Annotated in this window: 48 protein-coding genes (2 of these 48 only partly in view); 18 read left to right on the top strand and 30 right to left on the bottom strand. The window is 65.1% G+C overall.

Annotated elements, in window-relative coordinates; translation table 11 throughout:
• The 6 genes from mscK to ACQ5BL_RS13755 form a co-directional block, all read left to right on the top strand.
• Positions 1-1818, top strand: partial view of a mechanosensitive channel MscK gene (mscK, locus tag ACQ5BL_RS13780; RefSeq protein WP_243804273.1) — the 3' portion only. Its footprint begins 1539 nt before the window's first position; the window shows 1818 of its 3357 coding nt (coding positions 1540-3357); its start codon lies off the left edge, out of view; its stop codon occupies positions 1816-1818.
• 58 nt (positions 1819-1876) lie between these two features.
• A complete protein-coding gene (gene selO / locus ACQ5BL_RS13775; RefSeq protein WP_243804271.1) occupies positions 1877-3337 on the top strand; it encodes a protein adenylyltransferase SelO in 1461 nt (486 codons plus the stop codon).
• A gap of 123 nt (positions 3338-3460) precedes the next feature.
• Positions 3461-4738, top strand: coding sequence for a bifunctional O-acetylhomoserine aminocarboxypropyltransferase/cysteine synthase (locus ACQ5BL_RS13770; RefSeq protein WP_243804269.1), 1278 nt, complete (start codon positions 3461-3463; stop codon positions 4736-4738).
• 51 nt (positions 4739-4789) lie between these two features.
• The gene (gene trxC, locus ACQ5BL_RS13765) at positions 4790-5224 is read left to right on the top strand and encodes a thioredoxin TrxC (protein WP_243804267.1); all 435 of its coding nucleotides are present in this window, start codon (positions 4790-4792) and stop codon (positions 5222-5224) included.
• Between the two features lie 105 nt (positions 5225-5329).
• Positions 5330-5773, top strand: coding sequence for a YiiD C-terminal domain-containing protein (locus ACQ5BL_RS13760; protein ID WP_243804265.1), 444 nt, complete (start codon positions 5330-5332; stop codon positions 5771-5773).
• A gap of 77 nt (positions 5774-5850) precedes the next feature.
• Entirely contained in the window at positions 5851-6657 is an 807-nt protein-coding gene (locus tag ACQ5BL_RS13755; protein ID WP_243804263.1) for a universal stress protein, read from the top strand.
• 43 nt (positions 6658-6700) lie between these two features.
• Here the strand turns inward: ACQ5BL_RS13755 and ACQ5BL_RS13750 are convergent, their stop codons facing one another.
• Together ACQ5BL_RS13750 and ACQ5BL_RS13745 are read right to left on the bottom strand one after the other, a co-directional pair.
• A complete protein-coding gene (locus tag ACQ5BL_RS13750; protein WP_243804260.1) occupies positions 6701-7468 on the bottom strand; it encodes a ParA family protein in 768 nt (255 codons plus the stop codon).
• Between the two features lie 79 nt (positions 7469-7547).
• The gene (locus ACQ5BL_RS13745) at positions 7548-8456 is read right to left on the bottom strand and encodes a LysR substrate-binding domain-containing protein (protein ID WP_243804258.1); all 909 of its coding nucleotides are present in this window, start codon (positions 8454-8456) and stop codon (positions 7548-7550) included.
• A 261-nt stretch (positions 8457-8717) separates the two neighbouring features.
• On the opposite strand from ACQ5BL_RS13745, the gene ACQ5BL_RS13740 reads away from it, so the two are divergent.
• Positions 8718-10037: an MFS transporter gene (locus ACQ5BL_RS13740; protein ID WP_243804256.1), complete on the top strand. Its 1320-nt coding sequence runs from the start codon at positions 8718-8720 to the stop codon at positions 10035-10037.
• Between the two features lie 244 nt (positions 10038-10281).
• Positions 10282-11673, top strand: a complete 1392-nt coding sequence (gabP, locus tag ACQ5BL_RS13735) for a GABA permease (RefSeq protein ID WP_243804254.1) — start codon at positions 10282-10284, stop codon at positions 11671-11673.
• 389 nt (positions 11674-12062) lie between these two features.
• Here the strand turns inward: gabP and hemE are convergent, their stop codons facing one another.
• From hemE to ACQ5BL_RS13680, 11 genes are all read right to left on the bottom strand, one after another.
• Complete coding sequence (gene hemE, locus ACQ5BL_RS13730) at positions 12063-13127, bottom strand: uroporphyrinogen decarboxylase (protein WP_243804252.1); 1065 nt, start codon at positions 13125-13127, stop codon at positions 12063-12065.
• 207 nt (positions 13128-13334) lie between these two features.
• Positions 13335-14753, bottom strand: coding sequence for an FAD-dependent oxidoreductase (locus ACQ5BL_RS13725; RefSeq protein ID WP_243804250.1), 1419 nt, complete (start codon positions 14751-14753; stop codon positions 13335-13337).
• A 27-nt stretch (positions 14754-14780) separates the two neighbouring features.
• A complete protein-coding gene (gene gltB / locus ACQ5BL_RS13720; RefSeq protein WP_243804248.1) occupies positions 14781-19226 on the bottom strand; it encodes a glutamate synthase large subunit in 4446 nt (1481 codons plus the stop codon).
• Between the two features lie 462 nt (positions 19227-19688).
• Positions 19689-21374: an AAA family ATPase gene (locus ACQ5BL_RS13715; protein ID WP_243804246.1), complete on the bottom strand. Its 1686-nt coding sequence runs from the start codon at positions 21372-21374 to the stop codon at positions 19689-19691.
• A gap of 6 nt (positions 21375-21380) precedes the next feature.
• Entirely contained in the window at positions 21381-22487 is a 1107-nt protein-coding gene (gene aroB / locus ACQ5BL_RS13710; RefSeq protein ID WP_243804244.1) for a 3-dehydroquinate synthase, read from the bottom strand.
• 50 nt (positions 22488-22537) lie between these two features.
• A complete protein-coding gene (gene aroK, locus ACQ5BL_RS13705) occupies positions 22538-23056 on the bottom strand; it encodes a shikimate kinase AroK (protein ID WP_207882136.1) in 519 nt (172 codons plus the stop codon).
• An 8-nt stretch (positions 23057-23064) separates the two neighbouring features.
• Positions 23065-25203: a type IV pilus secretin PilQ gene (gene pilQ / locus ACQ5BL_RS13700; RefSeq protein WP_243804242.1), complete on the bottom strand. Its 2139-nt coding sequence runs from the start codon at positions 25201-25203 to the stop codon at positions 23065-23067.
• A gap of 53 nt (positions 25204-25256) precedes the next feature.
• Positions 25257-25781: a type 4a pilus biogenesis lipoprotein PilP gene (gene pilP, locus ACQ5BL_RS13695; RefSeq protein ID WP_207882132.1), complete on the bottom strand. Its 525-nt coding sequence runs from the start codon at positions 25779-25781 to the stop codon at positions 25257-25259.
• On the bottom strand, positions 25778-26428 hold the full coding sequence (gene pilO / locus ACQ5BL_RS13690) for a type 4a pilus biogenesis protein PilO (protein WP_207882130.1): 651 nt from the start codon (positions 26426-26428) through the stop codon (positions 25778-25780). Before pilO ends, pilP begins: the two co-directional genes overlap by 4 nt.
• A complete protein-coding gene (pilN, locus tag ACQ5BL_RS13685) occupies positions 26425-27018 on the bottom strand; it encodes a type 4a pilus biogenesis protein PilN (RefSeq protein ID WP_207882128.1) in 594 nt (197 codons plus the stop codon). Before pilN ends, pilO begins: the two co-directional genes overlap by 4 nt.
• Positions 27018-28082 carry a pilus assembly protein PilM gene (locus ACQ5BL_RS13680; RefSeq protein WP_207882126.1) on the bottom strand — a complete coding sequence of 355 codons (1065 nt, stop codon included), beginning with the start codon at positions 28080-28082 and terminating at the stop codon, positions 27018-27020. The genes pilN and ACQ5BL_RS13680 overlap by 1 nt, the downstream gene beginning before the upstream one ends.
• A gap of 185 nt (positions 28083-28267) precedes the next feature.
• Between ACQ5BL_RS13680 and ACQ5BL_RS13675 the strand changes: the two genes are divergently transcribed.
• Positions 28268-30706, top strand: coding sequence for a penicillin-binding protein 1A (locus ACQ5BL_RS13675; protein ID WP_243804240.1), 2439 nt, complete (start codon positions 28268-28270; stop codon positions 30704-30706).
• 279 nt (positions 30707-30985) lie between these two features.
• Here ACQ5BL_RS13675 and ACQ5BL_RS13670 read toward each other — a convergent pair whose 3' ends face one another.
• From ACQ5BL_RS13670 to tkt, 8 genes are all read right to left on the bottom strand, one after another.
• A complete protein-coding gene (locus ACQ5BL_RS13670; RefSeq protein WP_243804238.1) occupies positions 30986-31480 on the bottom strand; it encodes a M48 metallopeptidase family protein in 495 nt (164 codons plus the stop codon).
• Between the two features lie 50 nt (positions 31481-31530).
• Positions 31531-32301 carry a class I SAM-dependent methyltransferase gene (locus ACQ5BL_RS13665; RefSeq protein ID WP_243804237.1) on the bottom strand — a complete coding sequence of 257 codons (771 nt, stop codon included), beginning with the start codon at positions 32299-32301 and terminating at the stop codon, positions 31531-31533.
• A 37-nt stretch (positions 32302-32338) separates the two neighbouring features.
• Entirely contained in the window at positions 32339-32758 is a 420-nt protein-coding gene (locus ACQ5BL_RS13660) for a hypothetical protein (RefSeq protein WP_243804235.1), read from the bottom strand.
• Positions 32759-32827: 69 nt separating this feature from the next.
• Positions 32828-33892, bottom strand: coding sequence for a class II fructose-bisphosphate aldolase (fba, locus tag ACQ5BL_RS13655; RefSeq protein WP_152226796.1), 1065 nt, complete (start codon positions 33890-33892; stop codon positions 32828-32830).
• A 104-nt stretch (positions 33893-33996) separates the two neighbouring features.
• Positions 33997-34332, bottom strand: coding sequence for an MliC family protein (locus tag ACQ5BL_RS13650; RefSeq protein ID WP_207882116.1), 336 nt, complete (start codon positions 34330-34332; stop codon positions 33997-33999).
• 160 nt (positions 34333-34492) lie between these two features.
• The gene (locus ACQ5BL_RS13645) at positions 34493-35656 is read right to left on the bottom strand and encodes a phosphoglycerate kinase (protein ID WP_243804233.1); all 1164 of its coding nucleotides are present in this window, start codon (positions 35654-35656) and stop codon (positions 34493-34495) included.
• Positions 35657-35684: 28 nt separating this feature from the next.
• Positions 35685-36731, bottom strand: coding sequence for an erythrose-4-phosphate dehydrogenase (epd, locus tag ACQ5BL_RS13640; protein WP_207882112.1), 1047 nt, complete (start codon positions 36729-36731; stop codon positions 35685-35687).
• A 59-nt stretch (positions 36732-36790) separates the two neighbouring features.
• Positions 36791-38788, bottom strand: coding sequence for a transketolase (gene tkt / locus ACQ5BL_RS13635; protein WP_207882110.1), 1998 nt, complete (start codon positions 38786-38788; stop codon positions 36791-36793).
• A 223-nt stretch (positions 38789-39011) separates the two neighbouring features.
• Between tkt and ACQ5BL_RS13630 the strand changes: the two genes are divergently transcribed.
• From ACQ5BL_RS13630 to ligB, 3 genes are all read left to right on the top strand, one after another.
• A complete protein-coding gene (locus tag ACQ5BL_RS13630; protein ID WP_243804231.1) occupies positions 39012-40013 on the top strand; it encodes an ArsR/SmtB family transcription factor in 1002 nt (333 codons plus the stop codon).
• Positions 40014-40030: 17 nt separating this feature from the next.
• A complete protein-coding gene (gene metK / locus ACQ5BL_RS13625; RefSeq protein ID WP_207882106.1) occupies positions 40031-41221 on the top strand; it encodes a methionine adenosyltransferase in 1191 nt (396 codons plus the stop codon).
• Between the two features lie 210 nt (positions 41222-41431).
• Positions 41432-43099, top strand: a complete 1668-nt coding sequence (gene ligB, locus ACQ5BL_RS13620; protein ID WP_243804230.1) for an NAD-dependent DNA ligase LigB — start codon at positions 41432-41434, stop codon at positions 43097-43099.
• 5 nt (positions 43100-43104) lie between these two features.
• Here ligB and ACQ5BL_RS13615 read toward each other — a convergent pair whose 3' ends face one another.
• A complete protein-coding gene (locus ACQ5BL_RS13615; RefSeq protein WP_243804228.1) occupies positions 43105-44409 on the bottom strand; it encodes a ferredoxin reductase family protein in 1305 nt (434 codons plus the stop codon).
• A 174-nt stretch (positions 44410-44583) separates the two neighbouring features.
• On the opposite strand from ACQ5BL_RS13615, the gene ACQ5BL_RS13610 reads away from it, so the two are divergent.
• Entirely contained in the window at positions 44584-45327 is a 744-nt protein-coding gene (locus ACQ5BL_RS13610) for a metallophosphoesterase family protein (protein ID WP_243804226.1), read from the top strand.
• Between the two features lie 3 nt (positions 45328-45330).
• On the opposite strand, the gene ACQ5BL_RS13605 is transcribed toward ACQ5BL_RS13610, so the two are convergent.
• Complete coding sequence (locus ACQ5BL_RS13605) at positions 45331-46299, bottom strand: alpha/beta hydrolase family esterase (RefSeq protein WP_243804225.1); 969 nt, start codon at positions 46297-46299, stop codon at positions 45331-45333.
• A gap of 137 nt (positions 46300-46436) precedes the next feature.
• Between ACQ5BL_RS13605 and ACQ5BL_RS13600 the strand changes: the two genes are divergently transcribed.
• Entirely contained in the window at positions 46437-46823 is a 387-nt protein-coding gene (locus ACQ5BL_RS13600; protein WP_243804223.1) for a DUF1090 domain-containing protein, read from the top strand.
• Positions 46824-47090: 267 nt separating this feature from the next.
• Here the strand turns inward: ACQ5BL_RS13600 and ACQ5BL_RS13595 are convergent, their stop codons facing one another.
• Together ACQ5BL_RS13595 and ACQ5BL_RS13590 are read right to left on the bottom strand one after the other, a co-directional pair.
• Entirely contained in the window at positions 47091-47558 is a 468-nt protein-coding gene (locus ACQ5BL_RS13595) for a c-type cytochrome (RefSeq protein WP_243804221.1), read from the bottom strand.
• Positions 47559-47698: 140 nt separating this feature from the next.
• Complete coding sequence (locus tag ACQ5BL_RS13590; RefSeq protein ID WP_243804219.1) at positions 47699-48529, bottom strand: EamA family transporter; 831 nt, start codon at positions 48527-48529, stop codon at positions 47699-47701.
• 144 nt (positions 48530-48673) lie between these two features.
• Here ACQ5BL_RS13590 and ACQ5BL_RS13585 point away from each other — a divergent pair, with 144 nt between their 5' ends.
• Both ACQ5BL_RS13585 and ACQ5BL_RS13580 read left to right on the top strand, forming a co-directional pair.
• Positions 48674-49288, top strand: a complete 615-nt coding sequence (locus ACQ5BL_RS13585; protein ID WP_243804217.1) for a LemA family protein — start codon at positions 48674-48676, stop codon at positions 49286-49288.
• Entirely contained in the window at positions 49285-50277 is a 993-nt protein-coding gene (locus ACQ5BL_RS13580; RefSeq protein WP_243804215.1) for a TPM domain-containing protein, read from the top strand. The genes ACQ5BL_RS13585 and ACQ5BL_RS13580 overlap by 4 nt, the downstream gene beginning before the upstream one ends.
• Positions 50278-50282: 5 nt before the next feature.
• Here the strand turns inward: ACQ5BL_RS13580 and ACQ5BL_RS13575 are convergent, their stop codons facing one another.
• The 5 genes from ACQ5BL_RS13575 to ACQ5BL_RS13555 all read right to left on the bottom strand — a co-directional run bounded on the left by ACQ5BL_RS13575 (position 50283) and on the right by ACQ5BL_RS13555 (position 54661).
• Positions 50283-51059, bottom strand: a complete 777-nt coding sequence (locus tag ACQ5BL_RS13575; RefSeq protein WP_243804214.1) for an ABC transporter ATP-binding protein — start codon at positions 51057-51059, stop codon at positions 50283-50285.
• Positions 51059-51865 carry an ABC transporter permease gene (locus ACQ5BL_RS13570; RefSeq protein WP_207882082.1) on the bottom strand — a complete coding sequence of 269 codons (807 nt, stop codon included), beginning with the start codon at positions 51863-51865 and terminating at the stop codon, positions 51059-51061. The genes ACQ5BL_RS13575 and ACQ5BL_RS13570 overlap by 1 nt, the downstream gene beginning before the upstream one ends.
• Before the next feature lie 60 nt (positions 51866-51925).
• Positions 51926-52933 carry an ABC transporter substrate-binding protein gene (locus tag ACQ5BL_RS13565; RefSeq protein WP_243804212.1) on the bottom strand — a complete coding sequence of 336 codons (1008 nt, stop codon included), beginning with the start codon at positions 52931-52933 and terminating at the stop codon, positions 51926-51928.
• A 176-nt stretch (positions 52934-53109) separates the two neighbouring features.
• Entirely contained in the window at positions 53110-53517 is a 408-nt protein-coding gene (locus ACQ5BL_RS13560) for an acyl-CoA thioesterase (RefSeq protein WP_015479269.1), read from the bottom strand.
• A gap of 235 nt (positions 53518-53752) precedes the next feature.
• Positions 53753-54661, bottom strand: coding sequence for a LysR family transcriptional regulator (locus ACQ5BL_RS13555; RefSeq protein WP_207882080.1), 909 nt, complete (start codon positions 54659-54661; stop codon positions 53753-53755).
• A gap of 226 nt (positions 54662-54887) precedes the next feature.
• Between ACQ5BL_RS13555 and ACQ5BL_RS13550 the strand changes: the two genes are divergently transcribed.
• Together ACQ5BL_RS13550 and ACQ5BL_RS13545 are read left to right on the top strand one after the other, a co-directional pair.
• The gene (locus ACQ5BL_RS13550) at positions 54888-56069 is read left to right on the top strand and encodes an acyl-CoA dehydrogenase (RefSeq protein WP_207882078.1); all 1182 of its coding nucleotides are present in this window, start codon (positions 54888-54890) and stop codon (positions 56067-56069) included.
• 133 nt (positions 56070-56202) lie between these two features.
• Positions 56203-56748, top strand: the beginning of a protein-coding gene (locus ACQ5BL_RS13545) for a CaiB/BaiF CoA transferase family protein (RefSeq protein ID WP_243804210.1). 678 nt of this gene lie beyond the right edge of the window; the window shows 546 of its 1224 coding nt (coding positions 1-546); its start codon is at positions 56203-56205; its stop codon lies beyond the right edge, outside the window.

Raw genomic sequence — 56748 nt, 5'->3', positions numbered from 1 at the left:
TTCCTCTACGACAAGCTGGAGTCGCTGAACGACGACATCGGCCACTTCAAGCGCGACGGCCAGGCGCACACCCCGTTGGCCCTGCTGCTCGCCGTCCTGCTCGCGCTGCCCGGCACCCTGGCGCTGGCGATCGCCGGCCTGGCCCTGCTGCTCGACGCCCGCGGCCAGAACGCCACCCTGGGCAGCGCGCTGCTGGAAATGGCGCAGGTCTGGCTGGTGTTCTACACCGCGCACCGCATCCTGCGTCCGGGCGGCATCGCCGAGCGGCACTTCCACTGGAGCCAGCCGCAGGTGCAGTTCCTCGGCAAGCTGATGCGCCGACTGGGTCTGGTGGTGATGTCGCTGGTCGCGGTGGTCACCGTCGCCGAACACCAGCCGGCCAGCCTGGCCGACGACGTGATCGGCATCGCCATCGTCCTGTTCGGCTACGCGGCGATGACCTGGATACTGGGCCAGCTGCTGTTCGGCAGCCCCTCCAGCGAACGTCCGTCGCTGATCAAGATGATCGTTGGCCTGGGCTTCACCGTGCTGCCCGTGGCGCTGTTCCTGGCGGTGGGCTTCGGTTACTACTACACCGCGCTCAAGCTCACCGACCGGCTGATCGACACCCTGTTCCTGCTGATGTTCTGGATGGTGGTGGAAGCCACTTTCGTCCGCGGCATGAGCGTGGCGGCGCGACGCCTGGCCTACCAGCGCGCGCTGACCAAGCGCCAGTCGCCGGCCAAGGAAGGCATCGAGGGCGGCGAAGTGGTGGAAGAGCCGACCCTGGGCATCGAGCAGATCAACGAGCAGTCGATGCGACTGATCCGCCTGGGCCTGTTGATCGGCTTCGTGGTCACCCTGTACTGGGTCTGGGCCGACCTGATCAGCGTGGTCTCCTACCTCGACAACGTGACCCTCTACCAGTACACCACCGGCACCGGCGATGCGGCATCCACCACGCCGATCAGCCTGGGCGACTTCCTCATGGCGCTGGTCATCGCCGCCGTGACCGTGGCCCTGGCGCGCAACCTGCCCGGCCTGCTGGAAGTGCTGGTGCTGCAGCGCCTGACCCTGGCCCAGGGCAGCGCCTACGCCATCACCACCCTGCTCTCCTACGCCATCAGCGGCGTCGGCTTCGTCAGCGCGCTGTCCACCCTGGGCGTGAGCTGGGACAAGCTGCAATGGCTGGTGGCCGCGCTGTCGGTGGGGCTGGGCTTCGGCCTGCAGGCGATCTTCTCCAACTTCGTCTCCGGCCTGATCATCCTTTTCGAACGTCCGGTACGGATCGGCGACGTGGTGACCATCGGCAGCCTGTCCGGCACCGTCAGCCGGATTCGCATCCGTGCCACCACCATCACCGACTTCGACCGCAAGGAAATCATCGTCCCCAACCAGACCTTCATTACCGGCCAACTGGTGAACTGGTCGTTGAGCGACACCGTCACGCGGGTCACCATCAAGATCGGCCTGGCCTACGAGAGCGACCTGCCGCTGGCGCGCAAGATCATGCTCGACGCGGCCCACGCCAACAGCCGCATCCTGCGCGACCCGGAGCCGGTGCTGTACTTCACCACCATCAGCGCCAGCACCTTCGACTACGAGCTGCGCTTCCACGTGCGCGAGCTGGGCGATCGCAACCCGGCGGTGGACGAAACCCTCACCCGCATCGCCCTGGCCTTCCGCGAGAACGGCATCGACATGGCCTTCAACCAGGTCGACGTGTTCGTGAAGAACCTGCAGGGCCAGGAAGCCCAGTTGGTCATCGGCCAGCAGCCCTCTACCGCGCCGGTTCCGGTCAAGGCGGTGCAGGACAAGCCCGACGCCAGCAAGGCCTGAGGGTGGACGCCTCCGGATAAATCCGAGCACAATGCTCGGACTTATCCGGAGTTTGCGTGTGAAAAAGCTCAACGAACTGACCTTCGATAACCGCTTCGCCCGCCTGGGCGACGTCTTCTCCACCGAAGTCCTGCCCGATCCCATCGCCGACCCGCGCCTGGTCATCGCCAGCCCGCAGGCCATGGCGCTGCTCGACCTCGACCCGAGCGAAGCGGACACCCCGGTATTCGCCGAAATCTTCGCCGGCCACAAACTGTGGGAAGCGGCCGAGCCGAGGGCGATGGTCTACTCCGGGCACCAGTTCGGCGCCTACAACCCGCGCCTGGGTGACGGCCGCGGCCTGCTGCTGGGCGAAGTGGTGAACGACGCCGGCGAGCACTGGGACCTGCACCTCAAGGGCGCCGGGCAGACGCCCTACTCGCGCATGGGCGACGGTCGCGCGGTGCTGCGCTCATCGATCCGCGAATTCCTCGCCAGCGAATACCTCAACGCCCTCGGCATCCCCACCAGCCGCGCCCTGTGCGTCACCGGCTCCAGCACCACGGTGTGGCGCGAGACCAAGGAAACCGGCGCCATGCTGCTGCGCCTGGCGCCCAGCCACGTGCGCTTCGGCCACTTCGAGTACTTCTACTACACCAAGCAGGAAGAACAGCTGAAAACCCTCGGCGAGTTCGTCCTGCGCGAATACTTCCCGCAGTGCCTGGAATCGGAAAAGCCCTACCTCGCCCTGTTCCGCGAGGTGGTCGAGCGCAACGCCGAGATGATCGCGCTGTGGCAGGCCTACGGCTTCTGCCATGGCGTGATGAACACCGACAACATGTCGATCCTCGGCATCACCTTCGACTACGGCCCCTACGCCTTCCTCGACGACTTCGACGCCAACCACATCTGCAACCACTCCGACGACACCGGCCGCTACTCCTTCAGCAACCAGGTGCCCATCGCCCACTGGAACCTCGCCGCGCTCGGCCAGGCGCTGACGCCCTTCGTCGAAGTCGACGACCTGCGCGCCACCCTGGACCTGTTCCTGCCGCTCTACCAGGCGCACTACCTCGACCTGATGCGCCGCCGCCTGGGCCTGACCACGGCGGAAGATGGCGACCTGGAACTGGTGCAAACCCTGCTGCAGGCCATGCAGAAAGGCGCGGTGGACTACTCGCTGTTCTTCCGCCGCCTCGGCGAACAGGCAGCGGAGCAGGCGCTGTCGGTGGTACGCGAGGACTTCGTCGACCTGGCCGCGTTCGATGCCTGGGCCGCCGATTACCGCACCCGTACCGAACGCGAAGGCGGCAGCCAGGACGACCGGCGCGCGCGCATGCACGCGGTCAACCCGCTCTACGTGCTGCGCAACTACCTCGCCCAGGAAGCCATCACCGCTGCCGAACAGGGTGACTACAGCGTGGTGCGTCGTCTGCACGACGTGCTCAGCCGGCCCTTCGAGGAACAGCCCGGCGCCGAAGCCTTCACCCGCCGCCCGCCGGACTGGGGCAAACACCTGGAGATCAGCTGCTCCTCGTGAACCGGTTATAAGCTCAGCGAAAAGCGATCTAGTGGCGCCCCGGCGGTATTGCTCCCGGTCATTGACCGGGGCCGGGCGCCGCTCGCATCCTCGGGCCTTTCTGCCCACAAGGATGCTCGAACGATGAAACTGGAAACCCTGGCCATTCACGCCGGCTACAGCCCCGACCCGACCACCAAGGCCGTGGCCGTGCCGATCTACCAGACCAGCTCCTACGCCTTCGACGACACCCAGCACGGCGCCGACCTGTTCGACCTGAAGGTCGCCGGCAACATCTACACGCGCATCATGAACCCCACCAATGCGGTGCTGGAGGAGCGCGTGGCGGCGCTGGAAGGCGGGGTTGGCGCACTGGCGGTGGCCTCGGGCATGGCCGCCATCACCTACGCCATCCAGACCGTGGCCGAAGCCGGCGACAACATCGTCTCGGTGGCCAAGCTCTACGGCGGCACCTACAACCTGCTCGCCCACACCCTGCCGCGCTTCGGCATCCAGACCCGCTTCGCTCCCCACGACGACATCGCCGCCCTCGAAGCGCTGATCGACGAACGCACCAAGGCCGTGTTCTGCGAATCCATCGGCAACCCGGCGGGCAACATCGTCGATCTGAAGGCCCTGGCCGATGCCGCGCACCGCCATGGCGTACCGCTGATCGTCGACAACACCGTCGCCACGCCGATCCTCTGCCGGCCCTTCGAGCACGGAGCGGACATCGTCGTGCACTCGCTGACCAAGTACATCGGCGGCCACGGCACCAGCATCGGCGGCATCGTCGTCGACTCCGGCAAATTCCCCTGGAGCGAGAACAAGGCGCGCTTCCCGCTGCTCAACACCCCGGACCCGTCCTACCACGGCGTCACCTACACCGAAGCCTTCGGCCCCGCCGCCTTCATCGGCCGCTGCCGCGTGGTGCCGCTGCGCAACACCGGCGCCGCGCTGTCGCCGTTCAACGCCTTCCTGATCCTGCAGGGCCTGGAAACCCTCGCCCTGCGCATGGAACGCCATTGCGACAACGCCCTGAGGGTCGCGCGCTACCTGCAGGAACACCCGCAGGTTAGCTGGGTGAAATACGCAGGCCTCGCCGACCACCCCGAGCACGCCCTGGCCCAGCGCTACATGGGCGGCCAGCCGGCGGCGATCCTCTCCTTCGGCATCAAGGGCGGCCAGGAAGCCGGCGCGCGCTTCATCGACGCGCTGAAACTGGTGGTGCGTCTGGTCAATATCGGCGACGCCAAGTCCCTGGCCTGCCACCCGGCCTCCACCACCCACCGCCAGCTCAACGACGAGGAACTGGAGAAGGCCGGCGTACCGCGCGACATGGTGCGCCTGTCCATCGGCATCGAGCACATCGACGACATCCTCGCCGACCTCGCCCAGGCGCTACGCTCCGCCGAGGGTTGAAACCCGGACCGCGAGGCTCCACCTTGGCGTCATAGCCCCTGGAGCCTCGCCATGTCCGATTCCCTGATCATCCCCTGCCCGCACTGCAACGGCCTCAACCGCGTACCCGCCGAGCGCCTGGGCGATGCGCCGCGCTGCGGCCGCTGCCAGTCGCCGGTCATCGTCGACCGTCCCTTCGAGCTGAACGAAGCCAGCTTCGCCGCCCAGGCCAAGGGCGACTTGCCGCTGCTGGTGGACGTCTGGGCCGCCTGGTGCGGCCCCTGCAAGGCCTTCGCACCGACCTTCGAACAGGCTGCCGCGCGACTGTCGGGCAAGGTGCGCCTGGCCAAGCTGGACAGCGATGCCAACCCGAACCTCTCCACCCGCTTAGGGATTCGTTCGATTCCCAGCCTGATCCTGTTCCGAAACGGCCAGGAAGTCGCGCGCCAGAGCGGTGCCATGCCGCTGCCGCAGCTGCTGGATTGGCTGTCCCACAACGGCGTCTGACGCTTCTACCCACTGAGCGATCCGGTCAATCCGTGCGGTCATTGCCAGGCCGCGCGGCGCAGCTAGTCTTGGGCAGACGACAAACAGGCGATACGGAGCGCGCCCATGCCTTACCCCGAAGAATTCATCCGTCAGCTCACCGAAGAACACATCGCCTTCGTCAAACGCACCGGCCTCAAGGCCGAGGTGCTGGAGCCAGGCCATGTGCGCCTGCGCATGCCGCTCAAGGGCAACGAGAACCACATCCACAACATGTACGCCGGCGCCCTGTTCACCGTGGCGGAACTGCCCGGCGGCATCCTGATGCTGACCAGCTTCGACAGCCGGCGCTTCTATCCCATCGTCAAGGAAGCCGGCCTGCGCTTCCTGCGCCCCGCCGCCAGCGACGTCACTGTCGACGCCTGGCTCAGCGAGGATGAAATCCAGCGCATCGGCGAGGAGGCGACCACCCACGGCAAATCCGACTTCGTCCTCGGCCTGCAGCTCAAGGACGCGGAAGGCAACGTCGTCGCCGAGAGCCACGCCGTCTATCAGCTGCGCAGCCGCTGAATCCGGGCCATTGCCCTGCATCAAGGTGAAATTTCCTACGTGGCGCGACAGTGGACGCGCCACAGAGGGAGCCCACCATGTACAGGAACCTGCTCGTCGCCCATGACCTCAGCGTCGAGGCGGACATCGCGGTGCGCCGCGCCGCCCAACTGGCCCGCCAGCACGGCGCGCAGGTCACCTTGCTGCATGTGATCGAGGAATATTTTCCCGACCGCATGATGGATACCGTCCGCGAGGCCGCCGAGGTCGCGCTGCGCGACGCCGCCGCGGCCAACGCCATCGCCGACTATCAGCTGCTGATCCGCCAGGGCCGCGCGGCGACGACCGTCACCCAGGCGGCGCAGGAGCTCAAGGCGGACCTTCTGCTGATCGGCGCGCATCACCAGCAACTGCTCGAGCGCTTCGATGGCACCACCCTGGAACGCATCGCCCGTCATTGCCGCGCGCCGATCCTGCTGGCGGTAGATGAGTCCGCCGCTCCGTATGCACGGGCGCTGGCCGGGCTGGACCTGTCGTTGTGCTCCTGCCAGGCCTGGCGCGCCGGCTACCGCCTGCTGCCAAGCAGTGCCGAGTTGCTGGCGCTCAACGCCTACCAGCCGGGCAAGGCCGAGCGTGCTGAGGAGCATCTGGAGACCCAACGCGCGCTGCTGCGCCAGACGCTGCAGGACGAGCGTGAACAGCTGCCGGCCGAAGGGCCGAAACTGATTTGTGCGGTACAACCGGGAAACTTCCAGCAGGTGCTGGAGAGCGCCCTGGGGGAATGGGCGCCGGACCTGCTGGTGCTCGGCAGCCGCAGCCGCGGCGCCATCGAACAGGCCATGCTGGGCAGTTCGACCCGCTACTTCCTGCGCCGCCCTCCCTGCGACATTCTCATCTCGCAGTGAGGCGACACTGAGCGAGCTCCCCGGGGCGGAGCGCGTCAGGAAATCAGGCTTCCAGCAGGTTGTGCAGCTCGACGAACTGCTGGGTCAGCTTGTGCCGGGGTTCGAGGAAGATCAGCGGAGTGCACGCCTGGTGCGACTCGCGCATCTTCACCGAGCTCATCAGGTACACCGGCAGTACCGGCAACTCTTCCTCGACCAACTCATCCAGCAGCTGCTGCGGCAGGGTGGCGCGCGGCTGGAACTGGTTGACCACGATGCCTTCGACTTCCAGATCCTCGTTGTGGTCTTCCTTCAGCTCCTCGATCTCCTGCAGCAGCCCATACAGCGCCTGGCGGGAGAAACTGTCACAGTCGAAGGGAATCAGGCAGCGATCGGCGGCGATCAATGCCGAGACGGTGTAGAAGTTCAGCGCCGGCGGGGTGTCCAGGTAGATGCGGTCGTAATCGTCCGCCAGCTCGTCCAGCAGTTTGCGCAGCTTGTTGATCTTGTGCTTCTGCTCGAGCTTGGGCTGCAGGTCGGCCAGCTCCGGGCTCGCGGTGACGATGTGCAGGTTGTCGAAGGGGGTCTCGTAGATATCGACCTTGCCCTTGCGGCTGAAGGGTCCGGACGAGAGCGTCTGCTTGAAGAAGTCGGCGATACCCACCGGCAGGTCCTCGCCGGTCAGGCCGGTGAGGTAGTGCGTCGAGTTGGCCTGGGCATCCAGGTCCACCAGCAGTGTGCGGTAGCCCTCCGCCGCGCTGACCGCCGCCAGGTTGCAGGCAATGCTCGACTTGCCCACTCCGCCTTTCTGATTGAACACCACGCGCCGCATGAGCCTGCTCCGTAATCCATTCGAGTGTTCCGGATTCTATGCAATGCCCATGACAACGGCGAGCCCTCCGTCGAACGGTTCAGCCAACCGCGCGCAAGGTGGCTACCTCGCGGGTCAGCAGGTCGATGAAGGACTGCGCCAGCGGCGAATGTTCGTCACGCCGACGCACCAGCCAGACCGAACTGGTCGCACCCGGATCGAGCAGCGTGCGGTAGACCACGCCGTCCACCCGCGTGCGGCGGAATGAGGCCGGCAGCATGCTGACGCCCAGCCCGGCGGCCACCAACCCGATGATGGTCATGGCCTCGCCGGCTTCCTGGGCGATGCGCGGGCTGAAGCCGGCCTGCCGCGACAGGGCGATCAACTGGTTGTAGAGGCCGGTGCCGTAGCTGCGGGGAAAGAATACGAAGGGTTCGTCCGCCAACGCGGCGATCTCCAGGCCGTCCGGGTTGGACTCGGCCAGCGGGTGGTCGGCCCGCAGCACCGCCACCAGGGGCTCGCTGAACAGCTCAACGGCCTCCAGGCTGTCCGGCAGCGCAATCGGGCGGATCAGGCCGACCTCCACGCGCTCCTCCAGCAAGGCTTCCACGGCCTGGCCGCTGCTCAGTTCCTGCAGCTCCAGGTGGACGTCCGGGTAGGCCTGGCGGAACGCCAGGATGCTGCGCGGAAGAGTCGAGGTGAAAGGCGCGGAGGCGGTGAAACCGATCTTCAGTTCCCCGATCTCGCCCTGGTGCGCCCGGCGCGCCAGCAGCACCGCGCGATCGACCTGCTGCAGCACCAGACGCGCTTCGGTCAGGAACAGTTGCCCCGCCGCGGTCAGCGCCACCCGTCGGTTGGTGCGCTCCAGCAGCCGTGCGCCGATCTCCTCTTCCAGTGCCTGGATCTGCTGGCTCAGCGGCGGTTGCGAGATGCCCAGCTGCTCGGCGGCACGGCCGAAATGCAGCTCTTCGGCCACGGCGATGAAGTAACGCAGATGTCGCAGTTCCATGTTTTCCCCGTTAAAGCGCCGGTATTCCCGACCAGGTAGGAGCGGACTCCGTCCGCGATCGGTTCAACACCACGCAGGTGCAAACGGCGGTATCCACCATTGATTCGCAAAACGACTTAAATATGTCGATTAATATATTGGAAATAATAAATACAGCTCCTTATCCTTGCCAGCACAAGCCCAATAACAACTCCAAAAACTTCTGCCATCCCCGCTGCACGGGCCTTTTGCCGTCCTGCGCGAGCCGAATCGAGGTGAGTTGTGAGTCAATCTGCGTTACGGGCTTCCGAGCCAGTCGAACCCGAATTGCTGAATGCCGCGCGCCAGGCGAATACCAGCGTGGTCAGCGCCGTCGAAGAGATCGAAAGCTACATCGAAAACGGCACCCCGGCCTTCATGCGCACCTCGCTTGCGCTGTTCTCCGGCGGCTTCGCCACCTTCGCCCTGCTCTATTGCGTGCAGCCGATGATGCCGGTGCTGTCCAAGGCCTTCGATCTGACAGCGGCGCAAAGCAGCCTGGTGCTGTCGATTTCCACCATCACCATGGCCTTCGGCCTGCTGGTCACCGGGCCGATCTCCGACGCCATCGGGCGCAAATCGATCATGGTCGCCTCGCTGGTCCTCGCCGCGCTGTTCACCCTCGGCAGCGCGATGATGCCGACCTGGCACGGCGTGCTGCTGATGCGCGCGCTGCTCGGCCTGTCGCTGAGCGGCCTGGCGGCAGTCGGGATGACCTACCTTTCCGAGGAAATCCATCCGCAGCACATCGGGCTGTCCATGGGGCTGTACATCGGCGGCAATGCCATCGGCGGCATGAGCGGCCGGCTGATCAGCGGCGTGCTGGTGGACTACGTGAACTGGCATGTGGCGCTGGCCACCCTGGGCGTGCTCGCCCTGGCCGCGGCACTGCTGTTCTGGCGCATCCTCCCCGAGTCGAAGAACTTCCGCCCAGCGCCGCTGAAGCCGCGCCAGCTGGCCGAAGGCTTCCGCGGGCATTTCCGCGACGCCGGCCTGCCCTGGCTGTTCCTCGTGGGCTTCCTGGTGATGGGCGCCTTCGTCACCCTGTTCAACTACATCGGCTACCGCCTGCTGGCGGCCCCATACCACCTGAGCCAGGCGGTGGTCGGTGTGCTTTCGGTGGTCTACCTGTCGGGTATCTACAGTTCCGCCTGGGTCGGCTCCCTGGCCGACCGCCTGGGCCGGCGCAAGGTGCTCTGGGCGATGATCGCACTGATGCTCGGCGGCCTGCTGATCACCCTGCTGCAACCGCTGGCCCTGGTACTGGTCGGCATGCTGGTGTTCACCTTCGGCTTCTTCGGCGCGCACTCGGTCGCCAGCAGCTGGATCGGGCGCCGCGCCCTGAAAGCCAAGGGCCAGGCGTCGTCGCTGTACCTGTTCTGCTACTACGTCGGCTCCAGCGTCGCCGGTACCGCAGGCGGGGTGTTCTGGCACCACTACGGCTGGAATGGTGTGGGCCTGTTCATCGCCAGCCTGCTGGTGATCGCACTGCTCGTGTCGCTGCACCTGGCACGCCTGGCAGTGTTACCGCGCGACCTTCCTGCACTCGCCGGTCACGGGTAGTTTCTACACACTTTTGTCACTACATATCCAAAAGCGACCATAGACTGTCGTGCAAAGATAAATTTCGACTCTCCTGCGACGCCCCTAATGGGGGCGTTGTAGCACTTACTCCCACCCTACGACTAAAGTCGTAACAAAATATGGCGCGATCCTTGCGTCAATAAAAATGCACGACTTGTTGGATTCCTGAAACGGATCTCGGCTCCCGCAGTACGCAATTCCCTCCTGTAGTTGTAGGTAAAGCATGAGCAGTACTCCTTCTTCCGGCCTCTCCCAGGGCCTGAAAAATCGTCACGTCACGATGCTTTCAATTGCCGGCGCCATTGGTGCGGGCCTGTTCGTAGGTTCCGGCCACGCCATTGCCGAGGCTGGCCCGGCTGTCATGATTTCCTATCTGGTCGCCGGCCTGCTGGTGGTCCTGGTGATGCGCATGCTGGCCGAAATGGCCGTCGCGCAGCCGGATAGCGGCTCCTTCTCCACCTATGCCGACCGTGCCATCGGCCACTGGGCCGGCTTCACCATCGGCTGGCTGTACTGGTGGTTCTGGGTCCTGGTGATTCCGCTGGAGGCCAACGCCGCCGCCGCGATCATCCACGCCTGGTTCCCCGGCGCACCGATCTGGATCCTGGCCTTCGTGATCACCTCCGCGCTGACCGTCACCAACCTGTTCAGCGTGAAGAACTACGGTGAGTTCGAGTTCTGGCTGGCGCTGATCAAGGTCGTCTCGATCATCGCCTTCCTGGTGCTGGGCTGCGCGGCCATCTTCGGCTTCTCGCCCAACAGCGAAGTTTCCGGAATCGGCCACCTGACCAGCGAAGGCTTCATGCCCAAGGGCTGGGGCGCCGTGCTCGCCGCGCTGCTGACCACCATGTTCTCCTTCATGGGTTCGGAAATCGTCACCATCGCCGCCACCGAGTCCAAGGACCCGGCCCAGCAGATCACCCGTGCCACCAATTCGGTGATCTGGCGTATCGCGCTGTTCTACCTGCTGTCGATCCTGATCGTGGTCTGCCTGGTGCCGTGGAATGACCCGCGCCTGGTCAGCATGGGCTCCTACCAGACCGTGCTGGAACACCTGCACATCCCGTACGCCAAGCTGATCGTCGACATCATCGTCCTCGTCTCGGTGACCAGCTGCCTGAACTCGGCGCTCTACACCGCCTCGCGCATGATGTACTCCCTGAGCAAGCGCGGCGACGCGCCGAAGATCGCCCAGGTGACCAGCGTCAGCCGCACCCCGGTCTATGCCGTGCTGCTGTCCACCGCCATGGCCTTCCTGTGCACCTTCGCCAACTACCTGGCTCCGGCCGAAGTGTTCAACTTCCTGCTGGCCAGCTCCGGCGCCATCGCCCTGCTGGTGTACCTGGTGATCGCCCTGTCGCAGCTGCGCATGCGCAAGAAGCTGCTCGCCCAGGGCCACCAGTTGAAGCTGAAGATGTGGCTGTTCCCATGGCTGACCTGGGCGGTGATCCTGTTCATCGTCGGCGCCCTGGCGATCATGCTGATCCGCCCGGATCACCGCATGGAAGTGGTCGCCACCACCCTGCTGACCATAGTGGTGGTCTGCTCGGGCCTGCTGGTGTCGAACCGCCGCAAGGCCCAAAAGGCCGCTGGCCTGGTGGGCGATACCGCGTGATGCACTCTGATGGGGCTTGAGGCCCCATGAGGGAACGAAAAAGCCCCGCTTCCGAGCGGGGCTTTTTTCATTGCGTCATGTCGTAGTGTGCCGTTCAGGCCGATCGCGGACGGAGTCCGCTCCTACGCGCGGATCGGCTTTCGTAGGAGCGGACTTTGTCCGCGAAATCTCTCGCGGCGGAATCCGCCGTTACCGAGAAACGCCAATCTGCAGCGCCCATCTGTAGGAGCGCGCCATGCGCGCGATCGCGGGCATGGCCCGCTCCTACAGGCGAACATTGGCGCCCGGCGGTTCGCGAGCAAGCTCGCTCCTACGAAGAGCGTCGCCGTACACATTCATTCAAAACAAAAAGCCCCGCGACTGCGGGGCTTTTCGGTGGAGCCTCAGGCTCAGTGATACTGCGCCGACAGCTCGTGCACCGCCTCGAAGAAGGCGCCGGCGTGGGCCGGGTCGACTTCCGGGGTGATGCCGTGGCCGAGGTTGAACACGTGGCCATTGCCGTTACCGAAGGCGCTGAGGATACGCGCGACTTCAGCGCGGATGGCATCCGGCTTGGCGTAGAGCACCGCCGGGTCCATGTTGCCCTGCAGGGCGACCTTGTCGCCGACGCGGGCGCGGGCGCTGCCGATGTCGCAGGTCCAGTCCAGGCCCAGCGCTTCGGCGCCGGTGTTGGCCATGGATTCCAGCCACAGGCCACCGCCCTTGGTGAAGAGGATCACCGGTACGCGACGCCCGTCGTGTTCACGGATCAGGCCGTCGACGATCTTCTGCATGTAGGCCAGGGAGAACTCCTGGTAGGCCGCCGCCGAGAGAGCGCCGCCCCAGGAATCGAAGATCTGCACCGCCTGGGCGCCCGCGAGGATCTGGCCGTTCAGGTAGCTGGTGACCGACTGCGCCAGCTTGTCCAGCAGCGCATGCAGGGCCTGCGGGTTGTCGTAGAGCATCGCCTTGGTCTTGCGGAAGTCACGGCTGGAGCCGCCTTCCACCATGTAGGTGGCCAGGGTCCAGGGGCTGCCGGAGAAGCCGATCAGCGGCACGCGGCCGTTCAGCTCGCGGCGGATGGTGCGCACGGCGTCCATCACGTAGCCCAGGTCCTTCTCCGGATCGGGGATCGGCAGGGCGTCGATGTCGGCCTGGGTGCTCACGACCTTCTTGAAACGCGGGCCTTCGCCGGTCTCGAAGAACAGGCCCTGGCCCATGGCGTCGGGGATAGTGAGGATGTCGGAGAAGAGGATCGCCGCGTCCAGCTGCGGGTAGCGGTCCAGCGGCTGCAGGGTCACTTCGCAAGCCATCTGCGGGTTCATGCACAGGCTCATGAAGTCACCGGCCTTGGCGCGGGTGGCGCGGTATTCCGGCAGGTAGCGGCCAGCCTGGCGCATCATCCAGACAGGGGTGACATCGACGGGCTGCTTGAGCAGGGCGCGGAGGAAGCGATCGTTCTTCAGGGCAGTCATAACGGCATCCGGAAAAAAAGTGCGGGCATTTTCGCAAAGCCCAAACGAAAAGGCACGGCGGGTGCCGTGCCTTTTGTCCATCGCGGCATTCTGCCGCACTGGAATGTGCTTTTCGTAGGAGCGAGCTTGCTCGCGAACAAACCCCGCTGCGGGGCCAGAGTTCGCGAGCAATAACGATGGCGTCCCCCTCGCCCCTACAGGTCCGGCTTAGACGCCCAGGTAATCCAGGATGCCTTCGGCAGCCGTGCGGCCTTCGAAGATCGCCGTCACCACCAGGTCGGAACCGCGGACCATATCGCCGCCGGCGAAGATCTTCGGGTTGCTGGTCTGGTGCTTGAACTGCGCGGCGGCCGGGGCGATGACGCGGCCCTGGCTGTCGATTTCCACCTGGTGCTGGTCGAACCATGGGGCCGGGCTCGGGCGGAAGCCGAAGGCGATCAGCACGGCTTCCGCCGGGATGATCTCCTCGGAGCCCGGGATCGGCTCGGGGCTGCGACGGCCACGGGCGTCCGGCTCGCCGAGACGGGTCTCGACCACCTTCACGCCTTCCACCTTATCCTCGCCGACGATGGCGATGGGCTGGCGGTTGAAGAGGAACTTCACGCCTTCTTCCTTGGCGTTCTTCACCTCTTTGCGCGAGCCGGGCATGTTCTCTTCGTCACGGCGATAGGCGCAGGTCACGCTCTTGGCACCCTGGCGGATGGAGGTGCGGTTGCAGTCCATCGCGGTGTCGCCACCGCCCAGCACCACGACGCGCTTGCCCTTCATGTCGACGAAGTCTTCCGGCGACTTCTCGAAGCCCAGGTTGCGGTTCACGTTGGCGATCAGGAAGTCCAGCGCATCGTGCACGCCGGGCAGATCTTCGCCGGGGAAGCCGCCTTTCATGTAGGTGTAGGTGCCCATACCCATGAACACGGCATCGTACTCATCGAGCAGTTGCTCCATAGTGACGTCCTTGCCGATCTCGGTGTTCAGGCGGAACTCGATGCCCATGCCGGTGAAGACTTCGCGACGGCGCGAGAGCACCTGCTTCTCCAGCTTGAACTCGGGGATGCCGAAGGTCAGCAGGCCGCCGATTTCCGGGTTCTTGTCGAACACCACCGGGGTCACGCCGTTGCGCACCAGCACGTCGGCGCAGCCCAGGCCCGCCGGGCCCGCACCGATCACCGCGACGCGCTTGCCGGTGGGCTTGACCTTGGACATGTCCGGGCGCCAGCCCATGGCGAAGGCGGTATCGGTGATGTACTTCTCCACCGAGCCGATGGTGACCGCGCCAAAACCGTCGTTCAGGGTGCAGGCGCCTTCGCACAGGCGGTCCTGCGGGCACACCCGGCCGCAGACTTCCGGCAAGGTGTTGGTCTGGTGGGACAGCTCGGCGGCGGCGAGGATGTTGCCTTCGGAGACCAGCTTCAACCAGTTGGGGATGAAGTTGTGTACCGGGCACTTCCACTCGCAGTACGGGTTGCCGCAGCCCAGGCAGCGGTGCGCCTGGTCAGCGGCCTGCGCCGGCTTGAACAAGTCGTAGATTTCCACGAACTCGCGCTTGCGTTGGCGCAGCAGTTTCTTCTTCGGATCCTTGCGCCCGACTTCGATGAACTGGAAGTCGTTATTCAGACGTTCAGACATTTCAAGACCTCTTCAGACTTCGAGCGCTTATTGCGGGTTGGCACGGGTGCTGGTCAGCAGGGAACCGAGGCTTGCGGCCTTCGGCTTCACCAGCCAGAACCGACGCAGGTAATCGTCGAGGTTCTCCAGCAGATGTGCGCCCCATTCACTCGCGGTTTCCGCCACGTACTCGACCAGGACCTTGCGCAGGTGGCTGCGGTAGGCCTCCATCGCTTCGCCGCTGATGCGCTGGATTTCCACCAGCTCATGGTTCACGCGGTCGACGAAGGTGTTGTCCATGTCGAGGACATAAGCGAAGCCACCGGTCATGCCGGAGCCGAAGTTGTAGCCGGTCTTGCCCAGTACGCAGATGAAGCCGCCGGTCATGTACTCGCAGCAGTGGTCACCGGTGCCTTCCACCACGGCATGGGCGCCGGAGTTGCGCACGCCGAAACGCTCGCCCGCGGTGCCGGCGGCGAACAGCTTGCCGCCGGTGGCGCCGTACAGGCAGGTGTTGCCGACGATGGCCGATTCCTGCGACTTGAACGGGCTGCCCTTGGGCGGAGTGACGACCAGCTTGCCGCCGGTCATGCCCTTGCCCACGTAGTCGTTGGCGTCGCCTTCCAGGTACAGGTGCAGGCCGCCGGCGTTCCACACGCCGAAGCTCTGGCCCGCGGTGCCCTTGAAGCGGAAGGTGATCGGCGCCTTGGCCATGCCCTGGTTGCCGTGGACCTTGGCGATCTCGCCGGAAATCCGCGCGCCGATGGAACGGTCGCAGTTGCAGATGTCCAGTTCGTACTCGCCGCCCTTGGCGCCCTGGATGGCGGAGCGGGCCAGCTCGACCATCTTCTCGGCCAGCAGGCCCTGGTCGAACGGCGGGTTCTTGTCGACTTCGCAGAACTGCGGCTTCTCGGCCGGGATCAGGTCGCTGCCCAGCAGCGGCGTGAGGTCGAGGTTGCCCTGCTTGGGCGTCTCGCCCGGGAGGATTTCCAGCAGGTCGGTGCGACCGATGAGTTCTTCCAGACTGCGCACGCCGAGCTTGGCCAGCCACTCACGGGTTTCGCTGGCGATGAAGGTGAAGAAGTTCACCACCATGTCCACGGTGCCGATGAAGTGGTCCTTGCGCAGCTTGTCGTTCTGGGTGGCGACACCGGTGGCGCAGTTGTTCAGGTGGCAGATGCGCAGGTATTTGCAGCCCAGGGCGATCATCGGCGCGGTGCCGAAGCCGAAGCTCTCGGCGCCGAGGATGGCCGCCTTGATCACATCCAGGCCGGTCTTCAGGCCGCCGTCGGTCTGCACCCGGACCTTGCCGCGCAGGTCGTTGCCGCGCAGGGTCTGGTGCGCCTCGGCGAGGCCCAGCTCCCACGGGGAACCGGCGTACTTGATGGAGGTGATCGGCGAGGCGCCGGTACCGCCGTCGTAGCCGGAAATGGTGATCAGGTCGGCATAGGCCTTGGCCACGCCGGCGGCGATGGTGCCGACACCCGGCTCGGACACCAGCTTCACCGACACCAGCGCCTGCGGGTTGACCTGCTTGAGGTCGAAGATCAGTTGGGCAAGGTCTTCGATGGAGTAGATGTCGTGGTGCGGCGGCGGCGAGATCAGGGTCACGCCGGGCACGGCATAGCGCAGGCGGGCGATCAGGCCGTTGACCTTGCCGCCGGGCAGCTGGCCGCCCTCGCCGGGCTTGGCGCCCTGGGCCACCTTGATCTGCAGGACTTCGGCGTTGACCAGGTATTCCGGGGTCACACCGAAGCGGCCGGTGGCCACCTGCTTGATCTTCGAGCTCTTCAGCGTGCCGTAGCGCGCCGGGTCTTCGCCACCTTCACCGGAGTTGGAACGGCCGCCCAGGCGGTTCATGGCTTCGGCCAGGGCCTCGTGGGCCTCCGGCGACAGCGCGCCGAGGGAGATGCCGGCGGCGTCGAAGCGCTTGAAGATGGACTCCAGCGGCTCGATCTCGTCCAGGCTCAGCGGCTGCTCGCTGGTCTTCACCTTGAGCAGGTCGCGCAGCATGGAGACCGGGCGCTGGTCGACCAGTGCGGTGTATTCCTTGAACTTGGCATAGTCGCCCTGCTGCACGGCGGCCTGCAGGGTGTTCACCACGTCCGGGTTGTAGGCGTGGTATTCCCCGCCGTAGACGAACTTCAGCAGGCCGCCCTGCTGGATCGGCTTGCGGTTGTTCCAGGCCTCGAAGGCCAGCAGCTTCTGCTCGTTCTCGATGTCGATGAAGCGCGCGCCCTGGATGCGGCTCGGGGTACCCGGGAAGCACAGGCCGGTGACCTCGTCGGACAGGCCGATGGCTTCGAACAGCTGGGCGCCACGGTAGGAGGCGATGGTGGAGATGCCCATCTTCGAGAGGATCTTCAGCATCCCCTTGGAGATGCCCTTGCGGTAGTACTTGAAGACCTCGTAGAGATCGCCCAGCACTTCGCCGGTGCGGATCAGGTCGGCCAGCACCTCGTAGGCGAGGAACGGGTAGACCGCGGACGCGCCGAAGCCCACCAGCACCGCGAAGTGGTGCGGGTCACGGGCGGTCGCGGTTTCCACCAGGATGTTGGAGTCGCAACGCAGGCCGGTCTGCACCAGGCGATGGTGCACGGCGCCTACGGCCAGGGCCGCATGCACCGGCAGCTTGCCGGGGGCGATGTGGCGGTCGGACAGCACCAGCAGTACCTTGCCGGCGCGCACGGCTTCCTCGGCCTGGTCGGCGATGTTGCGCACAGCCGTTTCGAGGCCGACGGACTCGTCGTAGTTCAGGTCGATGTGGTGACGGTCGAAGCCCGGACGCTCCAAGTTCATCAGGGTCCGCCACTTCGCCGGGGAGATCACCGGGGTGGTCAGGATCGCCTGGTTGGCGTGGTGCGGGGACTCTTCGAAGATGTTCTGCTCGATGCCCAGGCAAGTTTCCAGGGACATCACGATCGCTTCGCGCAGCGGGTCGATCGGCGGGTTGGTGACCTGCGCGAAGACCTGGCGGAAGTAGTCGTAGGGCGAGCGGATGCGCTTGGACAGCACCGCCATCGGAGTGTCGTCGCCCATCGAGCCGACCGCTTCCTGGCCCTGCTCGGCGAGCGGACGCAGCACCTGGTCACGCTCCTCGAAGGTGACCTGGAACATCTTCATGTACTGCTTGAGCTGGTCACCGTCGTAGCTGGCCACGCCCTGGTCGTCGTCCAGGGTCGCCTGGATGCGCAGCGCGCTCTGGCGCAGCCACTGCTTGTACGGGTGGCGCGACTTGAGGCGGTTGTCGATGTCCTCGGTCTGCAGCAGCTGGCCGGTCTCGGTGTCCACCGCGAGGATCTGGCCCGGGCCGACGCGGCCCTTGGCGATCACGTCCTCGGGCTTGTAATCCCACACGCCGATTTCCGAAGCGAGGGTGATGTAGCCGTTCTTGGTGGTGACCCAGCGCGAGGGGCGCAGGCCGTTGCGGTCGAGCAGGCAGACGGCGTAGCGGCCGTCGGTCAGCACGACGCCGGCGGGGCCGTCCCACGGCTCCATGTGCAGCGAGTTGAATTCGTAGAACGCTCGCAGGTCGGCGTCCATGGTCTCGACGTTCTGCCAGGCCGGCGGAATGATCATGCGCAGGCCACGGAACATGTCCATGCCGCCGGTGACCATCAGCTCGAGCATGTTGTCCATGCTGGAGGAGTCCGAGCCCACGCGGTTGACCAGCGGGCCCAGCTCTTCGAGATCCGGCATCCATTCGTTGGCGAACTTGGCGCGGCGGGCCTGGGCCCAGTTGCGGTTGCCGGTGATGGTGTTGATCTCACCGTTGTGCGCCAGCAGGCGGAACGGCTGGGCCAGCGGCCATTTCGGCAGGGTGTTGGTCGAGAAGCGCTGGTGGAACACGCAGATGGCGGTCTTCAGGCGCTCGTCGGAGAGGTCCGGATAGAAGGCGGCGAGGTCCGCCGGCATCATCAGGCCCTTATAGATGATGGTCTTGTGCGAGAAGCTGCAGACATAGTGGTCGGTGTCCTCGGCGTTGGCCACGGAGGAGCGGCGACGGGAGCTGAACAGCTTGACCGCGAATTCCTGATCGGACAGGCCTTCACCGCCGATGAACACCTGCTCGATCTGCGGCAGGCGCTCCAGCGCCAGGCGACCCAGGACGCTGGTGTCGATCGGCACCTTGCGCCAGCCGACCAACTTCAGGCCGGCGCGCTCGATCTCGCGATTCATGTTCGCGCGGGCGGCTTCGGCCTTCACCGGGTCCTGGTTGAAGAAGACCATGCCCACCGCATATTGGGCGGGCAGCTCGACGCCGAAGGATTCCTGGGCCACGGCGCGCAGGAACTGGTCGGGCTTCTGGATCAGCAGCCCACAGCCGTCCCCGGTTTTCCCGTCCGCGTTGATCCCACCTCGGTGGGTCATGCAGGTCAGTGCTTCGATGGCGGTTTGCAGAAGTTCGTGGCTTGCCTCGCCCGTCATATGGGCGATCAGACCGAATCCGCAGTTATCCTTGAACGTCTCAGGATGGTACAGACCTGCTTTCATAGGGAACTCTCACCGGCAAAACTTTTTTAATTTCCAGGGTCTGCTGACGTTTCGCCATCGCCCTGTTTCGCCTTTGCTGGCTTATTTCCCGCGCACCCCAAAGGCACGGGCCGCATCTATTGTGCAGCGCCGCTCCAGCCCCTGGTTCACCTGGAATGACCGTTCCGCGCGAATTGCCACGTCTTACCCAACGTGGCGGCGGTGCCGGCCTGGCCATGACGAAACGTCAGCAGACCCTCTATCAAGCGCTTTGCCTGTCTACTCGCTCAAGCGGCAAGTTTCCGATAGGCAAAGGGAGGTCATTGTACACACGGCGCGACTGGCGTCACTGTTTTTTTTGACGCACTGCCGACACCCGATGTCGCATTTTTATAAGAATGCAGCCAAAGAAACAACCCAATAAAAAAGCCGAGCCCCATGTTATGGGGCCCGGCTTTTTTATTATTGCGACAGTGCGACCTTTCAGCGCGCTCCGGCGATGTCCTGCTGGATACTGGAGAAGGGTCGAGCCCAGGGCTTGGAGGCCTGGATCTTCGCCGGCAGTTTCTTGATCGCGGCCTGTGCGGCGGTGCGGTCGGCGAAGCTGCCGTAGGTCACGACGTAGAACGGCTTGCCCTGCAGGTTCTTGCGGAAGTAACGGTAGTCACCACCGCCCTGCTGGCTGATGAAGGCCTTGGCACTGGCTTCCGAGCCGGTGCCCAGCACCTGCACGGAGTAGCGCGAACCGGCCTGGGACTGGTACCAGCTGCTGCCCGCGCCACCGGTGGCGGCAGGCTTGCTGGCCGTGGCCGGCTTGGCAGTGGCGACGGTGGTAGCAGGCTTGGTCGCTGCCGGCTTGGCTGCAGGCTTGGCCGCAGCGGTGGCGGCAGGCTTGACCGGCTCGGGACGCGGCGTAGCAACCTGGATAGGTGCCGGCTTCGGCGTCGGTTGCGTCGCTGGCTGCGCCTGGGCCGGCGCCGGCGGCACCGGGTTCAGGGGCGCCGGGCCATTATTGGCCAACGGCGTTACCGGCGGCGCGGAAGTGGTCACGGTCGGCGGAATGGCCGCGGACGGCATGCCGCCTTCGTCGGCATCTTCCTGGCCGCCTGCCTGGGCCATGGGTTCGCGGATCACCGGCTGGCTCTCGCCCACCAGTGGCAACGGCAGCGGCTGGTTGGAGCCGGCGAACTCGACCGACGGGCCACCGCCCTGCGCATCGGGCTTCGGCTGGGCATCCGGCTGCGGCGCCGCGCCACCCAGCGGCAGCTGGGAGGATGTCTGCGCAGCGGTGTTGCCGGCCGTTTCAGGCTTGCTGGTCTTGCCCTGCATGAACCAGGCAGCGACGACGCCGATGGCGACCACGCCGAGAATGGCCAGGTGCTTCTTCGGCAGCTTGAAGCCGCTGCTGGCGGCCTTGCGGGCGCCGCCGCGGTCAGCCAGCATCGCTTCGATCATCGCATCCCGGGCGGCCTGGTTGATCGCTCCCGGCCAGCCGCCGGATTGTTCATGGATATCGGCCAGCAGGTCGGCGGAAATCAGTTCAATGCCCTGCCCCGCACCCTCCAGCCGCTGCGCGAGGTATTCGCGGGTCTCTTCTTCGCTGTAAGGCTGCAGTTCGATGGCGTGGAAGCGTTCTTCGCCTTCGGACAGCACTTCCAGGCGCGACAGCAGGGCCTGTTCGCCAAACAGGAAGACGTGCAGGCGCGCCTCGGTGTTGCCGGCGGCCAGGAGCAGCAGGACCTCCAGAGCTTCATCACGCAGTTGCTCGGCGTCGTCCACCAGCAGATAGACGTCCTGCCCGGTGATCGCCAGCTGGGCAACCTTGGCCAGGATGGGCTCAAGACTGGTCTGGGTGATGCCCAGGCCCTGCGCCAGTTGACGCAGCAGGGTGGCTTCGTCGGTCACCGAGCGGCCGGAGATGACCACGCTGGAAACCGCGTCCTTGTTGGTGCTGGCCACCAAGGCCTGGCGCAGCAGCGTCTTGCCGCTGCCGACCGGGCCGGTTACGGCCAGCAGCAGGTGGCTGTAGCGTGCCAGATGGTGCAGTTGCCCCAGTACAGGCTTGCGCTGCGCCGGGAAGAACTTGAAGCCGGGAACCCGGGGTGCAAACGGGTCATGACTGAACTGGTAGTGGGCCAGAAAGGCCTCATCGGCGTGCAAACTGGACATGGGACCTCATTGCTCTCCTGCCTGACCGACCAGTGTCTGGTAGTCAGCGCGCAGTGTTTCTTCCAGAATCTCACGGGGGAATTCGGCGGTCACGACCGCGGCCCCCAGCCCTTGGAGCAAGACCAGACGCAAACGCCCATCGAGCACTTTCTTGTCGACGGCCATGTGCTCGAGAAAATGCTCGGCGTTCATTTCCTGCGGCGGAACGACCGGCAGCTTTGCCGCAGCCAGCAGACGAATGCCACGATCACGCTCGACACTTGTCAGCCATCCCAGCCGATGCGACATCTCAAGTGCCATCACGGTTCCCGCTCCGACCGCCTCGCCATGCAGCCAGACGCCATACCCCATGTGGGTTTCAATGGCATGGCCGAAGGTATGGCCCAGGTTGAGGGTGGCACGGACGCCGGTTTCCTTCTCATCGGCGCCGACCACGCGGGCCTTGGCGGCGCAGGAGCGCTCGATGGCCTCGGTGAGCGCAGTCGGCGCCAGCGCCAGCAGGTCATCCATGTGCGCTTCCAGCCAGGTCAGGAACGGCTCGTCGCAGATGAAACCGTACTTGATGACTTCCGCCAGCCCGGCGGACAGCTCTCGCGGCGGGAGGGTGCGCAACGTGGTGGTGTCGATGACCACGGCCTGCGGCTGGTAGAACGCGCCGACCATGTTCTTGCCCAGCGGGTGGTTGATGCCAGTCTTGCCGCCTACCGAGGAGTCGACCTGTGACAGCAGGGTGGTCGGCACCTGGATGAAATCGACACCGCGCTGGTAGCAGGCCGCGGCGAAACCGGTCATATCGCCGATGACGCCGCCACCGAGGGCGATCAGCGTGGTCTTGCGGTCGTGGCGCGCAGTCAGCAGGCCATCGAAGATCAGCTGCAGGGTTTCCCACTGCTTGTAGGCTTCGCCATCGGGGAGCACGACCGTGGTGACCTTGTAGCCGGCCAGGGTCTTCTGCAGTCGATCCAGGTACAGCGGCGCGATGGTTTCGTTGGTGACGATGGCTACCTGGCGGCCGCGAATGTGCGGCTCGAAGTAGCGCGGATCATCCAGCAGCCCCTCTCCGATGTAGATCGGGTAGCTGCGATCGGCCAGATCGACGTTGAGTGTGCGCATGAAACCCCCAGGCAAGAAAGGGGACTAGGATACCGCAGATTGGAGCGCCGTTAATGGCGCTCCAACTCACGCAAACGCTCCAGGATTTCCAGAACCACCAGGCGCGGTGGCCGCTCGTCGGTTTCGATGATCACATCGGCGATTTCGCGATACAGCGGATCACGCAGTTGCATGAGGTCACGCAGGATCTGATCCGGATTGGGCTTCTGCAGCAGCGGGCGGTTCTTGTCGCGCGCCGTGCGGGAAATCTGCTGCTCGACCGAGGCATGCAGGTAGATGACCTTGCCGCCATTCTTGAGAATTTGCCGATTGGCATCGCGCATCACCGCGCCGCCGCCCGTGGCGACGACCATGCCACCTTCGGCGCACAACTCGGCAAGCATCGACTGCTCGCGCTCACGGAAGCCCGCCTCGCCCTCGACATCGAATATCCAGGGGATGTTGGCTCCGCAGCGCTGCTCGATCTCCTTATCCGAATCCTTGAAAACGAGGTGAAGCTCTTTGGCGAGAAGACGCCCGATGGTGCTTTTCCCAGCCCCCATCGGGCCTACCAGAATCAAATTGGACACGACATTGATCAACGGCCGACTGCAAAGGCCTGATTATTCATGATCCGCGGGGTAAGGAAAACCAGCAGCTCGTTCTTGCTGTCGGTTACCGTATCGCGACGGAACAGGCGTCCAATGAACGGAACGTCGCCCAGGAACGGAACCTTGTCGGTCGCCTTGGTCTGGGTGTTGGAGAACACGCCACCGATCACGATGGTTTCGCCATCGTTGACCAGCACTTTCGCGTTCACTTCGTTCTTCTTGATCGGCGGCACGCCATTGAGTGCGTTGGCGTAGTCCGGCTCGTCCTTGTTGACCTTGACTTCCATGATGATGCGGTTGTCCGGGGTGATCTGCGGGGTCACTTCCAGGGCCAGCGCGGCCTCCTTGAAGGACACCGAGGTCGCGCCACTGGAGCTGGCTTCCTGGTACGGAATCTCCGAACCCTTCAGGATCTTCGCGGTTTCCTTGTCGGAGGTGACGACCTTCGGCTGGGAGACCACTTCACCGTTACCGCTCTTCTCCATGGCGGACAGTTGCAGGTCGAGCATGGCGTGATCGCTCAGGAAGCCGATGCCGATGCCCGACGTGCTGTTGGCGACGCCCATGTCAACGAACGGCACCGGCGCCACGCCATCCTTTGCGGTAAAGTTGCCGATCGTATCGGTGCCCGGCAGGAACAACTGGCCGTCTTTGACCGTACGCGCGCCATCCTTACCGTAGAAGTCCCAGTTGCCGGAACTGAACGCACCACCCCAGCGAACGCCCAGGCTCTTGCTGTAGTCCACTGCTGCCTCAACGATGCGCGCCTCGATCATTACCTGGCGAACCGGGATATCCAGCTGAGCGACGATGCGGCGCAGCTCATCCAGGCGATCCTGGGTCTGGTAGGCAATGATCGCATTGGTACGATCATCCACGGTAAGCGAGCCGCGATTATCCACGCCAGCCGGCGCTGTACCCGGAGCACCGCCAACACCGGTAACCGACTGGAACAGCTTGGCGATGTCGGCTGCCTTGGCGTAGTTCACCTGAATCAGCTCGCGACGCAGAGGAGCCAGCTCGGAGATCTGCTTCTGCGCTTCGAGTTCCTGACGCTCGCGCGCCGCGATCTCTTCCGCCGGGGCGACCAGCAGGACGTTACCCACCTTGCGCTTGTCCAGGCCCTTGGTCTTCAGCACCAGGTCCAGCGCCTGGTCCCACGGCACATTCTGCAGACGCAGGGTGATATTGCCCTGAACGGTATCGGAGGCCACCAGGTTCAGGTCGGTGAAGTCGGCGATCAGCTGCAGCACCGAGCGCACGTCGATGTCCTGGAAGTTCAGCGACAGCTTCTCGCCGGTATAGGCGAAGGTGTCCTTCTTGTGCTTCTCGGCATCGTCCTGGGTCATCGGCTTGATGCTGACGGTCATCCGGTTATCGGTCTGATAAACGAGATAGTCGTACAGGCCGGTCGGCTCGATGGTGATGCTGGCCTTGTCGCCCGCCGCGGACGCATTGACGAACTGCACCGGGGTGGCGAAGTCCTTCACGTCCAGGCGCACGCGCAGGTTGTCTGGCAGCTGGGTACGCGGGAACTCCAGACGGATCTTGCCGCCCTGTTCCTGGATGTCCGGGCTGACGGTCGGGTCGGACAGGTCGATCACGACATTGCCTTCGCCCTGCTCGCCACGCTGGAAATCGATATTGCGAATCGCCTTGCCGGCCGGAACGTACGGTTTGGGCTGAGCAGGCTTGGCAACCGGAGCGGAAACAGGTGCAGCGGAAGCGTAGGCGTTCGAAGTCGCGCCCGCCCCACCGACCACGACGTACAGATTCGAACCTTCCGAACGGGTGGTGTATGGCACCAGGGTGGCCAGGTTGACGATCAGGCGGGTGCGATCCTTCGCCTCGACCACCGTCAGGCTACGGGCATTGCCTACACCCAGCTCGCGGTTCTTGCTACCCAGTTTGTTCTGTACACCCGGCAGGTCCAACGCGATGCGTGCCGGCTGCTCGATGGTGTAGCCACGCGGCGTCGCGACCGGCCCGTCGAAGCCCAGCTTCAGCTCGACCCGGTCGCCCGGCAGGGCTGCCACATCGACGCTCTGCAGGTTGGCGGCCAGCAGCGCCGGCGCGAAGACTGCCGCGAGCAAGGAGATGCTCAGGCGGGAAAGCATTTTATTCATCGTCTGAATCCGTCGTGCAGACTGCAGTTTGTTATCCATGTTCATCCCCGCCCTTAGGAGCGTTCCTTGAGAGTCAGGCTGCGCGGACGCTCAAGCCAGCCACCCTCACCATCAGGAACGATTTCAATCACGTCGATCTTGCCTTCGCTGATGGCAATGATCTTGCCGTCGTTGCGCCCCAGGTAGTCGCCGATCCGTACCCGGTGCACCCCTCCTGCACCTTTTACGAGCGCGAACATCTGGTTGTCCCTGGACAAGGTCCCCACCATCTCGAAGGTTTCGATATTGAAGCCTTCCAGGAACTGCTTGACTCGGGTTTCGTCAGGCTTGACCACCTTGTTGCCCTTCTGCTTCACCGCCAGATCGATCTTGACCGGCGGCTGGAACGGGCTGCGCAATGCCGAGGCACTGTAGGTGAACGCTTCATACGGCTGGAACTTGGGCAGCGGCTCGATGGCCCCCTTGGGACGCGCACGCACCTCGTCCATATAGGCCTGCAGGTCGCCGAAGTCGCCTCCGGAACCGCATCCCCCCAGATTCAGGAGCAGGAAACCGCAAATGATCAGGCGCCCCCTCATTTCTTGGCTCCCGTGCTCGGGGCATTAACCTTCACGCCCTTGTCGTTATAGCGATAGGTCTTGGCCAGGATGGTCATCCTCAGCCGGGACGTGCTGTCGGCGCTGGCCGGCTTGATCTCGAAGTCGTGCAGGGTGACGATCCGCGGAAGACTGGCCACACCGCTGACGAAGGTCGCCAGGTCGTGATAGCCACCCACGACACTGATCTGGATGGGCAACTCGATATAGAACTGCTGGGTCACTTCCGGCAGCAGCTTGATCTCCTCGAACTCAAGCCCGCTTCCCAGGCCGGTACGGGTGATGTCTTCGAGCAACCCGGGGACTTCGGTATCGCTGGGCAGTTGCCGCAGCAAGGCGCCGAAGGACTCCTCCATCTCCTTCATCTGGGTCTTGTAGGCTTCCAGATTGGCCGCCTGGAACGCCTTGGTGGAGAACTGCTGCTTGAGCGTCTCCTCTTCGGAGCGCTGCCGATCCAGTTGTTCCTGCAGGTCCTTCAGATGGAAGTTGTAGCCAAGCGCGAGCACCACGGCCATCAGCAGGATGCAGGCGATGACCTTGACCGCCGCCGGCCAGGAGCCGAGGTTGTTCAGGTCAAGATCGTTGACGTCGATCTTGCGCAAGCTCTCGAGGGAACTGGCCAGACTCATTTCTTGGCTCCTTGCGCGACGTTCTTCTGCACCGTCTCTTCCGCGCCGGGCTGGGTCTGTTGAACCGTCAGCTGGAAGATGTTCGCCTGATCCACGGCGCCCTGGGTCACCGCCTTCACTTCCGTCAGGTTTGGCGCCTTCAGCCACTCGGAAGCATCCAGGTTACGCATCAGGTTGGACACCCGATTGTTCGACTCGGCCGCCCCCGCGATGGCAATGGATTTCCCGGTCATCTTCAGGTTGGTGAAATAGACGCCGTCGGGCAGCGTGCGGACCAGCTGGTCGAATACCCGGCCGATGATCGGACGGTTGCCCTGCAGGTCCGAAATGATCTTCATACGCTCCAGCAATTGCTGCCGGCGAGTCTTCAGTTCGCTGATTTCCTTGATTCGCGCATCGAGCACGGCGATCTCCTTGCGCAGGAAATCGTTACGCGCATTCTGGTTCTCGATGGCCGAATTGAAGTACTGGTCCCCCAGGAAGACGAGCGCCCCCGAGGCCAGCAGCACCGCCCCCAGGGTCACCAGGAAGCGCTGCTTGCGCTCCTCGCGCAGCTGTTCCCGCCACGGCAATAGGTTGATGCGAGTCATCAGTCGAAACTCCTCATCGCCAGACCGCAGGCAATCATCAGCGCTGGCGCGTCACTGGCCAGAGCCCCCGCATTGACCTTGCCGCTGAGCACCATGTCGGTGAAAGGGTTGGCCACGAGTGTCGGAGTACCGATCTTCTGCTGGATCAATCTGTCCAGATCCGGGATGGAAGCCGTACCGCCCGCCAGCAGGATGTAATCCACGTCGTTGAACTGACCGGCTGCGAAGAAGAACTGCAGCGAACGGGATACCTGCTGAACGACCGCATCCTTGAACGGTTGCAGAACTTCGCTGTCATAGTCATCCGGAAGACCGCCCTGCTTCTTGGCAAGACCGGCTTCTTCCACGGACAACCCGTAGCGACGCTGGATCTCCTCGGTGAGCTGACGCCCGCCGAACAGCTGCTCGCGCGTATAGATGGTGCGGCCGTGGTGCAGCACGCTCAGAGTGGTCATGGTGGCGCCGATGTCGACCACCGCGACTGTGAGCTCGTCGGCATTGCCGCCCAGCTGATCACCCAGCAGACTGAACGCTCTTTCCAGCGCGTAGGCCTCGACGTCGACGACCTTGGCCGTCAGGCCCGACAGCGCCAGAGCCGCCTCGCGCACCTCGACGTTTTCCTTTCGACAAGCGGCGAGGAGAACATCGACGCGCTCGGCGTTCCGTGCGGATGCGCCCTGGACTTCAAAGTCGATCGCGACTTCTTCGAGGGGGTAGGGGATGTACTGGTCGGCCTCGATCTTGAGCTGGTTCTCCAACTCGTCTTCCGAGAGACCGCCATCCATCTCGATGGTCTTGGTGATGACCGCCGAGCCGGCGACAGCGACCGCAGCCGTCTTCACGCCGGTGCGCGCCTTGGCGACCACACGTGACAACGCCTGGCCGACACCTTCCAGCTCAGCGATGTTCTTTTCTACGACTGCATTGGGCGGGAGCGGCTCGACAGCGTAGGCCTCTACTTTGTAGCGGCCTCCAGAGCGGCTCAGTTCGAGGAGTTTGACCGAAGTCGAACTGATGTCTATCCCCAGCAGCGTGTTCGCTTTCTTATTGAATAGCCCTAGCACGACTGATTTCCTATCAGCATCCGAGACTTACGGACGATTTATGTTTTTTCACATTAGATACCAGACTTGACACCTTCGCAAATGGCTCACCGGGAAAAAAATTGCTTATAATGTGATCAGCTTTTCCCTTTTTGCCGCGCCATCCGCTTAACTCTTTCTTTTCTCTGGAAATCCAAGACCTTCCAATGCGCCTGCTGAAGTTTCTGTGGTGGACCTGCGTCACCATAATCTGTGGATTGCTGCTCAGTTTCAGCGGCGCCTACCTCTACCTCAGCCCCAACCTCCCGTCCGTGGAGGCCTTGCGCAACGTGCGTTTGCAGATGCCGTTGCGCGTGTACAGCAGCGATAACAAATTGATAGCAGAGTTTGGCGAGATGCGCCGCACGCCGATTCGCTTTGCTGAAATCCCCCAGGATTTCACCCACGCATTGCTGTCGGCCGAGGATGACAACTTCGCCAATCATTATGGCGTCGACGTCAAAAGCCTGATGCGCGCTGCCGCGCAATTATTGAAGACCGGACATATCCAGACGGGCGGCAGTACCATCACCATGCAGGTGGCGAAGAACTACTTCCTCACCAACGAGCGCAGTTTCTCCCGAAAGATCAATGAGATATTGCTCGCGCTACAGATCGAGCGGTCGCTGACCAAGGACGAGATCCTCGAGCTGTACGTCAACAAGATCTATCTCGGCAACCGCGCCTACGGTGTGGAAGCTGCCGCCCAGGTCTATTACGGCAAATCGATCAAGGACTTGAGCCTGGCGCAGATGGCGATGATCGCCGGCCTGCCGAAGGCGCCATCACGCTACAACCCTCTGGCCAACCCAGCACGCAGCCTGGAACGTCGCAACTGGATCCTCGAGCGCATGCTCAAGCTGGGCTTCATCGACCAGCCGCGCTACGACGCCGCCGTCAAGGAGCCCATTGCGGCCTCCTACCACGTTCAGAGCCCGGAACTGGCGGCACCGTATATCGCCGAAATGGCGCGCGCCGAACTGGTCGGCCGCTTTGGCGGAGATGCCTATACCGAGGGCTACCGCGTCTATACCACCGTGCGCAGCGACCTGCAGGACGATGCCAACGATGCGCTGCGCGACGGCCTTCAGGAATACGACCAGCGGCACGGCTACCGCGGCCCGGAAACCCGCCTGCCCGGCAAGACCCGCGATGCCTGGCGCCAGGCGATTGCCCAGCAGCGCCCACTCGGCGGCCTGGAGCCGGCGATCGTCGTCCAGGTGGAAAAGAGCGGCGCCCTGGTGATGACTCGGGACGGCAAGGAAGAAGCGCTCGGCTGGGACGGCATGAAATGGGCACGTCCTTTCCTCAGCAACAACAGCATGGGGCCGATGCCGCGCCAGCCGAGCGATGTAGTCCAGCCTGGCGACGTGATCCGCGTGCAACGCCGCGAAGACGGCTCGCTGCGCCTGAGTCAGGTGCCGGCGGCGCAGAGCGCGCTGGTTTCGCTGAATCCGCAGGACGGCGCGATCATGGCGCTGGTCGGCGGCTTCTCCTTCGAGCAGAGCAACTACAACCGCGCGACCCAGGCCAAGCGCCAGCCCGGCTCCAGCTTCAAGCCGTTCATCTACAGCGCCGCACTGGACAACGGCTTCACCGCCGCCTCGCTGATCAACGACGCTCCCGTGGTGTTCTATGACGAATACCTGGACAAGGTCTGGCGGCCGAAGAACGACACCAACACCTTCCTCGGCCCGATCCCGATGCGCGAGGCGCTGTACAAGTCGCGCAACATGGTGTCCATCCGCATCCTCCAGGGCCTGGGCGTCGAGCGCGCGCGCAACTACATCAGCCGCTTCGGCTTCAACAAGGACGAGCTGCCGCCGAACCTGTCGATGGCGCTCGGCACCGCCACCCTGACGCCGCTGGAAATTGCCTCCGCCTGGAGCACCTTCGCCAATGGCGGCTTCAAGGTTTCGCCCTACGTGGTCGAGCGCATCGAAAGCCGCGACGGCCAGGTGGTCTTCCAGGCCAATCCGCCGCGGGTACCCGCTGACGAGACACAGGCCCAGCCCACGCCGACCCAGGCGCAATCCACCGGCACCAACGAACTGGGCAACGACGACCCGAGCCTGGCCAAGACCACCATCGAGCCGGCAGCCGCCGAGCGCATCATTGACGCCCGCACTGCCTACATCATGACCAGCATGCTGCAGGATGTGATCAAGCGCGGTACCGGCCGCCGCGCCCTGGCGCTCAAGCGCGACGACCTGGCTGGCAAGACCGGCACCACCAACGAATCCAAGGACGCCTGGTTCTCCGGCTTCAACGCCGACTACATGACCACTGTCTGGGTCGGCTTCGACCAGCCCGACAGCCTCGGTCGTGCCGAGTACGGCGGCAACGTCGCCCTGCCGATCTGGATGCGCTACATGGGCGCGGCGCTGAAGGACAAACCCTCGCACCTGCTGCCCGAACCCGCCGGCATGGTCAGCCTGCGGATCGATCCGGTGACCGGCCGCGCAGCCGCACCGGGCACACCGGGCGCTTACTTCGAGCTGTTCAAGAACGAGGATACGCCGCCCTCGATGAGCGAACTGGCGCCGGGAAGCGCGCCGGGAAGCGGCATGCCGGCAGAAGAAGAAGCGCCGATCGACCTGTTCTGACAGGCAGACAAAGGCCCCTCGCAAGAGGGGCCTTTGCATTGAGGGAATGATTCTCAAAGAATCATGGCATTTCGCCAAAGCATTGATTAACCTGCCGCTTGCGGCGGCGAACAACCCCGGACGACCGACCCCATCCGGTACGTCAGGGGCTTCCCGCAGCAACGAGAGCGGGACACCCACATGCTGCGGCTGGCCGCTCTGACTGATCGCACTGCCATTGGGTGCACCGCTGCTACGCAGGCGCAGGCCTCTCCCTGCTCTGGCTGGCGCGCGCCGCCTCTACTGAGGCAGATCGCGCCAGGTCAGGTAGACACGCAAATCGAACTCGAGCTGGTGGTAACCCGGCAGCATGTGCTCGCACAGCTGGTAGAAGGCCTTGCTGTGGTCGCGCTCCTTCAGGTGCGCCAGCTCATGGACCACGATCATCTGCAGGAACTCCGGCGCCGCATCCTTGAACAGCGAGGCGACGCGGATCTCCTTCTTCGCCTTGAGCTTGCCGCCCTGTACCCGCGAAATCGCGGTGTTCAGGCCGAGGGCACGCTGCACCACGTCCAGCTTGTTGTCGTAGAGCACCTTGTCCACCGCAGGCGCGGTGCGCATGTACTGCTGCTTCAGGTCCATGGCATAGCCATACAGCGCCTTGTCGCTCTGCACGTCATGACGGCCGGGATAGCGGCGCTCCAGGTACTCACCGAGGCGGTCCTGCTCGATGAGCTGGCGCACCTGGTCCTGGAGCTGTTGCGGGTAGGCCTGGAGATAACGGAGCGGCTGCATGGGACGGCGACTGGCGGGAAATCAGGCCGCCAGTCTACCGCATTCCTCGCTCAACCCAGTGCCTGGGTGCTGTAGGCCTCGGTACGGTAGGGGAATGCCACCTCCGCGCGGCCTTTGAGTGCCGGATGAGTGCCGATCAACTCGCGCAGCTGCTCGGCGACCCGCTGTTTCTGTTCGGCCGGCAGCGCTGCGATGAAGCTGACCGACAGGATGCGCGACACGATCACCTGCTCCGGCGGGCCGATGTGCTGGTAGCTGAACTCCCGCAGGCGCAGCGGCGCGAATTGTGCGCCGGCAAACGCCCGGCGCCATTCGCCGGTGTGGAAGCGCGGCGTACTGCCCTCGTAGCGCTCGACGATGCGAGTCACTTCGGCGACCCAGTCGACCCGCTCATCACGCACGTTCCAGACCAGGCCGAGATGGCCGCCCGGACGCAGCACCCGATGGATATCGGCGAGCGCGCGCTCGTCGGCGAACCAATGGAAGGCCTGGGCGCAGGTCAGCGCGTCCAGGCTCCCCGCCGCCAGGGGAATCGCCTGGGCAGTACCGTTGAGCACCCTTACCGCCGGCAGGGTCGCGCTCAGTTGCTCGCGCATCGCCGCCACCGGCTCGATTGCGGTGACCTGCGCGCCTGTGCGTACCAGCAAGGCCGTGAACTTGCCGGTGCCCGCGCCAAGGTCGAGCACGTCCTTGCCCGGGCCGATCTCCAGTTCCTCGTCGAGCCAGCCGAGCAGTTCCTCCGGATAGTCTGGGCGCCCGTGGGCATAGGCTTTCGCTTCGCGGGCGTACCCCTCCCGCGCACTGCCATGCACATCCGTCATCGTGCCTCCTGAGCCCTCCCGTCCCGAGCACAAGCGCTCAGCGGAACCGGCAGGTTTTGCCATCAAGATAGCTACGGTAGCAGCTGAGCAGGCGCGAACTCTTGATCCGGCAACGTTTCTGCCGGCATTCGCTGGCAAATTCGAAGCGGCCGCCATCGGGGTCGGCCAACTGGATACGGATCGCCGGCCAGCCTTTCTTTGGCGCCTTCTCCGGCGTGCTGAGCACGCGGTTCTCGTTTTCCACCAGCGCCGCACCCGCCTCGGCGTAGTCGAAGACGAACAGCAGGGTGCGCGAGGTCTTCAGCGTGCACTCCTGGTGGGTCAGGCAGTTCTGCGCATCCACCGGCAGGTCCACCGGTGGCTTGGGCGGTGGCGCCGGGGGTTCCGCGGGGCGCAGCGAGCAACCGGCGAGCAGCACCAGCAACAGGGCGGCAAGCCCGGCGCGCAGCATCGACATGCCATCAATCTCCTTCTGGCAGATACAAAAGAGCCCCGCAATGCGGGGCTCTTGGCGAACGGAGCGGGATCAGTTGACCTTCGCTTCGAGCTCACCCTTGGCGTAACGCTGGAACATGCCTTCCAGGGAGATCGGCTTGATCTTGGAGGCGTGGCCGGCGGTACCGAAGGCTTCGTAGCGGGCGATGCAGACGTCGCGCATGGCTTCGACGGTCTTGGCGAAGTATTTGCGCGGGTCGAACTCGCTCGGGTTCTTCGCCAGGAAGCGGCGGATGGCGCCGGTGGAGGCCAGACGCAGGTCGGTATCGATGTTCACCTTGCGCACGCCGTACTTGATGCCTTCGACGATTTCCTCGACCGGAACGCCGTAGGTCTCCGGAATTTCGCCGCCGAATTCGTTGATGATCGCCAGCCAGTCCTGCGGGACGGAGGACGAACCATGCATCACCAGGTGGGTACCCGGAATGCGCGCGTGGATCGCCTTGATGCGGTCGATGGCGAGGATGTCGCCGGTCGGCGGCTTGGTGAACTTGTAGGCGCCGTGGCTGGTGCCGATGGCAATCGCCAGGGCATCGACCTGGGTCTTCTTGACGAAGTCGGCGGCTTCTTCCGGATCAGTCAGCAGCTGGCTGTGGTCCAGCACGCCTTCGGCGCCGACGCCGTCTTCCTCGCCGGCCATGCCGGTTTCCAGGGAGCCCAGGCAGCCCAGTTCACCTTCCACGGACACGCCGCAGGCGTGGGCGAAAGCAACGGTCTGCTGGGTCACGCGAACGTTGTACTCGTAGTCAGCCGGGGTCTTGCCGTCTTCCTTCAGCGAGCCGTCCATCATCACCGAGCTGAAGCCCAGCTGGATGGAGCGCTGGCAGACGTCAGGGCTGGTGCCGTGGTCCTGGTGCATGCACACCGGGATGTGCGGGAATTCTTCGATGGCCGCGAGGATCAGGTGGCGCAGGAAGGGCGCACCGGCGTATTTGCGGGCACCGGCGGAGGCCTGCACGATCACCGGGGAGTCGGTCTTGTCGGCCGCTTCCATGATGGCGCGCATCTGCTCGAGGTTGTTGACGTTGAAGGCCGGAACGCCGTAGCCGAATTCGGCGGCGTGATCCAGCATTTGGCGCATGCTGATGAGTGCCATGGTTTCGCTTCTCCCAGAAGTCGGGCTCGTTCAGTTGTTCAAAAGCCTGCCCCACGGGCAGGCGGTGTTCAAGTATCCAGGCCTCGGCCTGGACAGTCGGCGCTTCAGCGCGCCTTGCAACCTCGGCCGATGAGATCGTTGCTCTCGACCCAGTAGATCAATCCCTGCTCGCCGGTAATGCTGAATCCGACCAGTCCGTCACTATAGAAAGCGCCGGCTCCGCCGGGTTCCTCCTCCAGGTGATGAACCACGTCATCCTCACCCAGGCGCAGGTCGACTACCGACTTGCTGACATCCACGTAACGCCAGATGACTTCGGCCTGGCTGTCGCAGGTCCAGCGATTCCAGCCGGACTCCTTGCCGCCGGCGCCGCCGGACGAATGGCTGGAGCATCCGGCGACCAGTGACAGCGCGAGGGCCGGGACAACATAACGCAGCATCGGGCAACTCTCCCTTGAGTCGGCATACCCGCCGAGCATCCAATGTGCCAGCTTGCCCGGCCTACAGCTGGAACGCCAGCGCCGCCCACGATCACACGAGGGCGGCGCTGTACGGATGGGAGCGAGTCGACTGATCGATCCGCTCCCGTCGGCGAAGACCTCAGGCCTTGGCGCGCTGCTCCAGTACTTCCACGGCCGGCAGGACCTTGCCCTCGACGAACTCGAGGAAGGCGCCGCCACCGGTGGAAATGTAGGAAATCTGCTCGCCGATGCCGTACTTGTCGATGGCCGCCAGGGTGTCGCCGCCGCCGGCGATGGAGAACGCCGGGCTTTCGGCGATGGCCTTGGCCAGGGTCCTGGTGCCTTCACCGAACTGGTCGAACTCGAACACACCCACCGGACCGTTCCACAGGATGGTCTTGGAGGTCTTCAGCAGTTCGGCGAACTGGGCGGCGGTCTTCGGACCGATGTCCAGGATCATGTCGTCATCGGCCACATCGGCGATGGCCTTGACGGTGGCGACGGCGGTCTCGGCGAACTCCTTGGCAACCACCACATCAACCGGCAGCGGCACGCTGACCTTGGCGGCGATGGCCTTGGCAGTGTCGACCAGATCGGCTTCGTACAGCGACTTGCCAACCTTGTGGCCCGCCGCGGCGAGGAAGGTGTTGGCGATGCCACCGCCGACGATCAGTTGGTCGCAGATCTGCGCCAGGCTGTTGAGCACGTCGAGCTTGGTGGACACCTTGGAGCCGGCGACGATGGCCGCCATCGGGCGAGCCGGGTTACCCAGTGCCTTGCCCAGGGCGTCCAGTTCGGCGGCCAGCAGCGGGCCGGCCGCGGCGACCTTGGCGAACTTGGCTACGCCGTGGGTCGAACCCTCGGCGCGGTGAGCGGTGCCGAAGGCGTCCATGACGAACACGTCGCACAGGGCGGCGTACTTCTGCGCCAGCTCGTCGGCGTTCTTCTTCTCGCCCTTGTTGAAGCGCACGTTCTCGAACAGAACGACTTCACCGGCCTTCACGTCGACGCCGCCCAGGTAGTCCTTGACCAGCGGCACGGCGCGGCCCAGGGCCTTGGACAGGTAGTCGGCGACCGGCTGCAGGCTGTTCTCTTCGGAGTATTCGCCCTCGGTCGGGCGGCCCAGGTGCGAGCAGACCATTACCGCCGCGCCCTTCTCCAGGGCCAGCTTGATGGTCGGCAGCGAGGCCAGGATACGCGCGTCGCTCTTGACCACACCGTCCTTCACCGGAACGTTGAGGTCTTCGCGGATCAGTACGCGCTTACCTTGGAGGTCGAGGTCGGTCATCTTCAACACGGTCATGACAGTCAGTCCTGTTGGGGCTGTTTGATTAACGTTCGGTAGCGGCGACGCGCAGGTAGTGGCCTGCGGTGTCGAGCATGCGGTTGGCGAACCCCCACTCGTTGTCGAACCAGGCCAGCACGTTCACCAGGCGGGGGCCGGAAACGCGGGTCTGGCTGCCATCGACGATGGCCGAGTGCGGGTCATGGTTGAAATCGCAGCTGGCGTGGGGCAGCTCGGTGTACGCCAGCAGGCCTTTCAGCGGGCCTTCGGTGGCGGCCTGGCGCAGCACGCGGTTGATCTCCTCGGCAGAGGTGTCGCGGGAGACCTGCAGGGTGATGTCCAGGGCCGAGACGTTCACCGTCGGCACCCGAATGGCTTTGGCCTGGATACGCCCGGCAAGTTCCGGCAGCAGGCGCTCGATGCCACGCGCCAGACCAGTGGACACCGGAATCACCGACTGGAAGGCCGAGCGCGTACGGCGCAGGTCTTCGTGGTGGTAGGCGTCGATCACCGGCTGGTCGTTCATTGCCGAGTGGATGGTGGTGATCGAGACGTACTCGATGCCCACGGCCTCGTTCAGCAGCTTGAGCAGCGGCACGCTGCAGTTGGTGGTGCAGGAAGCATTGGACACCAGTTGCTCGGCGCCGGTCAGGCCCTGCTGGTTGATGCCGAAGACCACCGTGGCGTCGATGTCCGTCTCGCTGGCCATGGGCTGGGAGAACAGCACGCGCGGTGCGCCGGCAGCGAGGAAACGCTCGCCATCGGCACGGGTGTGGTAGACGCCGGAACACTCCAGCACCAGGTCGACATCCAGCGCGCGCCAGTCGATGGCCTCGGGAGTCGCCTCGCGGAACACCTTCACGCAGTCGCCGCCAATGTGCAGGCAGCCGTCATCCACGCTCACCTCGCCGGGGAAGCGGCCGTGGGTGGAGTCGAAGCGGGTCAGGTACTCCAGGCTGGCAAGGTCCGCCAGGTCGTTCAGCGCGACGATGGAGAAATCAGCCTTGGCGCGGCGTTCGTGCAGGGCACGGAACACACAGCGGCCGATGCGGCCGTAGCCGTTGAGGGCAACTCGGTAAGGGCGCTTGGACATTGTTATCCCTTGGTGATCACTGCCGGGGCGTTGCACGCCCCGGCAGGTTCAGGCGCTCGTCAGGCGTCGAGCAGCTCGGCGGCGACTTCCAGCACGTTCTCGACGGTGAAACCGAAGTGCTCGAACAGCGCAGGGGCCGGGGCCGATTCGCCGAAGGTGGTCATGCCGATGACGCGGCCTTCCAGGCCTACGTACTTGTACCAGTAGTCGGCGTGGGCGGCTTCGATGGCGATGCGCGCGCCCACCTGGACCGGCAGCACGGCCTGCTTGTAGCCGGCGTCCTGCTGGTCGAACACGCTGGTAGACGGCATGGAAACCACGCGCACCTTGCGGCCTTCGGCGCTGAGCTTGTCGAACGCCTGAACGGCCAGGCCGACTTCGGAGCCGGTGGCGATCAGGATCAGTTCCGGCTCGCCGTCACAGTCCTTGAGCACGTAGGCGCCACGGGCCACGTCGGCCACCTGGGCGGCATCGCGAGCCTGGTGCGGCAGGTTCTGGCGGCTGAAGATCAGCGCGGACGGACCGTCGGCGCGCTCGATGGCGTACTTCCAGGCCACCGCGGATTCCACCGCGTCGGCCGGGCGCCAGGTGTCCAGGTTCGGGGTCATGCGCAGGCTGGCCAGCTGCTCGATCGGCTGGTGGGTCGGGCCGTCTTCGCCCAGACCGATGGAGTCGTGAGTGAACACGTACAGCACGCGCTGCTTCATCAGGGCGGACATGCGCACCGCGTTGCGGGCGTATTCCATGAAGATCAGGAAGGTCGCGCCGTAGGGGATGAAGCCGCCGTGCAGGGCCACGCCGTTCATGATGGCGCTCATGCCGAACTCGCGCACGCCATAGAACATGTAGTTGCCGCTGGCGTCTTCGGCGCTCACGCCCTTGCAGCCCTTCCACAGGGTCAGGTTGGAACCGGCCAGGTCAGCCGAGCCGCCGAGGAATTCCGGCAGCAGCGGGCCGAAGGCGTTCAGCGCGTTCTGGCTGGCCTTGCGGCTGGCAATGGTCTCGCCCTTGCTGGCGACTTCGGCGACGTAGGCGGCGGCCTTCTCGGCGAAGTCGGCCGGCAGCTCGCCGGCAACGCGGCGCTGGAATTCCGCGGCCAGTTCCGGGTGCGCAGCCTGGTAGGCGGCGAAGCGCTGGTTCCACTCGTTCTCGTGGCTGGCGCCGGCTTCCTTGGCGCTCCACTCGGCGTAGATCTCCGCCGGGACTTCGAACGGGCCGTGGTTCCAGCCCAGCGCGGCGCGGGTGGCGGCGATTTCGTCGTTGCCCAGGGGAGCGCCGTGGCACTCTTCCTTGCCCTGCTTGTTCGGCGAGCCGAAACCGATCACGGTCTTGCAGCAGATCAGGGTCGGGACGTCGCTCTTGCGGGCGGTGTCGATGGCGGTCTTGATCTCGTCGGCGTCATGCCCGTCGACGTTGCGGATCACCTGCCAGCCGTAGGCTTCGAAACGCTTCGGGGTGTCGTCGGTGAACCAGCCCTCGACTTCGCCATCGATGGAGATGCCGTTGTCGTCGTAGAAGGCGATCAGCTTGTTCAGGCGCAGGGTGCCGGCCAGCGAAGCCACCTCGTGGGAGATGCCTTCCATCATGCAGCCGTCGCCCAGGAAGGCGTAGGTGTAGTGGTCGACGATGGCATGGCCGTCGCGGTTGAACTGCGCACCCAGTACCTTCTCGGCCAGCGCCATGCCCACGGCGTTGGCGATGCCCTGGCCCAGCGGACCGGTGGTGGTCTCGACGCCGGCGGTGTAGCCGTACTCCGGGTGGCCCGGAGTACGCGAGTTGAGCTGGCGGAAGTTCTTCAGGTCGTCGACGGTGACGTCGTAGCCGGTCAGGTGCAGCAGCGAGTAGATCAGCATCGAGCCGTGGCCGTTGGACAGCACGAAGCGGTCGCGATCGGCCCACTGCGGGTTGCTCGGGTTGTGCCTGAAGTAGTCGCGCCAGAGCACTTCGGCGATATCCGCCATGCCCATGGGGGCGCCGGGATGGCCGCTGTTGGCTTTCTGGACGGCGTCCATGCTCAGTGCGCGGATGGCATTGGCTCGCTCACGACGGCTGGGCATCGCTGAATCTCCTGCGGGGGCTGCTTCGAATGATCGAAGGGATGAAAAAGGCCAGCATTTTCGCCCAGCCGGGCCCCGCGGGGCAATGACAGATCGGCAGATGCCTGACACAGAGCACCCGACCGGACCGGCCAACTGATCAAAAACCGTCCATCCGGCAATATCAAAACTTTTTGATACAGCTATTGCCCACACTTTGGCCCACGACTAGACTGCGCACCCCATGAGCCTGCGCCTGCCCGAAATCCGCCACGACGACTGCGACCAGCTGGCTGCCCTGTGCAAGGCTGGTGGCGACCCGCTGCGGCTGAACGTGCTGCGCGCACTGGCCAACGATTCGTTCGGCGTACTGGAGCTGGCGCATATCTTCGGCGTCCGCCAGTCGGGCATGAGCCACCACCTGAAGGTGCTGGCCCAGGCCGGGCTGGTGGCCACGCGGCGCGAAGGCAACGCGATCTTCTATCGCCGCGCCCTGCCCCAGGCCGACAGCCTTGGCGGCACGCTGCACGGCGCGTTGCTCGAAGAGGTGGACGGCCTGGAGCTGCCGGATGACGTCAGCGTGCGCATCGGCAGCGTGCATGCCCAGCGCGCCGCCGTGAGCCGCAACTACTTCGCCCGCAGCGCGGAGAAGTTCCAGGCCACGCAGGACCTGATCGCAGGACTGCCGCAATACCGCGAAAGCGTGCTGGCGCTGCTCGACGCACTGAGCTTCGCCCCCGGCGCCACGGCGCTGGAAGTCGGCCCCGGCGACGGCGGGTTCCTCCCCGAGCTGGCCCGGCGCTTCGACGAGGTCACCGCGCTGGACAACAGCGAGGCGATGCTCGACATGGCGCGGCAACGCTGCGCCAGCGAAGGTTTGAACAACGTCCGGCTGCGACTGGCCGATGCCCTGCAGGATGCCGACGACGCGGCGGACTGCGTGGTGCTGAACATGGTGCTGCATCACTTCGCCGCACCGGCGGAGGCCGTGAAGCAGCTGGCCCACCTGGTGAAACCCGGTGGCAGTCTGCTGGTGACGGAGCTCTGCAGCCACGACCAGAGCTGGGCCCGCGAGGCCTGTGGGGATCTCTGGCTGGGGTTCGAACAGGAAGACCTGGCCCAATGGGCCGAATCCGCCGGGCTCGAACCCGGCGAAAGTTTGTACATTGGTTTACGTAATGGCTTTCAGATCCAGGTGCGGCATTTCGCCAAGCCGGATCCGCGAAGCGTCCTCACCCACCGGTAAATGATAGGAACCGTTAGATGAGCGAATACTCTGTTTTCACTTCTGAGTCCGTCTCCGAAGGCCATCCCGACAAGATCGCGGACCAGATTTCCGATGCGGTGCTCGACGCCATCATCGCCAAGGACAAGTACGCCCGCGTGGCCTGCGAAACCCTGGTGAAGACCGGCGTAGCCATCATCGCCGGTGAAGTCACCACCTCCGCCTGGGTCGACCTGGAAGAGCTGGTGCGCAAGGTCATCATCGACATCGGCTACAACAGCTCCGACGTCGGCTTCGACGGCGCCACCTGCGGCGTGCTGAACATCATCGGCAAGCAGTCGGTGGACATCAACCAGGGCGTCGACCGTGCCAAGCCGGAAGACCAGGGCGCCGGCGACCAGGGCCTGATGTTCGGCTACGCCAGCAACGAAACCGACGTGCTGATGCCCGCGCCGATCTGCTTCTCCCACCGTCTGGTGGAGCGCCAGGCCGAGGCCCGCAAGTCCGGCCTGCTGCCGTGGCTGCGTCCGGACGCCAAGTCCCAGGTCACCTGCCGCTACGAGAACGGCAAGGTGGTCGGCATCGACGCCATCGTCCTGTCCACCCAGCACAACCCGGAAGTCAGCTACAAGGACCTGCGCGAAGGCGTGATGGAGCTGATCATCAAGCAGGTGCTGCCGGCCGAGCTGCTGCACAAGGACACCCAGTTCCACATCAACCCGACCGGCAACTTCGTGATCGGCGGCCCGGTGGGCGACTGCGGCCTGACCGGCCGCAAGATCATCGTCGACTCCTACGGCGGCATGGCCCGTCACGGCGGCGGCGCCTTCTCCGGCAAGGACCCGTCCAAGGTTGACCGCTCGGCTGCCTACGCCGGCCGCTACGTGGCCAAGAACATCGTTGCCGCCGGCCTGGCCGAGCGTTGCGAGATCCAGGTTTCCTACGCCATCGGCGTGGCCCAGCCGACCTCCATCTCGATCAACACCTTCGGCACCGGCAAGATCAGCGACGACAAGATCGTCCAGCTGGTCCGCGAGCACTTCGACCTGCGTCCGTACGCGATCACCAAGATGCTCGACCTGCTGCACCCGATGTACCAGCCGACCGCGGCCTACGGCCACTTCGGCCGCAACCCGTTCGAAATGACCTACGACGGCGATACCTTCACCGCCTTCACCTGGGAGCGCACCGACAAGGCTGCCGCCCTGCGTGACGCCGCCGGTCTGTAAGATCTGGTAGCAGGAAAAGCCCCGCCTCGGCGGGGCTTTTTCGTTTCTGGCGTAGCCGCTTTTCATAGGAGCGGACTCTGTCCGCGATCCGCCCGACCTTTTCGCTACCGACCTCCGACACACCACACCGAATAATCCGCACTCGTCTCGGCGTCGCCCACCACGAACCGCTTCTAGGCTGACGAACTTCCCGCAGCACGGACGCTCGCCATGCCACGCCTGATCCTCGCCTTCCTGCTTTGCCTGCCGCTTGCCACGCTCGCCTGCCCGCAATGGACGCCCGAGCAGGCTGCCAGCGAGGTGCACGCCCTGCAGGCCCAATTGACGCAATGGGACGACGCCTACCATCGACAGGGAGCCTCCCCCGTCGCCGACGAACTTTACGACCAGGCGCGTGAACGGTTGCGGCAATGGCAGTCCTGCTATCCGCAGTTCGCGGCAACCGCGGATGCGCCGCTGGCCAGCAGCGCCGGCGAAGTCCGCCATCCGGTCGTCCACACCGGCCTCGACAAGCTCCCGGATGCCGCCGCCGTGCGCGCGTGGCTTGCGAACCGCAGCGACCTGTGGGTGCAACCCAAGGTCGATGGCGTCGCGGTCACCCTGATCTATCAGGACGGGCGACTGCACCAGGCGATCAGCCGTGGGGATGGCACCTCAGGGCAGGACTGGACGGACAATGCACGGCAGGTGCCTGCAATCCCCCGGCAACTGGCCGGCGAGCGCGGCCGGTTGTTGGTGCAAGGTGAACTCTACTGGCGCCTGCCGCAGCACGTGCAGGCCCGTCAGGGTGGCCTGGGCGCACGCGGAAAGGTCGCCGGACTGATGGCGCGCAAGTCGCTCGGCAGCGAGGGCGAACGCATCGGCCTGTTCGTCTGGGAGGTGCCGGATGGCCCGCTGGACATGCCGGAGCGCCTGCAGCGTCTGCGGCAGCTCGGCTTTGCCGACAGCGCCGAACTGACGAAGCCGGTCGCCGGGCTCGCCGAGATCGAAGCCTGGCGCGAGCGCTGGTACCGGCAACCGCTGCCCTTCGCCAGCGACGGCATCGTCATCCGCCAGGGCCGGCGACCTCCGGGCAGGAACTGGAGCGCGCAGACACCCAGCTGGGCGGTCGCGTGGAAATACCCCTATCAGCAGGCGCTGGCCGAAGTGCGCCGGGTGGAGTTCAAGGTCGGGCGCAGCGGCCGGGTCACGCCTGTGCTGCATCTGGCGCCGGTGGAACTGGACGGACGCAGCATCCAGCGCGTCAGCACCGGCTCCCTGAAACGCTGGCGCAGCCTCGACATCCGCCCCGGCGACCAGGTCGCCATTGCTCTCGCCGGCCTGACCATCCCGCGCCTGGATGGCGTGGTCTGGCGCTCACCCGCCCGAGCCGAGATCACCGCGCCAGCGGACGGGCAATACGGCCCGCTGACCTGCTGGCAGCCGACAGAGGGCTGTGAAGACCAGTTTCTCGCCCGACTTGAATGGCTGGGCGGCAAACAGGGACTTGCCCTTTCCGGCGTCGGGCCGGGCACTTGGCGGCGCCTTCATGAAGCTGAACTGCTGCCGGGACTGCTCGACTGGCTGAGACTGACGCCCGATCAACTGTCGCAATTGCCCGGCCTGGGCGAGCGCAGCGCGCAGAACCTGCACCAACAGTTCCAGCAGGCCCGCCAGCGCTCCTTCACGACCTGGCTGCGAGCGCTCGGCACACCCTCTGCCGCCGCCCTGCCGCCGGGAGAGGACTGGACTGCCCTGGCCGCCCGCAGCACGGAGCAGTGGCAGACGCGACCGGGCATCGGCAAGGTGCGTGCCGCCCAGCTGGAAAGCTTCTTCAACGCGCCGGACGTCATGCAGCTGCGGCAGCAACTGCATGACGTCGGCATTGCCGGTTTCTGAAATCCTCAGCGCATCCGGAACGCTTCCTGGTGGAAGCGACTGCGCGGCATACCCTGGCGGCGCAGATCACGCCGCAGCAGCTCGGCCAGCCCCTGCGGACCGCAGAACCAGACGCTCGGCCAGCGGCCTTGCGGGCCAGGCTGCAGTTCGAGATCGCTGGCCTGCAGACGGCCTTCGCTCTCGCTGTAGTGGATGCGCAGATCGATACGCGGCAATTGCGCGCACAACTCGCGCAGGCGCCCGGCGTAGATGGCGTCGGACGGCGAGCGCACGCAGTACAGCAGCGTCACCTCCGGGCAGTCCTCGGGCTTGCCCTGCAGTGATTCCAGCCAGGCGAGGAAGGGCGTGACACCTATCCCGCCGGCGATCCATACCTGGCGCCCACTCTTGTCGCGGCGGAAATCGAAGCGACCGTAGGGCCCTTCCACCTTCACCGGATCACCGACCTTCAGGCCCTCCTGCAGGCGTTGGGTGTAGTCCCCCAGCGCTTTGATGCTGAAGCGCACCTCGCCGTCGCCACGATCACCGCTGGAGAGGGTAAAGGGATGCTGCCCTTCCAGCCGGTCACAGGTCAGGAAGGCGAACTGTCCGGCGCGGTGCTGCCAGCGTCCCTGTAGCTTGCAGGTGACCTCGAGCATACGCTCGCCGGGACGCTCGACCGCCACCACGACGCCCTCGTGGGTGCGCTTGCGACCGATCCGCCCGCCCAGCGACCAGAGCGCGCAGAGGCTGCCTACGGCTGCACAGAGCGCCACCAGCCAGCCGATCGGCTGAGTCCAGTAAGCCGCCGGCGCCAGCACCACGGCGTGGAAGGCCAGCACCAGGTAAACCACCGCGAGGGTTTTGTGCACGTAACGCCACAGGTGGTAGGGGAAGCGCTGCCAGAGCGTGATCACCAGCATCGCCGCCAGTATCCAGGCGGACCACTCCCCCAGGTCCTTGGCCGAGCCACGAAAGACGTCGAGGAAGGTCTCCACCCGCGGCCCCTTGGCCGGCTTGGCGATGAACTCCGCCAGCAGCGGCCCGCCCAGTTCCATCAGGTAGTGCAGCAAGGCGAGCACGATGGCGAGAATGCCCGCCCATTTGTGCGCCTGGTACATGCGGTCCAGCCCGTCCAGTGGCCGCTCCAGCCACGCCGGGCGCACCGCCAGCAGCATGATCAGCGACATCAGGGCGAAGGCTGCGACGCCGGTGAACAGGATGGCCTGCTTGCGGACAACCCAGATGTCCAGAGTTGCCGGAGGATCGAGCAACAGGGCCAGGCCGAAGGCCGCCGCGACGGCGGCCAGGATGATCCAGATGAGTTTCATGGGGTCCTCCCAGACTGCTTTTCCAAGCGAAAGCTGAAGGATTCCTCTGAATCATCCCTTAATTTCGTAAGGGATATGTCACTTGACCTGCCCTACCATGACACAGGTCAAGGGCTGGGCAATCCGCATGCACCGTGCGCAGAATGAACACCCATTGCCACCCCGTGACCGACCATGCGCCTGCGTATCCTCTCCGACCTTCACCACGAACACTTCCCCGGTGGCCGCGCGTTGCCCGAGGCCGAGGCCGACCTGGTGATCCTCGCCGGTGATATCCACGAGCACCTGCAAGGGCTGCACTGGGCGCGGGAGGCGTTTCCCGATAGCGAGATCGTCTATGTCGCCGGCAACCATGAGTTCTACCACTCGGACCTGCCGGAGCTCACCCAGGCCATGCGCAACCTGGCCCGCGCGCTGGATATCCATTTTCTGGAGAACGACGCCGTGGTGCTGGGCGATGTGCGTGTGCTCGGCGCAACCCTGTGGACCGACTTCCAGCTCTACGGCGAGCACGGCGCAGAGCTCGCCGTAGAGCAGGCACTGCATCTGATGCCGGACTTCCGCTGCGTGGATTACTTCACCCAGCCCTTCACCCCGGAAATGAGCCGCGACCTGTGCGAAGCCTCCTGCGAGTGGCTGAAGGCGGAGCTGGCCCAGCCCTTCGCCGGGCGCACCGTGGTGGTCACCCATCACGCGCCCTGCGGCCGGTCGATTCCCGAACCCTATGTCGGCGACAGCCTGTCGCCGGCCTTCGCCTCGAATCTGGAGTCCCTGGTGGAGCGCTGCGACCTGTGGGTGCACGGGCATGTCCACGAGCGGATGGACTACCGCATCGGCAACGCCCGGGTGGTGGCCAATCCCGGCGCCTATCCGGGGGAGGACAGCGGTTTCGATCCGTGCTGGGTAATCGACCTCTGAACCTCAGTGCGGCAGTTCGCTGAAGAACCGCCAGATTTCGGCTGGGCCATCCAGGTCCGGGTCGGCCAGCCCCAACAGGCGCGGAGGACGATACACCGGCTGCGGCAACAGGTGCCCGCCGCCGTGCACCGTCACCAGCTCCACGGGCGCCGCACCGGCCACGCTCCACCGTTGCCGCTCGGCCCAGACCGGCCCGATCGAGGTCAGCCGATCCTGGCTGGGCACGCCACTCTGGCCGTTACGCCGCGCCAGCGCCAGGGCGGAATCCTCCGTCGACAACACCGTGCCGCGATTGCCGAAGCCGAACAGCGTCACCGCTCCGCCCGCGTAGGGATTGATCGGGTCGCGCGTACCATTCATCAGCAAGGCCGCCTTCGGCTGCTGCGCGGGCTGACAGGCATCGTTGTCCGCACTCGGCAGGCTGGCGGCAACCGCGGCCACGCCATCCACCTTGTCGGCTGCCTCGGCCGCCATGCGCAGCGCCATCTGCCCGCCATTGGAATAGCCGGCGACGAAGACCCGTGCCGGGTCGACGCCGCGCTCGCGCTGCAGGCGCTCGATCATCGCCGAGAGGAAGCCGACATCGTCGATGTTCAGGCGCCGTGCGCTGTAGGTGGCGGCCTTGCGGCAATCGTTCCAGTGCCCCTCGACGCCATCGGGGTAAAGCACCAGGAAACCGTCGCGGTCCGCCAGCGCATCGAAGCGATAGCCGCTGTCGCGGCGCATCCGCTCGCCGTTGCTCATGGACCCGTGCAGCACCACCAGCAACGCCGGCCGCTGGGCGAGCTGACGGGGCGTATAGAGCACGTAGCTGCGCCGCCGCTCGCCCAGGCGTATCGAAGAGTCCTCGCTCGTCCCGCTGAGCATGGGGCGATGCCTCAGCTCCCCCGGCAGATACCACCAGAAGCCGACCAGCAGCATCAGCACGAGCAACGCGATGAGTCCCTGCACGACGCGGATAGCGATACGCATGGCGCCTCTCCTTGCCCGCCCCGCGGGCTTCGTGAACGTCGGCCTTGTTCCAGGACATCACGCACGGCGCCACTCCATGACAAACTCTAGCCGTCACATTCGAACGTCTTAGTCTTTGGTAACCCAGGAATCCGAAAATGTTCCGAAGCTCCGCCCTGATCGCCGCCCTCCTCGTCCTCGGCTGCACCACCCCGCTGCTGGCGGCCGAGCCCCTGACCGGTTGCGCTGCCAAGCAGGACGCCATCCAGCGCCAGCTCGAAGAAGCCAGGGCCCACGGCAACGACAACCAGGTCGCCGGCCTGCAGACGGCATTGGAAAAGGTAAGAACCTACTGCACCGACGCCGGCCTGGCGCAACAGCGCAAGCAGCGCGTGCTGGATGCGGAACAGGACGTCAGCCGACGCGAGAAGGACCTGAGCAAGGCGATGGACAAGGGCGACGCGCAGAAGATCGAGAAGCGCAAGAACAAGCTGGCGGAGGCCCGCGCCGAACTGGAGCAGGCGAAGCGCGAACTGGAGGAGTGAGCGTGAAACCCGGCATTTCCGCGAGGAGACCGGGGCCGGCCTGTCGGCCGGATCGCGGATAAGATCCGCTCCTACGGGAGCGTAGGATTTTCGTAGGAACGGGCCATGCCAGCGAATCGCGGACGTAGTCCGCTCCTACGAGATGTCTCTGCGCTCGGGGCGGCCCTCACCCTAACCCTCTCCCAGGGGGAGAGGGTTAGGGTGAGGGGGAACGCGCCGGCACAGACTGTCCAGAAGTAGACAGTTGCTCCTACGAAAAGAGCGCGCTTAGAGCGCGCGGAATTTCTTGTGGCAGGCCTCGCAGGCGTCTTCCACCGCGGCGAAGTCCTTGCGCACGCCCTCGGGCGTCGGCGCGGCGTTGCGAGTGTTTTCGCCCAGCACGCGGACGGCCTGCTGGAAGGTCTTGGCGTCGGCCTGGAACTCCAGCTGGCGCTGCCAGATTTCCGCCTTGGCGCGGGTGTCCTCGTTTTCCACCTTGTCCGCCGGCGGCTGGGTGGTGGGGAAGTACTGCCAGGGCTTGTCCGCCAGCTCGCCCAGCTTGGCGGAGCCGGCGCGGAACTTGTCCGCATCGAAGGGAATGCGCCCACGCAGCATGCCGCCCATGTCCTCGCTGGTCTTGAGCAGCTCCTTGAACACCACCTGGCGCTTGGCCTCCGGCGAATTGGGGTCCAGGCGATGGCAACCGGCGAGCGCCGTGCCGGCGAGCAGCAGAACGAGCAGGGTCTTCAGCTTCATGGGGAACTCTTGTAGGACGGCTAGACACGGAAGCGCCGGATTATCCGCCCCGATTTCCGAATGATCCAGACCATGCAGAAGCGGCTGCGGCCATCCGTCGCAGCGGGATCGATTCCGTTCAGCCGCCGTTCAGCCGCCCATCAGAGCTTCATCACCAGCATCCCCGCCAGTACCAGGCTGCACGCCGCCAGACGCGGCAGGCCGAAGGGCTCCTTGAGGAAGCGCATGCCGAACAGCACCACCAGCAGCACGCTGGTCTCGCGCAGCGCGGCGGCCTCGGCGATGGAGCCCAGCTGCATGGCCCAGAGCACCAGTCCGTAGCTGAGCAGCACGCAGAAGCCGACGCTCAAACCCAGCTTCCAGTCGTTGATCCAGAATTTCGCAAAGGCACGGGTACGCCCGACCAGCGCCACCAGCGGGAATGGCAGGCCGGACAGCAGCGACAGCCAGACCAGGTAATCCAGCGGTTTGGGCCAGAGCTTCAGCGCATTGCCGTCGGTCCAGGTGTAGCTGCCGATGCACAGGCCCATCAGCAGTACGGTGGGATAGGCGATCCACGGCAGCTTCGAACCACCGCCGCCCTTGAGCAGGAACATCATACCGACCGGAATCAGCAGGATGCCGAGGATTTGCTTTTCGGTCAGGTGCTCGCCGCCGAAGGTCAGGGTCAGCGCCAGCACCACCAACGGCGACAGCCCGCGCATCAGCGGGTAGACCAAGCCCAGGTCGCCGACCTTGTAGGCCTGGATCAGCAGTACCCGGTAGACCAGTTGCAGTGAAACGGCGGCCAGCAGCCAGGGCCAGACCTCGGCGGGCGGAATCTCGATCCAGGGCAGCAGGGCCAGCCCGGCGGCCAGGCCGACGATGTCCATGCAGGCAACCACCAGCAGGCGGTCGTTGCTGAATTTGACGAGGGTGTTCCAGGTGGCGTGCAGCAGGGCGGCCAGCAGCACCAGGGTAGTGGCGAGCACGGAATGACTCCTGGTATATACCAGATCGATTCTACCCTGAGCGCCCCCATCGCCGGCAAGCACCCGCCCTTTCAGACATTTCTCCCTGCGTCCTCGGCCGGAACTGGCCTAGACTGGGCCTTTTCGCCAGCACGAGCACCTGCCATGCCACGCCTGATCAAGTTCCTGACCGCTTACATCCTCGTCACCCTGCTCTCCGGCTGCGGCTACAACGCCATGCAGGCCGGCGACGAACAGGTGAAGGCCGCCTGGTCGGAAGTACTCAACCAGTACCAGCGCCGCGCGGACCTGGTGCCCAACCTGGTCAGCACCGTGAAGGGTTACGCCGCCCATGAAGCCGCAGTGCTGACACAAGTGACCGAGGCTCGCGCCAAGGTCGGCAGTACCACGCTCAACGCCGACCAGCTCGGCGACGAGGCTGCCGTGAAGCGCTTCCAGCAAGCCCAGGGCGAGCTCAGCTCGGCGCTCTCGCGCCTGCTGGTGGTCACCGAGAACTACCCGCAGCTCAAGGCCGACGGCCTGTTCAAGGACCTGCTGACCCAGCTGGAAGGCACCGAAAACCGCATCACCGTGGCTCGCGGCCGCTATGTGAAGGCTGTACAGGCCTACAACGTGCTGATCCGCCAGTTCCCGGAAGTGCTCACCGCGAAAGTGCTCGGCTACCAGCCCAAGGCCAACTTCAGCGTGGAGAACGAAGCCGCCATTTCCACCGCGCCTAAAGTGGACTTCGGCAACGCGCCGGCGCAGCCCGCGCAATGAACCTGCCGCGCTGGCTGCTGGCCGCCCTGCTGCTGTGCTGGGTGGCCCTGCTGCAGGCGGCGCCGGTCGCCATTCCGCCGCTCAGCGCCCGCGTCACCGACCTCACCCAGACCCTCGACAGCGCCCAGCGCGCACAACTGGAAAGCCAGCTCTCGGGCCTTGAGCAGCGCAAGGGCGCGCAGATCGCCGTGCTGCTGGTCCCCACCACCGGCGAGGACAGCATCGAGGACTACGCGGTGCGCGCCTTCGAACAGTGGAAGCTGGGCCGCAAGGGCGTGGACGATGGTGTGCTGCTGGTAGTCGCCAAGAATGACCACGCGCTGCGTATCGAAGTCGGCTACGGGCTGGAAGGCACCATCACCGACGTACAGGCCGGGCGCATCATCCGCGACACCATGGTCCCGCACTTCAAGACCGGCGATTTCGCCGGCGGCATCCAGGCCGGCGTGGACAGCCTGATTGCCCTGATCGAACCACCGGCTGCGGCACCTGCCGGCCCCGACGAGAGCGCTGCAGACCAACTGCCGCAGACGGGGCCGGTGACGGGCTACAGCGATGCCTATTCCAACCGCAACGCCAGCGCTGCAGAGGAAATCCCGCCCGCGCGCCTGCTCGGCCTGCTCGCCCTGTTGGTGGGGGTGCCGCTGCTGTGCCTGTTGTTACCGGTGCAGTGGCTGCGCCAGCGCAGCATGGGCCGCTACCTGTTGTGCAGCGCACTGGTTGGCGGCGTGGCCTCGGCGGTGCTGCTGTTCAGCGAAGCCAATCCCGAAGCCCTGCAGCAGCAGATGATCGGTTCCTTCTCGATCCCGCTGGTGCTGTACATCTTCTTCCTGCCGCCGATGTGGCTGACCTCGGGCGTCCTGCAGCTGCTGTGGATGATCCTCAGTTCAATAGGGCGCGGCGGCGGCGGTCGTGGAGGCGGCGGAGGCGGTGGTTTCCGGGGCGGCGGCGGCTCCAGCGGCGGCGGCGGTGCCTCCGGCCGCTGGTAACCGACTTACAGGGCGGTTACGCCCTGCTCTTCCTCGCGGATCGAGCGCAGCACCTGGCGCTGCAGGTCGATGAACTCGGCGCTGGCAGCCATCTCCTCATGACGCGGGCGGCCGAGCTTCACGTCGAAGGTGGTCTTGATCCGCCCGGGGCCGAGCCCCATCACCACGATACGGTCGGACAGGTACACCGCCTCTTCCACGTCATGGGTGACGAACATCACCGTCAGCCGGTGGGTTTCCCAGATGCGCGTGAGCAGCTCCTGCATCTGGTGGCGGGTCATGGCGTCCAGCGCGCCGAAGGGCTCGTCCATCAGCAGGATCTTCGGCCGGTAGGACAGCGCACGGGCAATCGCCACGCGCTGCTTCATGCCGCCGGACAGCTCGTTCGGGTAGGCCTCGGCGAACTTCGTCAGCTTCACCAGTTCCAGGTGTTCGTCGGCAATCTCGCGGCACTGTGCGCGGGACAGGCCGGCCGCCTTGAGGGCGAACTCGACGTTCTGCCGCGCGGTGAGCCAGGGCAGCAGGGTGTAGGACTGGAACACCACGCCACGGTCCAGGCCGGGACCGGCGATCGGCACGCCATCCACCTTCACGCTGCCGCTGTCGAAGTCCTCCAGGCCGGCGGCGATGGACAGCAGCGTGCTCTTGCCGCAGCCCGAGGTGCCGACGATGGAAACGAACTCGTTGTCCGCCAGGGTCAGGTCGATGTTCCGCAGCACCTCGCGGCGCTCCTTGCCGACCGCGAAGCTCTTGTTCAGGCCGGAGATTTCCAGGGTCGCCATCAGCTGCGCCTCCGGTTGTAGCGAAACAGGACCTTCTCGCCGGCACGCATGGCCTGGTCGGTGACCAGCCCGAGGAAGCCGAGCAGGAGGATGTAGCCGATGATGGTGTCGGTCTGGAAGAAGCGCTGGGACACCGTGATGCGGTAGCCCAGGCCCGAGGTCGCGGCCACCAGCTCGGCCAGCACCAGCCAGGTCCAGGCCCAGCCGAGGCTGATCCGCAGGGCGTCCCAGATGCCCGGCAGCGCGCTGGGCAGGACGATCTTCAGGAGGATGCGGCGGTCCGGCATGCCGAGGGTGCGGCCCAGGCCGACGAAGTCCGCCGGCACCCGCTTGATGGCATCCATCACCATCAGCACCTGCTGGAAGAAGGTGCCGATCCAGATGATGAGGAATTTCTGGAAGTCGCTGGTGCCGGCCCAGAGGATGGTCAGCGGGACGAAGGCGACCACCGGCATGTAGCGCACGAAGTCCACCAGCGGCTCGGTGGCGGCCTTCCAGAAGCCGTAGCAGCCGGCGAACACGCCGATCACGATGGACATCGCCGAGGACACCAGGAAGGCCACGGCGATGCGATACACGCTGACCTTCAGGTCCGCCCACAGGGTGCCGTCGGCGGCCAGCTTGAGCATGCGCGCCCAGACGTCGCCGGGCGCCGGCAGGAATATCTTCGGCACCGCGCCGCTGGCGCCGGCCAGCCACCAGAACAGCGCCAGCAGGACGAACACGGCGCCGCCGATGAGCAGGAAGTGACGCTGCGCGATCGGCTTGCCGATGGTGAACAGCGGGTTGGCTTTACGGGCTTTCATGATGAGCTCGTCGAACGGGAGAAAGCGCGCGCCGGCTCACTGGCCGGCGCACCGGGTGCCTCAGAGCGCCTCGACGAAACGCGCGTCGATGGCCTGCGCCGGGGTGACCGGCTGCTGGAGGATACCGGCTTCGCTGGCCGCCTTCTGGATATGCTCGAACGAGCCCTTCTGGAAGGCGCCCTTCAGCTCGGCCTGGTTCTCCTTCACCGAATAGAAGTGCACGCCGTCGAAGGCGCTGGTCAGCTCGGCCTCGTCGGCGCCCACGCCCTTGGCGATGGCGGCGCGGCCTTCGGCGGTCTTCTCGTTGTAGTGTTTCAGGCCCGCTTCCCAGCTCTTGATCAGTGCCAGTACCTGGCCGGGACGCTCCTTCAGGACCTCTTCGCGTACAACGAACACGTCGCTGATGATGCCCGGATCATCCGAGCCCTTGTACAGCAGGTTGACCTTGGGGTTCTGCTGCCTGGCGGCGGACAGGTACGGCTCGTAGGTCACGGCAGCCGGGACTTGCCCTGCGATCAGTGCACTGCCGGCGTTGGCGGCGGGCATGGGCACCGGCTGCACGTCGGCAAGGGTCAGGCCTGCCTTGCGCAGGGCGCTGTGCAGGAGGATGTCGCTGGTGGTGCCTTCTTCATAGGCGACCTGCTTGCCCTTGAGGTCGGTCAGGGTCTTGATCGAGGGATCGACGATCAGCGCGTCGGCGCTGGTGCTCTGGTCCAGCAGCAGGACGATCTTCACCGGCAGGCCGGCGGCGACCATGGCCATGGCGGTGTGGGTGGCGAGGTTGCCGCCATCGATCTGGCCGCTGGCCAGGGCGGCATTCATGTCCTTGTCTTCGGTGAAATTGACCAGCTCGACCTGCTCCAGGCCGTTGGCCTTGAAGGCGCCGGCCTGTTCGGCGACGTACCACTGGCCATAGCCCAGCCAGGGTTGCATGCCCATCTTGAAGGTGCCCGCCTCGGGCTTGGTGTCGGCCTTGAGCGGCGCGGCATGCGCGCCGCCGGCCAGCAGCAGGCTGGCGCATGTGGCCACGGCCAGTTGGCGCAGTGCGGATGCGAAGGTGGTGTGCATGGTCTCTCCCTGGTCGTTGCTCTGCTGGATCGTGTGCTGCAGGAACGGCGGGGAGGCTGCGTCGGCCCATGCCCGCCGTGGGCGGGCACAGGCTCACATTCAATCGACGCAAATGCAAAGCCTTTCGCTACGATTCGCCCTCGCTCCGGGCCCGCAGGGAAAAGCCTTCAGGACGATCAGGGCTGCGGGATGGCGTCGTCCTTGAACTGGTCCTTGATGTACTTGATCTCGGTGCGACCGTGGGGCGCCGGCTGGCCGTCCGGGCCGATGTTGACGAAGACCATCTTGTCGACCGTGAGGATGCTCTTGCGGGTGATCTTGTTGCGCACTTCGCAGGTCAGGGTGATCGAGGTGCGGCCGAACTCGGTGGCGGTGATGCCCAGCTCGATGATGTCGCCCTGGCGCGCGGAACTGACGAAGTTGATCTCGGAGATGAACTTGGTGACCACGCGCTGGTTGCCCAGCTGGACGATGGCGTAGATCGCCGCTTCTTCGTCGATCCACTTCAGAAGGCTGCCGCCGAACAGGGTGCCGTTCGGGTTGAGGTCTTCAGGCTTGACCCATTTGCGGGTATGGAAATTCATGTGAACTCCTAACTGATTGCGCCTCGTGAGCGCGATGACGGGGAAAGCCCCGCCGGCTACGCAAGTCTGGACCCAGCCGGCGCCCGGCACCTTGCCATGACTCAGAGCCTCTTCAACATCTTGCGAGCTAGAGCAGAACAAGGCGGAAACAGGCTGAAAAAGCGGAGTTTACGTTCTGTAAATGAGCATTTTTCAGTCTGTTTCCAACGCAGTTATGCCGACGCGCAGCAGATGTTCAGCCAAGGCCCGCTTCGGCGCGGTACCTGGCGGCCTCGTCGACCAGCCAGTCGCGGAAGGCACCGAGGGTCGCCGACTCCACCTTGCGTTCGGGAATCATCAGGTAATAGGCATTTTCGCTCAAATAGGCATGTTGCATCGGCACGATCAGCCTGCCGTCGGCCAGTTCGTGCTGGATCAGCATCGGCGGGATCAGCGCCACCCCCATGCCGTGCATGGCCGCCTGGGCGAGCATGGAGAACAGCTCGTAACGGGCGCCGCTCATGTCGTGCGCGACGCTCATGCCCAGCGAGCCGAACCATTGGCGCCAGGCGTAAGGCCGGGTGGTCTGCTGCATCAGCGGCAGCTCGGCGATCTGCGCAGCGGACAGTTCCATGCGCCCGCCGAGCAGCTCGGGGCTGCACACCGGCACCGGGTTCTCGTGCATGAGGAAATTGGCGACCGTGCCGGACCACACGCCATCGCCGAAATACAGCGCGGCGTCGAACTCGGTGTCGGCGAAGAGGAAGGGGCGGGTACGGTTGGTCAGGTTGACCGTGACCTCCGGGTGCAGGCGCTTGAAGTCCTTCAGCCGCGGCAGCAGCCACTGGGTGGCGAAGGTCGGCACCACCGCCAGCTCCAGCGTACCGCCGCCCTGCTGGCCCATCACCGCCAGGGTATCGCGCTCCACCGCGTCCAGGCGCTGGGCGACGCGGCGGCTATAGTTCAGCCCGGCCTCGGTCAGTTTCACCCCACGCCGCGAGCGGCGGAACAGCTCGACGCCAAGAAACTCCTCCAGCGCGGCGATCTGCCGGCAGATGGCGCTCTGGGTCAGGGACAGCTCCTCGGCGGCCTTGGTGAAACTCTCGTGGCGGGCGGCGGACTCGAAGGCGACCAGCGCCGCGGTGGTCGGAATCTTGCGTCGCATCGAATGCCTCTTCGGAATCTCGTGATGCGAACGGATCGCGCAAAAAGCCTGTAATAAAGGCAGAAATGCAGAAATCCGCATCAGCAGTGCAATTACGGAGTGAGAAAATATCACAACACCATGCGAATTAGTCAGTTGCCCGGCTTCCCGACGGCTGACTAGGATGGCCCACACCGTACCCGCCTAGACTTGTCGGGTCCTTCATTGTCTGTTCCGAGGTTTCTCCATGGCCACCAAAGCAAGCTTCAACTGGGAAGATCCGCTGCTGCTGGATCAGCAACTCACCGAAGAAGAGCGCATGGTGCGCGACAGCGCCTACCAGTTCGCCCAGGACAAGCTGGCCCCGCGCGTACTGGAAGCCTTCCGCCACGAGCAGACTGACCCGGCGATCTTCCGCGAGATGGGCGAAACCGGCCTGCTCGGCGCGACCATCCCCGTCGAGTACGGCGGCAGCGGCCTGAACTACGTGTGCTACGGCCTGATCGCCCGTGAAGTCGAGCGTGTCGACTCCGGCTACCGCTCCATGATGAGCGTGCAGTCCTCCCTGGTCATGGTGCCGATCAACGAGTTCGGCAACGAAGCCACCAAGCAGAAGTACCTGCCGAAACTCGCCAGCGGCGAATACATCGGCTGCTTCGGCCTGACCGAACCGAACCACGGTTCCGACCCGGGCTCGCTGATCACCCGTGCCCGCAAGGTCGATGGCGGCTACCGCCTGACCGGCAACAAGATGTGGATCACCAACAGCCCGATCGCCGACGTCTTCGTGGTCTGGGCCAAGGATGACGAAGGCCAGATCCGCGGCTTCGTCCTGGAGAAAGGCTGGGAAGGCCTGTCCGCCCCGGCCATCCACGGCAAGGTCGGCCTGCGCGCCTCCATCACCGGCGAGATCGTGATGGACAACGTGTTCTGCCCCGAAGAGAACGCCTTCCCCGACGTGCGCGGCCTGCGCGGTCCGTTCACCTGCCTGAACTCCGCTCGCTACGGCATCTCCTGGGGCGCCCTGGGTGCCGCCGAAGCCTGCTGGCACACCGCTCGCCAGTACACCCTGGACCGCAAGCAGTTCGGCCGCCCGCTGGCCGCCAACCAGCTGATCCAGAAGAAGCTGGCCGACATGCAGACCGAGATCACCCTCGCCCTGCAAGGCTGCCTGCGCCTGGGTCGGATGAAGGACGAAGGCACCGCCGCCGTCGAAATCACCTCGATCATGAAGCGCAACAGCTGCGGCAAGGCCCTGGACATCGCCCGCATGGCCCGCGACATGCTTGGCGGCAACGGCATCTCCGACGAGTTCGGCGTGGCCCGCCACCTGGTCAACCTGGAAGTGGTGAACACCTACGAAGGTACCCACGACGTCCACGCGCTGATCCTCGGCCGCGCCCAGACCGGCATCCAGGCGTTCTTCTAAGCGCCTCGCGCCGGCCGGCCCCTCAGGAGTCGAGCCGGCGCCCGTTTTACCTCTCGCCCGAGAGGCCCCGGGGAGGACCGTGGCGTCCCCGCACTGCGCCCTCCCCGCCCCACTTCACGTTGCAGGTGATTCCATGTCCGGCGCCCTTTCGCACATTCGTGTCCTCGACCTCTCCCGCGTTCTCGCCGGCCCCTGGGCCGGGCAGATCCTCGCCGACCTCGGTGCGGAAGTGATCAAGATCGAGCGTCCCGGCAGCGGCGACGACACCCGCGCCTGGGGCCCGCCGTTCCTCAAGGACGCCGAAGGCCGCGACACCAGCGAAGCGGCGTATTACCTGTCGGCGAACCGCAACAAGAAATCCCTGACCATCGACTTCACCCAGCCAGAAGGCCAGCGCCTGGTACGCGAGCTCGCGACCAAGGCCGACATCGTGCTGGAGAACTTCAAGGTCGGCGGGCTCAAGGCCTACGGCCTGGACTACGAGTCGCTGAAGGCGATCAACCCGAAGCTGATCTATTGCTCGATCACCGGCTTCGGCCAGTTCGGCCCCTACGCCAAGCGCGCCGGCTATGACTTCATGATCCAGGGCCTGGGCGGCCTGATGAGCCTGACCGGCCGCTCCGACGCCGAGGAAGGCGCGGGCCCGGTGAAGGTCGGCGTGGCGCTGACCGACATCCTC

Origin of the sequence: Pseudomonas sp. B1-22, from assembly GCF_050474425.1 — a bacterium.
In the GTDB taxonomy this organism is placed as follows: domain Bacteria; phylum Pseudomonadota; class Gammaproteobacteria; order Pseudomonadales; family Pseudomonadaceae; genus Pseudomonas.
This window is presented reverse-complemented; position numbering and strand designations above follow the sequence as displayed.

What these genes read in the sequence shown, in the direction of transcription:
- ACQ5BL_RS13770 (WP_243804269.1), top strand. Translation starts at nt 3,461, where the DNA reads ATGAAACTGGAAACCCTGGCCATTCACGCCGGCTACAGCCCCGACCCG.
- trxC (WP_243804267.1), top strand. Translation starts at nt 4,790, where the DNA reads ATGTCCGATTCCCTGATCATCCCCTGCCCGCACTGCAACGGCCTCAAC.
- ACQ5BL_RS13760 (WP_243804265.1), top strand. Translation starts at nt 5,330, where the DNA reads ATGCCTTACCCCGAAGAATTCATCCGTCAGCTCACCGAAGAACACATC.
- ACQ5BL_RS13755 (WP_243804263.1), top strand. Translation starts at nt 5,851, where the DNA reads ATGTACAGGAACCTGCTCGTCGCCCATGACCTCAGCGTCGAGGCGGAC.
- ACQ5BL_RS13750 (WP_243804260.1), bottom strand. Translation starts at nt 7,468, where the DNA reads ATGCGGCGCGTGGTGTTCAATCAGAAAGGCGGAGTGGGCAAGTCGAGC.
- ACQ5BL_RS13745 (WP_243804258.1), bottom strand. Translation starts at nt 8,456, where the DNA reads ATGGAACTGCGACATCTGCGTTACTTCATCGCCGTGGCCGAAGAGCTG.
- gabP (WP_243804254.1), top strand. Translation starts at nt 10,282, where the DNA reads ATGAGCAGTACTCCTTCTTCCGGCCTCTCCCAGGGCCTGAAAAATCGT.
- hemE (WP_243804252.1), bottom strand. Translation starts at nt 13,127, where the DNA reads ATGACTGCCCTGAAGAACGATCGCTTCCTCCGCGCCCTGCTCAAGCAG.
- ACQ5BL_RS13725 (WP_243804250.1), bottom strand. Translation starts at nt 14,753, where the DNA reads ATGTCTGAACGTCTGAATAACGACTTCCAGTTCATCGAAGTCGGGCGC.
- gltB (WP_243804248.1), bottom strand. Translation starts at nt 19,226, where the DNA reads ATGAAAGCAGGTCTGTACCATCCTGAGACGTTCAAGGATAACTGCGGA.
- ACQ5BL_RS13715 (WP_243804246.1), bottom strand. Translation starts at nt 21,374, where the DNA reads ATGTCCAGTTTGCACGCCGATGAGGCCTTTCTGGCCCACTACCAGTTC.
- aroB (WP_243804244.1), bottom strand. Translation starts at nt 22,487, where the DNA reads ATGCGCACACTCAACGTCGATCTGGCCGATCGCAGCTACCCGATCTAC.
- pilQ (WP_243804242.1), bottom strand. Translation starts at nt 25,203, where the DNA reads ATGAATAAAATGCTTTCCCGCCTGAGCATCTCCTTGCTCGCGGCAGTC.
- pilP (WP_207882132.1), bottom strand. Translation starts at nt 25,781, where the DNA reads ATGAGGGGGCGCCTGATCATTTGCGGTTTCCTGCTCCTGAATCTGGGG.
- pilO (WP_207882130.1), bottom strand. Translation starts at nt 26,428, where the DNA reads ATGAGTCTGGCCAGTTCCCTCGAGAGCTTGCGCAAGATCGACGTCAAC.
- pilN (WP_207882128.1), bottom strand. Translation starts at nt 27,018, where the DNA reads ATGACTCGCATCAACCTATTGCCGTGGCGGGAACAGCTGCGCGAGGAG.
- ACQ5BL_RS13675 (WP_243804240.1), top strand. Translation starts at nt 28,268, where the DNA reads ATGCGCCTGCTGAAGTTTCTGTGGTGGACCTGCGTCACCATAATCTGT.
- ACQ5BL_RS13670 (WP_243804238.1), bottom strand. Translation starts at nt 31,480, where the DNA reads ATGCAGCCGCTCCGTTATCTCCAGGCCTACCCGCAACAGCTCCAGGAC.
- ACQ5BL_RS13665 (WP_243804237.1), bottom strand. Translation starts at nt 32,301, where the DNA reads ATGACGGATGTGCATGGCAGTGCGCGGGAGGGGTACGCCCGCGAAGCG.
- ACQ5BL_RS13660 (WP_243804235.1), bottom strand. Translation starts at nt 32,758, where the DNA reads ATGTCGATGCTGCGCGCCGGGCTTGCCGCCCTGTTGCTGGTGCTGCTC.
- fba (WP_152226796.1), bottom strand. Translation starts at nt 33,892, where the DNA reads ATGGCACTCATCAGCATGCGCCAAATGCTGGATCACGCCGCCGAATTC.
- ACQ5BL_RS13650 (WP_207882116.1), bottom strand. Translation starts at nt 34,332, where the DNA reads ATGCTGCGTTATGTTGTCCCGGCCCTCGCGCTGTCACTGGTCGCCGGA.
- ACQ5BL_RS13645 (WP_243804233.1), bottom strand. Translation starts at nt 35,656, where the DNA reads ATGACCGTGTTGAAGATGACCGACCTCGACCTCCAAGGTAAGCGCGTA.
- epd (WP_207882112.1), bottom strand. Translation starts at nt 36,731, where the DNA reads ATGTCCAAGCGCCCTTACCGAGTTGCCCTCAACGGCTACGGCCGCATC.
- tkt (WP_207882110.1), bottom strand. Translation starts at nt 38,788, where the DNA reads ATGCCCAGCCGTCGTGAGCGAGCCAATGCCATCCGCGCACTGAGCATG.
- ACQ5BL_RS13630 (WP_243804231.1), top strand. Translation starts at nt 39,012, where the DNA reads ATGAGCCTGCGCCTGCCCGAAATCCGCCACGACGACTGCGACCAGCTG.
- metK (WP_207882106.1), top strand. Translation starts at nt 40,031, where the DNA reads ATGAGCGAATACTCTGTTTTCACTTCTGAGTCCGTCTCCGAAGGCCAT.
- ligB (WP_243804230.1), top strand. Translation starts at nt 41,432, where the DNA reads ATGCCACGCCTGATCCTCGCCTTCCTGCTTTGCCTGCCGCTTGCCACG.
- ACQ5BL_RS13615 (WP_243804228.1), bottom strand. Translation starts at nt 44,409, where the DNA reads ATGAAACTCATCTGGATCATCCTGGCCGCCGTCGCGGCGGCCTTCGGC.
- ACQ5BL_RS13610 (WP_243804226.1), top strand. Translation starts at nt 44,584, where the DNA reads ATGCGCCTGCGTATCCTCTCCGACCTTCACCACGAACACTTCCCCGGT.
- ACQ5BL_RS13605 (WP_243804225.1), bottom strand. Translation starts at nt 46,299, where the DNA reads ATGCGTATCGCTATCCGCGTCGTGCAGGGACTCATCGCGTTGCTCGTG.
- ACQ5BL_RS13600 (WP_243804223.1), top strand. Translation starts at nt 46,437, where the DNA reads ATGTTCCGAAGCTCCGCCCTGATCGCCGCCCTCCTCGTCCTCGGCTGC.
- ACQ5BL_RS13595 (WP_243804221.1), bottom strand. Translation starts at nt 47,558, where the DNA reads ATGAAGCTGAAGACCCTGCTCGTTCTGCTGCTCGCCGGCACGGCGCTC.
- ACQ5BL_RS13585 (WP_243804217.1), top strand. Translation starts at nt 48,674, where the DNA reads ATGCCACGCCTGATCAAGTTCCTGACCGCTTACATCCTCGTCACCCTG.
- ACQ5BL_RS13580 (WP_243804215.1), top strand. Translation starts at nt 49,285, where the DNA reads ATGAACCTGCCGCGCTGGCTGCTGGCCGCCCTGCTGCTGTGCTGGGTG.
- ACQ5BL_RS13575 (WP_243804214.1), bottom strand. Translation starts at nt 51,059, where the DNA reads ATGGCGACCCTGGAAATCTCCGGCCTGAACAAGAGCTTCGCGGTCGGC.
- ACQ5BL_RS13570 (WP_207882082.1), bottom strand. Translation starts at nt 51,865, where the DNA reads ATGAAAGCCCGTAAAGCCAACCCGCTGTTCACCATCGGCAAGCCGATC.
- ACQ5BL_RS13565 (WP_243804212.1), bottom strand. Translation starts at nt 52,933, where the DNA reads ATGCACACCACCTTCGCATCCGCACTGCGCCAACTGGCCGTGGCCACA.
- ACQ5BL_RS13560 (WP_015479269.1), bottom strand. Translation starts at nt 53,517, where the DNA reads ATGAATTTCCATACCCGCAAATGGGTCAAGCCTGAAGACCTCAACCCG.
- ACQ5BL_RS13555 (WP_207882080.1), bottom strand. Translation starts at nt 54,661, where the DNA reads ATGCGACGCAAGATTCCGACCACCGCGGCGCTGGTCGCCTTCGAGTCC.
- ACQ5BL_RS13550 (WP_207882078.1), top strand. Translation starts at nt 54,888, where the DNA reads ATGGCCACCAAAGCAAGCTTCAACTGGGAAGATCCGCTGCTGCTGGAT.